Source organism: Streptomyces sp. NPDC101776, from assembly GCF_044766845.1.
Taxonomy (GTDB): domain Bacteria; phylum Actinomycetota; class Actinomycetes; order Streptomycetales; family Streptomycetaceae; genus Streptomyces.
The window spans coordinates 112229-168925 of record NZ_JBIWMV010000002.1 but is presented as its reverse complement, the minus strand read 5'-3'; the positions used below and the strand labels follow the sequence as shown (position 1 = coordinate 168925).

51 protein-coding genes and 1 pseudogene (2 of these 52 only partly in view) are annotated in these 56697 nt (G+C 70.0%); 24 read left to right on the top strand and 28 right to left on the bottom strand.

The genetic code is table 11. The features are described from left to right. On the top strand, window positions 1–782 hold the 3' portion of the coding sequence (locus ACIRRY_RS06520; protein WP_403968637.1) for an NAD(P)-binding domain-containing protein. 475 nt of this gene lie to the left of the window's left edge; 782 of the gene's 1257 nt are visible here — the last part of the coding sequence; the start codon falls outside the window, past its left edge; it ends in the stop codon at window positions 780–782. Between the two features lie 52 nt (window positions 783–834). On the opposite strand, the gene ACIRRY_RS06515 is transcribed toward ACIRRY_RS06520, so the two are convergent. The 3 genes from ACIRRY_RS06515 to ACIRRY_RS06505 all read right to left on the bottom strand — a co-directional run bounded on the left by ACIRRY_RS06515 (window position 835) and on the right by ACIRRY_RS06505 (window position 2955). Next, window positions 835–1941, bottom strand: a complete 1107-nt coding sequence (locus ACIRRY_RS06515) for a chaplin family protein (protein ID WP_403968635.1) — start codon at window positions 1939–1941, stop codon at window positions 835–837. Window positions 1942–2038: 97 nt separating this feature from the next. Continuing rightward, a complete protein-coding gene (gene chpD, locus ACIRRY_RS06510) occupies window positions 2039–2266 on the bottom strand; it encodes a chaplin ChpD (protein ID WP_026178071.1) in 228 nt (75 codons plus the stop codon). 272 nt (window positions 2267–2538) lie between these two features. After that, complete coding sequence (locus tag ACIRRY_RS06505; protein WP_403968633.1) at window positions 2539–2955, bottom strand: rodlin; 417 nt, start codon at window positions 2953–2955, stop codon at window positions 2539–2541. A 191-nt stretch (window positions 2956–3146) separates the two neighbouring features. Here ACIRRY_RS06505 and ACIRRY_RS06500 point away from each other — a divergent pair, with 191 nt between their 5' ends. Continuing rightward, on the top strand, window positions 3147–3560 hold the full coding sequence (locus ACIRRY_RS06500; protein WP_200689835.1) for a rodlin: 414 nt from the start codon (window positions 3147–3149) through the stop codon (window positions 3558–3560). Window positions 3561–3777: 217 nt separating this feature from the next. Further along, window positions 3778–4188, top strand: a complete 411-nt coding sequence (locus tag ACIRRY_RS06495; RefSeq protein WP_403968631.1) for a rodlin — start codon at window positions 3778–3780, stop codon at window positions 4186–4188. A gap of 74 nt (window positions 4189–4262) precedes the next feature. Here ACIRRY_RS06495 and ACIRRY_RS06490 read toward each other — a convergent pair whose 3' ends face one another. The 10 genes from ACIRRY_RS06490 to iolC form a co-directional block, all read right to left on the bottom strand. Beyond that, complete coding sequence (locus tag ACIRRY_RS06490) at window positions 4263–6200, bottom strand: AMP-dependent synthetase/ligase (protein ID WP_403968629.1); 1938 nt, start codon at window positions 6198–6200, stop codon at window positions 4263–4265. Window positions 6201–6317: 117 nt separating this feature from the next. Continuing rightward, window positions 6318–7931: a von Willebrand factor type A domain-containing protein gene (locus ACIRRY_RS06485; protein WP_403968627.1), complete on the bottom strand. Its 1614-nt coding sequence runs from the start codon at window positions 7929–7931 to the stop codon at window positions 6318–6320. A gap of 148 nt (window positions 7932–8079) precedes the next feature. Beyond that, the gene (locus tag ACIRRY_RS06480; RefSeq protein ID WP_403968626.1) at window positions 8080–8943 is read right to left on the bottom strand and encodes an ABC transporter permease; all 864 of its coding nucleotides are present in this window, start codon (window positions 8941–8943) and stop codon (window positions 8080–8082) included. Next, entirely contained in the window at window positions 8940–11966 is a 3027-nt protein-coding gene (locus ACIRRY_RS06475) for an alpha/beta fold hydrolase (RefSeq protein WP_403968624.1), read from the bottom strand. Before ACIRRY_RS06475 ends, ACIRRY_RS06480 begins: the two co-directional genes overlap by 4 nt. Window positions 11967–12153: 187 nt before the next feature. After that, window positions 12154–13557, bottom strand: coding sequence for an APC family permease (locus ACIRRY_RS06470; RefSeq protein ID WP_403968622.1), 1404 nt, complete (start codon window positions 13555–13557; stop codon window positions 12154–12156). Between the two features lie 198 nt (window positions 13558–13755). After that, window positions 13756–15267, bottom strand: coding sequence for a CoA-acylating methylmalonate-semialdehyde dehydrogenase (mmsA, locus tag ACIRRY_RS06465; RefSeq protein ID WP_403968620.1), 1512 nt, complete (start codon window positions 15265–15267; stop codon window positions 13756–13758). Between the two features lie 14 nt (window positions 15268–15281). Continuing rightward, complete coding sequence (iolD, locus tag ACIRRY_RS06460) at window positions 15282–17189, bottom strand: 3D-(3,5/4)-trihydroxycyclohexane-1,2-dione acylhydrolase (decyclizing) (RefSeq protein WP_403968618.1); 1908 nt, start codon at window positions 17187–17189, stop codon at window positions 15282–15284. Then, window positions 17186–18025 (bottom strand): 5-deoxy-glucuronate isomerase, encoded by an 840-nt coding sequence (iolB, locus tag ACIRRY_RS06455; protein WP_403968616.1) that lies wholly within the window; start codon window positions 18023–18025, stop codon window positions 17186–17188. Before iolB ends, iolD begins: the two co-directional genes overlap by 4 nt. 10 nt (window positions 18026–18035) lie before the next feature. Further along, on the bottom strand, window positions 18036–18911 hold the full coding sequence (locus ACIRRY_RS06450; RefSeq protein ID WP_403970813.1) for a deoxyribose-phosphate aldolase: 876 nt from the start codon (window positions 18909–18911) through the stop codon (window positions 18036–18038). A 401-nt stretch (window positions 18912–19312) separates the two neighbouring features. Beyond that, a complete protein-coding gene (iolC, locus tag ACIRRY_RS06445) occupies window positions 19313–20263 on the bottom strand; it encodes a 5-dehydro-2-deoxygluconokinase (RefSeq protein ID WP_403968614.1) in 951 nt (316 codons plus the stop codon). Between the two features lie 477 nt (window positions 20264–20740). Between iolC and ACIRRY_RS06440 the strand changes: the two genes are divergently transcribed. From ACIRRY_RS06440 to ACIRRY_RS06430, 3 genes are all read left to right on the top strand, one after another. Beyond that, window positions 20741–20941 carry an AlpA family transcriptional regulator gene (locus ACIRRY_RS06440; RefSeq protein WP_200691293.1) on the top strand — a complete coding sequence of 67 codons (201 nt, stop codon included), beginning with the start codon at window positions 20741–20743 and terminating at the stop codon, window positions 20939–20941. Window positions 20942–21187: 246 nt separating this feature from the next. After that, the gene (locus ACIRRY_RS06435) at window positions 21188–21991 is read left to right on the top strand and encodes a class I SAM-dependent methyltransferase (protein WP_403968611.1); all 804 of its coding nucleotides are present in this window, start codon (window positions 21188–21190) and stop codon (window positions 21989–21991) included. Then, entirely contained in the window at window positions 21988–23292 is a 1305-nt protein-coding gene (locus ACIRRY_RS06430; protein WP_403968609.1) for a salicylate synthase, read from the top strand. The genes ACIRRY_RS06435 and ACIRRY_RS06430 overlap by 4 nt, the downstream gene beginning before the upstream one ends. Window positions 23293–23387: 95 nt before the next feature. On the opposite strand, the gene ACIRRY_RS06425 is transcribed toward ACIRRY_RS06430, so the two are convergent. Together ACIRRY_RS06425 and ACIRRY_RS06420 are read right to left on the bottom strand one after the other, a co-directional pair. Next, window positions 23388–24431, bottom strand: a complete 1044-nt coding sequence (locus tag ACIRRY_RS06425; RefSeq protein ID WP_403970810.1) for a zinc-dependent alcohol dehydrogenase family protein — start codon at window positions 24429–24431, stop codon at window positions 23388–23390. A gap of 118 nt (window positions 24432–24549) precedes the next feature. Then, window positions 24550–24957, bottom strand: a pseudogene (locus ACIRRY_RS06420) (cation:proton antiporter); the annotation flags it as partial. Between the two features lie 61 nt (window positions 24958–25018). On the opposite strand from ACIRRY_RS06420, the gene ACIRRY_RS06415 reads away from it, so the two are divergent. From ACIRRY_RS06415 to ACIRRY_RS06405, 3 genes are all read left to right on the top strand, one after another. Then, window positions 25019–25969, top strand: coding sequence for a PrsW family intramembrane metalloprotease (locus ACIRRY_RS06415; protein WP_403968607.1), 951 nt, complete (start codon window positions 25019–25021; stop codon window positions 25967–25969). Window positions 25970–26041: 72 nt separating this feature from the next. Continuing rightward, complete coding sequence (locus ACIRRY_RS06410; RefSeq protein ID WP_403970807.1) at window positions 26042–26281, top strand: heavy-metal-associated domain-containing protein; 240 nt, start codon at window positions 26042–26044, stop codon at window positions 26279–26281. A gap of 96 nt (window positions 26282–26377) precedes the next feature. Continuing rightward, on the top strand, window positions 26378–28639 hold the full coding sequence (locus tag ACIRRY_RS06405; RefSeq protein WP_403968605.1) for a heavy metal translocating P-type ATPase: 2262 nt from the start codon (window positions 26378–26380) through the stop codon (window positions 28637–28639). An 879-nt stretch (window positions 28640–29518) separates the two neighbouring features. Here ACIRRY_RS06405 and ACIRRY_RS06400 read toward each other — a convergent pair. The 3 genes from ACIRRY_RS06400 to ACIRRY_RS06390 all read right to left on the bottom strand — a co-directional run bounded on the left by ACIRRY_RS06400 (window position 29519) and on the right by ACIRRY_RS06390 (window position 33453). Further along, window positions 29519–30808, bottom strand: a complete 1290-nt coding sequence (locus ACIRRY_RS06400) for a citrate synthase (RefSeq protein WP_403968603.1) — start codon at window positions 30806–30808, stop codon at window positions 29519–29521. Window positions 30809–30988: 180 nt separating this feature from the next. Continuing rightward, window positions 30989–33277 (bottom strand): ATP-dependent RecD-like DNA helicase, encoded by a 2289-nt coding sequence (locus tag ACIRRY_RS06395; protein WP_403968601.1) that lies wholly within the window; start codon window positions 33275–33277, stop codon window positions 30989–30991. Between the two features lie 32 nt (window positions 33278–33309). Continuing rightward, window positions 33310–33453 (bottom strand): DUF397 domain-containing protein, encoded by a 144-nt coding sequence (locus ACIRRY_RS06390; protein WP_403968599.1) that lies wholly within the window; start codon window positions 33451–33453, stop codon window positions 33310–33312. A 66-nt stretch (window positions 33454–33519) separates the two neighbouring features. Between ACIRRY_RS06390 and ACIRRY_RS06385 the strand changes: the two genes are divergently transcribed. After that, window positions 33520–33933, top strand: coding sequence for an ATP-binding protein (locus ACIRRY_RS06385; protein WP_403968597.1), 414 nt, complete (start codon window positions 33520–33522; stop codon window positions 33931–33933). Window positions 33934–34303: 370 nt separating this feature from the next. Here ACIRRY_RS06385 and ACIRRY_RS06380 read toward each other — a convergent pair whose 3' ends face one another. After that, window positions 34304–34789: a hypothetical protein gene (locus ACIRRY_RS06380; RefSeq protein WP_403968595.1), complete on the bottom strand. Its 486-nt coding sequence runs from the start codon at window positions 34787–34789 to the stop codon at window positions 34304–34306. Window positions 34790–34949: 160 nt separating this feature from the next. Between ACIRRY_RS06380 and ACIRRY_RS06375 the strand changes: the two genes are divergently transcribed. The 6 genes from ACIRRY_RS06375 (at window position 34950) to ACIRRY_RS06350 (ending at window position 42081) form a co-directional block, all read left to right on the top strand. Further along, the gene (locus tag ACIRRY_RS06375) at window positions 34950–36017 is read left to right on the top strand and encodes a LacI family DNA-binding transcriptional regulator (protein ID WP_403968593.1); all 1068 of its coding nucleotides are present in this window, start codon (window positions 34950–34952) and stop codon (window positions 36015–36017) included. Next, window positions 36014–37591: a sugar ABC transporter ATP-binding protein gene (locus tag ACIRRY_RS06370; protein WP_403968591.1), complete on the top strand. Its 1578-nt coding sequence runs from the start codon at window positions 36014–36016 to the stop codon at window positions 37589–37591. The genes ACIRRY_RS06375 and ACIRRY_RS06370 overlap by 4 nt, the downstream gene beginning before the upstream one ends. Then, the gene (locus tag ACIRRY_RS06365; protein WP_403968589.1) at window positions 37581–39533 is read left to right on the top strand and encodes a substrate-binding domain-containing protein; all 1953 of its coding nucleotides are present in this window, start codon (window positions 37581–37583) and stop codon (window positions 39531–39533) included. The genes ACIRRY_RS06370 and ACIRRY_RS06365 overlap by 11 nt, the downstream gene beginning before the upstream one ends. 49 nt (window positions 39534–39582) lie before the next feature. After that, the gene (locus ACIRRY_RS06360; protein WP_403968587.1) at window positions 39583–40485 is read left to right on the top strand and encodes a ribokinase; all 903 of its coding nucleotides are present in this window, start codon (window positions 39583–39585) and stop codon (window positions 40483–40485) included. Continuing rightward, the gene (gene rbsD / locus ACIRRY_RS06355) at window positions 40482–40871 is read left to right on the top strand and encodes a D-ribose pyranase (protein WP_403968585.1); all 390 of its coding nucleotides are present in this window, start codon (window positions 40482–40484) and stop codon (window positions 40869–40871) included. The genes ACIRRY_RS06360 and rbsD overlap by 4 nt, the downstream gene beginning before the upstream one ends. 229 nt (window positions 40872–41100) lie before the next feature. Then, window positions 41101–42081, top strand: coding sequence for an AraC family transcriptional regulator (locus ACIRRY_RS06350; protein ID WP_403968583.1), 981 nt, complete (start codon window positions 41101–41103; stop codon window positions 42079–42081). A gap of 51 nt (window positions 42082–42132) precedes the next feature. Here ACIRRY_RS06350 and ACIRRY_RS06345 read toward each other — a convergent pair whose 3' ends face one another. Further along, window positions 42133–42480, bottom strand: a complete 348-nt coding sequence (locus ACIRRY_RS06345; RefSeq protein ID WP_403968581.1) for a hypothetical protein — start codon at window positions 42478–42480, stop codon at window positions 42133–42135. Continuing rightward, window positions 42477–42653, bottom strand: coding sequence for a hypothetical protein (locus ACIRRY_RS06340; protein ID WP_403968580.1), 177 nt, complete (start codon window positions 42651–42653; stop codon window positions 42477–42479). The genes ACIRRY_RS06345 and ACIRRY_RS06340 overlap by 4 nt, the downstream gene beginning before the upstream one ends. A gap of 124 nt (window positions 42654–42777) precedes the next feature. Between ACIRRY_RS06340 and ACIRRY_RS06335 the strand changes: the two genes are divergently transcribed. Continuing rightward, on the top strand, window positions 42778–43602 hold the full coding sequence (locus tag ACIRRY_RS06335; protein WP_403968578.1) for a Scr1 family TA system antitoxin-like transcriptional regulator: 825 nt from the start codon (window positions 42778–42780) through the stop codon (window positions 43600–43602). After that, on the top strand, window positions 43589–43807 hold the full coding sequence (locus tag ACIRRY_RS06330; RefSeq protein WP_262058023.1) for a DUF397 domain-containing protein: 219 nt from the start codon (window positions 43589–43591) through the stop codon (window positions 43805–43807). The genes ACIRRY_RS06335 and ACIRRY_RS06330 overlap by 14 nt, the downstream gene beginning before the upstream one ends. Window positions 43808–43902: 95 nt before the next feature. Here ACIRRY_RS06330 and ACIRRY_RS06325 read toward each other — a convergent pair whose 3' ends face one another. From ACIRRY_RS06325 to ACIRRY_RS06315, 3 genes are read right to left on the bottom strand one after another with little or no spacing between them, the layout of a single operon-like run. Further along, window positions 43903–44700, bottom strand: coding sequence for a sugar phosphate isomerase/epimerase family protein (locus tag ACIRRY_RS06325; protein WP_403970804.1), 798 nt, complete (start codon window positions 44698–44700; stop codon window positions 43903–43905). 35 nt (window positions 44701–44735) lie between these two features. Continuing rightward, complete coding sequence (locus ACIRRY_RS06320; protein WP_403968576.1) at window positions 44736–45887, bottom strand: dihydrodipicolinate synthase family protein; 1152 nt, start codon at window positions 45885–45887, stop codon at window positions 44736–44738. Further along, window positions 45884–47041: a Gfo/Idh/MocA family protein gene (locus ACIRRY_RS06315; protein ID WP_403968574.1), complete on the bottom strand. Its 1158-nt coding sequence runs from the start codon at window positions 47039–47041 to the stop codon at window positions 45884–45886. The genes ACIRRY_RS06320 and ACIRRY_RS06315 overlap by 4 nt, the downstream gene beginning before the upstream one ends. 227 nt (window positions 47042–47268) lie before the next feature. Here ACIRRY_RS06315 and ACIRRY_RS06310 point away from each other — a divergent pair, with 227 nt between their 5' ends. Together ACIRRY_RS06310 and ACIRRY_RS06305 are read left to right on the top strand one after the other, a co-directional pair. Beyond that, a complete protein-coding gene (locus ACIRRY_RS06310) occupies window positions 47269–48321 on the top strand; it encodes a LacI family DNA-binding transcriptional regulator (protein WP_403968572.1) in 1053 nt (350 codons plus the stop codon). A gap of 58 nt (window positions 48322–48379) precedes the next feature. Beyond that, entirely contained in the window at window positions 48380–48751 is a 372-nt protein-coding gene (locus tag ACIRRY_RS06305; protein ID WP_403968570.1) for a hypothetical protein, read from the top strand. A gap of 7 nt (window positions 48752–48758) precedes the next feature. On the opposite strand, the gene ACIRRY_RS06300 is transcribed toward ACIRRY_RS06305, so the two are convergent. After that, window positions 48759–48914, bottom strand: coding sequence for a hypothetical protein (locus tag ACIRRY_RS06300; RefSeq protein ID WP_403968568.1), 156 nt, complete (start codon window positions 48912–48914; stop codon window positions 48759–48761). A gap of 116 nt (window positions 48915–49030) precedes the next feature. Here ACIRRY_RS06300 and ACIRRY_RS06295 point away from each other — a divergent pair, with 116 nt between their 5' ends. Together ACIRRY_RS06295 and ACIRRY_RS06290 are read left to right on the top strand one after the other, a co-directional pair. Continuing rightward, on the top strand, window positions 49031–49966 hold the full coding sequence (locus tag ACIRRY_RS06295) for a GNAT family N-acetyltransferase (RefSeq protein WP_403968566.1): 936 nt from the start codon (window positions 49031–49033) through the stop codon (window positions 49964–49966). Window positions 49967–50074: 108 nt separating this feature from the next. After that, window positions 50075–50875 (top strand): sugar phosphate isomerase/epimerase family protein, encoded by an 801-nt coding sequence (locus tag ACIRRY_RS06290; protein ID WP_403968564.1) that lies wholly within the window; start codon window positions 50075–50077, stop codon window positions 50873–50875. 569 nt (window positions 50876–51444) lie between these two features. On the opposite strand, the gene ACIRRY_RS06285 is transcribed toward ACIRRY_RS06290, so the two are convergent. The 3 genes from ACIRRY_RS06285 to aroA all read right to left on the bottom strand — a co-directional run bounded on the left by ACIRRY_RS06285 (window position 51445) and on the right by aroA (window position 54089). Further along, window positions 51445–52035, bottom strand: a complete 591-nt coding sequence (locus tag ACIRRY_RS06285; protein ID WP_403970801.1) for an RBBP9/YdeN family alpha/beta hydrolase — start codon at window positions 52033–52035, stop codon at window positions 51445–51447. An 86-nt stretch (window positions 52036–52121) separates the two neighbouring features. Further along, entirely contained in the window at window positions 52122–52757 is a 636-nt protein-coding gene (locus ACIRRY_RS06280; protein WP_403968562.1) for a GNAT family N-acetyltransferase, read from the bottom strand. Window positions 52758–52781: 24 nt separating this feature from the next. Then, window positions 52782–54089, bottom strand: a complete 1308-nt coding sequence (gene aroA / locus ACIRRY_RS06275; RefSeq protein ID WP_403968560.1) for a 3-phosphoshikimate 1-carboxyvinyltransferase — start codon at window positions 54087–54089, stop codon at window positions 52782–52784. A gap of 464 nt (window positions 54090–54553) precedes the next feature. Between aroA and ACIRRY_RS06270 the strand changes: the two genes are divergently transcribed. Together ACIRRY_RS06270 and ACIRRY_RS06265 are read left to right on the top strand one after the other, a co-directional pair. Continuing rightward, window positions 54554–56338, top strand: a complete 1785-nt coding sequence (locus ACIRRY_RS06270; protein ID WP_403968558.1) for a glycoside hydrolase family 3 protein — start codon at window positions 54554–54556, stop codon at window positions 56336–56338. A 111-nt stretch (window positions 56339–56449) separates the two neighbouring features. Continuing rightward, window positions 56450–56697: the beginning of a hypothetical protein gene (locus ACIRRY_RS06265; RefSeq protein WP_403968556.1), read on the top strand. The gene runs 382 nt beyond the window's last position; 248 of the gene's 630 nt are visible here — the first part of the coding sequence; the start codon lies at window positions 56450–56452; its stop codon lies beyond the right edge, outside the window.

The window sequence follows — 56697 nt, the reverse complement described above, 5'->3', positions numbered from 1 at the left end:
GCAGCCACCACAGCACACTGGACGACTTCCGCGGCAAGGACGTCACGGTGATCGGCGGCGGCCAGGCGGCACTGGAGACGGCGGCCCTGCTCGCCGAACAGGGCACGCGGGTAAGGGTGTTGGCGCGGGCCGACGAACTGTTCTGGAACGACGTACCGCCGGCCTGGGAACGCCCGTGGTGGCGGGAGGCCCGCTCCCCGCACAGCGGCCTGGGCCCCGGCTGGCGCAACTGGTTCTACGCCGAGCGCCCCGACCTCTTCCGCCGCCTCCCGGAGTCGACCCGGGCCAGGATCGCGGCCAACGCCCTTGGCCCGGCCGGTGCTTGGTGGGTGCGGGACCGGGTCGAGCCGGCGGTGGAGGTGCTGCTCGGCCACGAGGTCGCGGCGGCCGACGTGGTGCCGGGCGGGGTCCGTCTGGAGACGGTGGGCGGAGCGGGCGGGACACGCTCCCTGGAGACCGAACACGTCATCGCGGCAACGGGGTTCAAGGCGACGACGGGCCGACTCGGGCTGCTCTCAAGCGAGTTGCGGGGATCGCTGGCCGCGGTGGGCGACGGTTCCCCCGAGGTCGGCCGGGACTTCGAGTCCTCGCACCCCGGCCTCTTCATGGCGGGCCTGGTGACGGCCTCGGGCTTCGGCCCGGCGATGCGTTTCGTGCACGGCGCCACGTACACGGCGGGCGCGCTGGTGCGGGGAGTCCGACGCCGGCTGAACTCTGAGCCGCGCGGCGGCGTGATCCCGGCACCGGGACGACGGAGCACGCCGGCATTCGTGCGGCGCTGAGGTACAGGCGGTTCGGGTGTGCCGGGCGGTGACGTCCGGCACCCCGTGCGCATTACCTACGGGACGCGGCTCGGCCTCGTCGGTACAGGATCGTGCCACCCGCGATCAGCGCGGCACTGACACCAGATGCGGCCAGCATGGCCTCACTGCCGGTGTGCGCCAGAACGGGCGGCGGGGTGTGCTCCCCACCGGCGGGTGGGGGCGTGTGATGCCCACCCGTGGGGGGAGGCGGGGTGTGGTGTCCGCCGGTGGGAGGCGGCGGGGTGTGATGCCCACCGGTAGGGGGCGGGGGCGTGTGGTGTCCGCCCGTGGGAGGGGGCGGGGTGTGGTGTCCGCCGCTCGGAGGGGGCGGAGTGTGATGCCCACCGCTGGGAGGCGGCGGAGTGTGGTGCCCACCCGTAGGCGGGGGCGGAGTGTGGTGCCCACCGGTCGGAGGCGGGGGCGTGTGGTGCCCACCCGTGGGGGGAGGCGGGGTGTGGTGTCCGCCGGTCGGAGGGGGTGGCGTGTGATGCCCGCCCGTGGGAGGCGGCGGGGTGTGGTGTCCACCCGTGGGAGGCGGCGGGGTGTGGTGTCCACCCGTGGGAGGCGGTGGAGTGTGGTGGTGGCCACCAGGAGGAGGCGTGTGGTGGTGGCCGCCGGGAGGACCCGGTGGTGTCTCCTCGCAGTCCGGAGTGCCGTGGCCCGAGTGGTCGTTGTGGTCGTTGGAGCCGTAGCCCGAATCGCCGCCGGAGCCGTAGCCCGAGTGGTCGCCGGAGCCGTAACCCGAGTCGTCTCCGTAGCCATGACCGGAGCCATGACCGTGGCCATACCCGTAGCCATAGCCATAGCCGGAGTCGTCATCGGAGTCGTCGGAGTCGGCGAGCGCCTGCTCGGCCCATCGGTGCCCGCCGGTGTGCTCGCTGTGCCGGTGGGCGTCCTTGTCGCCGGCGCACGAGTTGCCGAACGTCGGGTTGAGCCCGGACGCCACGTCGACGGAGTCGCCACAGGCGTTGACCGGCGCGTCGACCGGGACCGAGAGGCTGTTGCCGGACAGGACGCCCGGCGAATCCTTGGCAGCGCCGCCGGTGTACGAGTCGGCCAGGGCGGGGCTGCCGCACAGGGACAGAATGCTCGTCGCGGCGGCCGCCGCGACCATTCCCTTACCCAGGGTCTGTCGCAATCTCGTTGTCTTCCTGCTTGAAGTGGGAAAAGCCGGCCTTGGGAACCTGTCCAAGGCCGGCCAATGACACAGCCGGAACGGCTGGTGCGTTACGTCGTCAGTCGTTGACGCACGTGTTGCCGAACGCCGGGTTCAGCAGGCCGATCACGTCGATCGAGTTGCCGCACACGTTGACGGGGATGTGCACGGGAACCTGGACCACGTTGCCCGAGAGGACACCCGGCGAACCGATGGCGGCACCCTCGGCGCCGGCGTCGGCGAAGGCCGGGGCGGCCATACCGAGAGCCATGATCGCACCAGCGACAACAGCAGCGCTCTTCTTCATTGACGTTCCCTTCTCTGCGGTCATGCCCACCATGACCTGCAGCCTGTAAAACGAGGGATAGACACAGGAAGAAACTGAAGAACGCGTGTCACCTGACAATTCACTCGATCGTCGGCACCGAATTGACACGGTGGACGCAACCCCACGGACATATCAGCGAAGAAACGCTTCTCTTCAAGGGAAGAACTTCAAGGCAAAACAGTCTTTTCAGCGATCCGGGCGACCCGCACGAAAATTCCGGCGGGCCGCCCGGGTCACTCGGACGTACGGTCTCAGCTGCCGATCGCGCCGTTGCCAGACAGCACCGGGATGTTGTCGGCGATGTGCGACAGCGGCTCGTCACCCTTGGCCTGGGTGGAGTTCTCGGCGCACTGCTGGTTCTGCGGGGCCGAGAGGACCGGCACGTCCTGGAGGACGGTGACCGGCACCAGTACGCCCACGATCGAGGCCGCGTTGGCCTTGACCGGCACGCCGAGGCAGAGCTTGTTCAGGGCACCCTGGGCGACCGAGAGCTGGGGGCTCATGTCGCCGGTGGTCTTGGCGTTGCCATAGGCCTGCTCGGCACCGTTCCCGTTGACCGTGGTGACGCCGTTGTCGTTGCCGATGGCCAGCGCCTGCGGGGCGGCCGTCGCCGAGACGCCGACGACGGAAGCCGCGACAGCCGTCGCAGCCATTGCCTTCTTGAGCATTTCTGCGGTCCTTTCCTGGCAGAGACACAATTCCTGCTCCCCCATCAACCGAGGTGGGCCGGATTGGTTGCGTGGCTTCACCCGGTTGGATTCATCTGGGCCATTGGAGTGAATCGGAGCAACCATGCGGCCCGGCACCAGTTGTTCAGGTCGCTCCGGTGGACGGGGTTACTCCAGAAGGGACCACGCAAGTGATCAAGAAGGTTATGGCTGCTGCGGCTGTCGCCGCTTCCGTCGTCGGAGCCTCGGCTGCCGTCGCCGCCCCGGCGATGGCGATCGGTAACGACAATGGCGTCACCACGACGAACGGCAACGGCGCCGAGCAGGTCTACGGCAACCAGGCCACGTACGGCAACATGAGCCCGCAGATGGCGCTCATCCAGGGTTCGCTGAACAAGCCCTGCATCGGCCTGCCGGCCAAGGCGAACCTGGCCTCGCTGGTCGGCCTCGTGCCGGTCACCGTCGCGCAGGACGTGCCGATCCTCTCCGCGCCGCAGAACCAGCAGTGCACCGAGAACTCCACCCAGGCGAAGGGCGACGAGCCGCTGTCGCACATCCTGGACAACATCCCGGTCCTGTCGGGCAACGGCGCCGCGGGCAGCTGACCCCCAGACGCACACGACGGGCCGCCGGCTTCTCGGCGGCCCGTCGGCCTGTCCTCTGCGCCTGACGCGTTCCGCGCGCCGACCGATCCGGTGGAGACGGCGCAGGTGAACCGACTTATTGCTCCATACGGGGCAAAGGCCGCAACCAAACCAGTCCCACTCAGTTGATCACCGCGCGGCTCCGCAACGGGAGTCCGTCCTCCGAAAGGGTTTGAACATGAAGAAGCTGTGGGCGACCGCGGCTGTTGCCGCCTCCCTCGCCGGTGCCACGGCCGCTGTCGCCACCCCGGCGATGGCCATCGGCAACGACGACGGCGTCACCACCACCCAGGGCAACGGCGCCGTCCAGAAGTACGGCAACCAGGAGACCAAGGGCGACATGAGCCCCCAGCTCTCCCTCGTCCAGGGCTCGCTGAACAAGCCCTGTGTCGGGCTGCCGGTCAAGGCGAACCTGGCCTCGCTGGTCGGCCTCGTGCCGGTCACCGTTCTGCAGGACGTGCCGGTCCTCTCGGCCCCGCAGAACCAGCAGTGCACCGAGAACTCCACCCAGGCCAAGGGCGACGAGCCGCTGTCGCACATCCTGGACAACATCCCGGTCCTGTCGGGCAACGGCGCCGCGAACAGCTGACCCCAGCAGCACCACGAGAGCGGGCCGCCGAGCACATCGGCGGCCCGCTCTTCCGTGTCGTAGGGCCGCTTCCGCTACGGCCGCTGCGGCTTCGGTTTCGCGTAGAGCGCCTCGATGTCCTCCGCGTACGCCGCCGTCACCACGTGCCGTTTGAGTTTCAGGGACGGGGTGAGCAGGCCGTTGTCCTCGGTGAACTCGCCCTCGACCAGGGCGAAGGCGCGGATCGACTCGGCGCGGGAGACGGCCTGGTTGGCGTGGTCGACGGCCTTCTGGACGTCGGCGCGCAGGCGCGGGTCCTCGACGAGGTCGGCGAGCGGGGTGTCCGCGGGGAGGCCGCGGACCGACAGCCAGTGGGCGAGGGCCTCGGGGTCGAGGGTGATCAGGGCGGCGACGAAGGGCCGGTTGTCGCCGACGACCAGGCACTGGCCGACCGGGGCACGGCTGCGCAGGCGATCCTCCAGGACGGCCGGGGAGACGTTCTTGCCGCCGTTGGTGACGAGGATGTCCTTCTTGCGGCCGGTGATGGTGAGATAGCCGTCCTCGTCGAGGGCGCCCAGGTCACCGGTCGCGAACCACTCGTCCTTCAGTACGGCGTCGGTGGCCACCTGGTTGTTCCAGTACGCGCCGAAGACCACCCCGCCCCTGATGAGCACCTCGCCGTCGTCGGCGATGCGGATCGTGGTGCCGGGGACCGGGAGGCCGACCGTGCCGGGGCGGGGCCGCAGGGGCGGTACGACAGTGGCGGCGGCCGTCGTCTCGGTGAGGCCATAGCCCTCGTAGACGATGATCCCGGCCGCCGCGAAGAAGAGGTTGAGGTCGCGGTCGAGCGGGGAGCCGCCGCTGATGGCGTACCGCAGCCGGCCGCCGAGTTCCTTGCGGATACGGCGGTACACCAGCAGGTCGTAGAGGGCCCACGCGGCGTAGAGGCCGGGGCCGGGGCCCTTGCCGGTGCCGAGGAACCTGTTCAGGTAGGCCTCGCCGAAGCGGACCGCGACGCGGTCGGCGCGGTCGAAGGAGGCGGCGCGGCCCATCTTCTCGGCGGTCGCGCGGCCGGCGTCATGGATCTTCTCGAAGAGGTACGGCACGCCGACGAGGAAAGTGGGCCTGAACTCCCTCAGTGCCGGGCGGAGTTCGTCGGGCTTGATGCTCGGGCAGTGGCCGACCTCGATGCGGGCCGCCAGACAGGCGATCTGGAGGGTGCGGCCCATGATGTGCGCGAGCGGGAGGAAGAGCAGCGTCGAGGCGACCTGACCGGTGACCTCCGTGAAGAGGGGGTGCAGCAGTTCGACCATGTTGGCGGCCTCGGCGTGCAGGTTGGCGTGGGTGAGCACGCAGCCCTTGGGGCGGCCGGTGGTGCCGGAGGTGTAGCAGACCGTCGCGATCGTGTCGGGGGTGAGGGAGGCGCGGCGCTTGGTGATCTCGTCGTCGGGCAACTCACTGCCCAGGGCGGTGAGTTCGTCAATGGCTCCGGCGTCCAGCTGCCAGACGTGCGGGAGTTGGGGGTGGCGGGCCGTGCCGGTGGTGACCCTGTCGGTGTGCTCGGGGGTCTCCGTGACGACGAAGCGGGTGCCCGAGTCCCTGACGATCCACTCCACTTGCTCGGCGGACGAGGTCGCGTAGATCGGCACGGTCTGGCCGCCGGCCGCCCAGATCGCGAAGTCGAGGACCGTCCACTCGTAGCGGGTACGGGACATCACCGCGACCCGGCCGCCCGGTTCGAGGCCCGCCGCCACCAACCCCTTTGCCACGGCGGTGACTTCATGGGCGAAGGCCGCCGCCGTCACGGGGTGCCAGGTGCCGTGCCGCTCGCGGCGGAGGACCACCGTGTCGGGGGCCTGTGCCGCGTTGGTGAACGGGAGGTCGGCGGTGCTGCCGGTCGTCGGGCGCGGGGCGAGCGGCGGAGTGCCCGCCTCGCGTACGACGCCCCGCTCGTCGCGGGTGAGTTCGACCCGGGTGCGGGCCGCCAGGTCGGTGCGTTGCCGCGCCCGCTTCAGGTCCTTGCGTACGCCCATGTCGGCTGCTCCCGGTCGGCGGTGAGACGGTGACTGGGGCGCCAACTTACTCGCAAGTAGGGGAAGGTCAATGGGGCCGGTGGGATCGGGGCCGGGTTGGTTCGGGTTCCGTCGGGTTCAGTTCATCCGGCTTGCCTCGTCGATCGCTTCGGCGAGTTGTCGTACGTCCTTGTCCTCTGTCTTCTTGGCCAACGTGTGGGCCCGGGTGGCGAGTTCGTCGAGGCCTGGGTTGCCCGGCAGGGCGCCGGAGCGGAGGGAGTCGGCGAAGTAGGCGGCCACGGCGGTGACTTGGAAGCGGAGGGGCGCGTCGGTCAGGGAGTCGCGCAGGGCGTCGGTCTCCAGTTGGCCCGAATCCTCGTGCGGGGCGCGGGAGTCGGGGTCGAGCCAGCGGACGCTCGCCGTGGCGAGGTGGCCCTCGGCGCCGGGCCGGGTGCGGACGGCGTAGAGGGCGGTCACGGTGTGGCCGGGGCCGATCTCGCCGCCGTCGACGTTGTCGTCGCGGAAGTCGTCGTCGGCGACCTTGCGGTCCTCGTAGCCGATGAGGTGGAACTGCGCGACCGTCTCGGGGTCGAAGGCGACCTGGGCCTTGGCGTCGCGGGCGGTGAGGTCGATGTTCTGCGGGAGTTGGTCGACGAAGACCTTGCGGGCGTCGGCGTCGTCCGAGACGTACGCGGTGTGACCGTCGCCCTTGTCGGCGAGTTTCTCCATCAGGGCGTCGCCGTAGTCGCTGCCGACGCCGACGCCGAAGAGGGTGATGCCGTGGTCGCGGCGTTCGTCCGCGATGCGTTCCAGGATCGAATCGGCGCTGGTGTCACCGGTGTTGGCGAGGCCGTCGGAGATGAGGACGACGCGGTTGGTGGCGCCCTTGCGCAGGCCCTCGGTGGCGGTGGCGTAGCCGGTCTCGACGCCGGCGCCGAGGTTGGTCGAGGACTGGGTCTCCAACTCGTCGACGGCCTCGTGGACTTGGCCGCGATGGCCGTCGAGCCGGGTCATCGGAAGGACGGTCTCGGCCTCGTCGCTGAAGGTGACGAGGGCGACCGAGTCGTCGTCGCGCAGTCGGTCGGTCATCTCGTCGAGGGACTTCTTGGCGAGGTCCAGGCGGCCCGTCTCGGCCATGGAGCCGGAGACGTCGATGACGAACGTGAGGGCGGCGGGCGGGCGTTCGGCGGTGTCGTCGGCGGTGCGGGTGGCGAGGCCGACGCGGACGAGGGACCAGTTGGACCTGTCCGTGCGGGCGCCGTCGACGGTGACCGAGAAGCCGTTGCCGTCCGGGCGTTCGTAGTCCTGCCGGAAGCTGTTGACGAACTCCTCGGGGCGGATCGTCGACGGGTCGGGGAGCCCGCCGTCGGCGAGGACGCGGCGGGCGTAGCCGTAGGAGGCGGTGTCGACGTCGAGGGCGAAGGTGGAGAGGTAGTCGGGGGACGGGGCGATCTTGTCGGCGGGGGTGCTGGTCTGCTCGCCGTCCTGGTCCGTGCTCTGTCCGCCGTCCTTTCCGCCGTTCTGTTCTCCGCCGGAGGTGAAAGCGGGCGCCGGGGCCGGGAAGCCGGTCCGGTTCGCCGAGTCCGAGCTGTTGGAGTCGCCGGCGTCGCCCGCGCCGCAGCCGGTGAGCAGCAGGCCGCTCGCGGCGGCGAGGGCGAGCAGGGTGGTGCGCAGTCGCCGGGTGCGGTGGTGTGCGTACGGCTGTCGCCTGTGCCGCTCCGGTCGTGCTCGGCCGGTCTGGTTGGTCTCCATCTCCCGTGCCCCCTCGGTCCGTTGACGTCGACTTCTTGCGACTGTGACGGCGGAGGGGGCGGGAATGTGCGCTACGGGGAGTTGCGGAAGCGTCTCGAAGGGGTCGCGATCATGGCCCGTCGAGACCGGTGGGAGACCCTCCAGTGACCTACGACACGATGTCCTTGCGGGCGAAACCCCGGAAGGCCAGGGCGAACAGCACGATGGCGTACGTAACGGAGACCGCCGTGCCCTGGATCATGCCGGACCACTCCGGATGGGGCTGTACGGCGTCGGCCCAGGCGAACTGCCAGTGCGCGGGCAGGAAGTCGCGCCAGTGGCCGAGGGCCGTGACGGCGTCCAGGACGTTGCCGACGATGGTCAGGCCGACCGCGCCGCCGACCGCGCCGAGCGGGGCGTCGGTCTTCGTCGAGAGCCAGAACGCGAGCCCCGCGGTGACCAGTTGGGACACGAAGATGTACGCCACGACGACCAGTAGGCGTCCGGCGGCCGTGCCCGCGCCGATCGCGCCGCCGGTGGGCAGCTCCAGTGGGCCCCAGCCGTAGGCGGCGGTGCCGACGGCCACGGCGACGAGCGGGAGCAGGATCATCGCGCCGAGGCTGAGGCTCAGGCCGACGACCAGCTTGGACCACAGGAGGCGGGCCCTGGGCACGGGTGCCGCGAGCAGGTAGCGCAGGGAGGACCAGCTGGCCTCCGAGGCGACCGTGTCCCCGCAGAACAGGGCGACCGGGACGACCAGCAGGAAACCCGCCGACACGAACAGGTTCACCGCGGCGAAGTTGGCTCCGGACGAGGTGGCCGTGTCCATCAGCGTCACCTGGCCGTTGCGGTCCCCCGGGGTGCCGCCGATCGCGAAGGCCGCGACCAGGATGAAGGGCAGCGCGGCGAGGATGCCGCCCATGACCAGCGTGCGGCGCCGCTTCAACTGCCGGACCAGTTCGACCCGCAGGGGCAGGGTGCGGCCCGCCCGGTAGCCGGAGGCCACCTCGACGGGCTCGGCGAGCGTGCTCATGCGGAACCTCCGATCAGGGTGAGGAAGGCGTCTTCCAGACGGCGGTGCGGGCCGACCGAGGAGACGGGGACTTCGAGTCGTACGAGTTCGACGAGGAGTCGGGCCGCGGTGGGCGAGCCGTGGGCCGGCGGGGCGTGGGTGGGGAGTTGGGGCTCCGGGTCCTTGTCGGGGGACGGGGGTGTCGGCTCGGCGAGTGCGGTGCCGGACGCCTCGGAGGTGGTGCTGTCGTGCTCGGCGAGCACGATGCCGGACGCGTCGGTCGTGGCGGCGCCCTGCACACCGCGCGCGGTGCCGGACGCCTCGGCGGCGGTGCCACCCGGCGTGACGGTGGCGACCGCGCGGGGGGTCGTGCTCGCGTCGGTGGCCTTGCTCGCGCCGTCCGCCGGGGAGGTGGCGGAGACCAGGTGGTCGCCGGGGGCCGGGCCGTCGCCGGAGGCCGACTGCTCGCCGGAGGACAGGCGCTCGCCGGAACCCAGGTGCTCGCCGGAGGCCAGCCGCAGCAGCAGGCCGCCCTCCGCTCGGGTCACCGACTCCACGTCCGGGAGGGCCGCGATCTTTTCCACCAGGGGGTCGGGGACGTCGGCGGCGAGGCCGACCAGGAGGGTGTCTCCGGAGCCGACGATCTCGGCGACCGGGCCCGCCTGGACGAGGCGGCCGCGGTCCATGACCACCAGGTGGGTGCAGGACTGTTCGACCTCGGCGAGGAGGTGGCTGGAGACGATGACCGTGCGGCCGGCCTCCGCGTAGCGGATCATCACCTCGCGCATCTCACGGATCTGGGGCGGGTCGAGGCCGTTGGTCGGTTCGTCGAGGATGAGGAGGTCGGGGAGGCCGAGCATGGCCTGGGCGATGGCGAGGCGCTGGCGCATGCCCTGGGAGTAGGTGCGGACCGCGCGGGCGAGTGCGTCGCCGAGGCCCGCGATCTCCAGGGCCTCCTCCAGGTGGGCGTCCTCCGAAGGCCGTCCCGTGGCCTGCCAGTACAGCTCCAGGTTCTCGCGACCGGAGAGGTGCGGAAGGAAGCCCGCGCCCTCGACGAACGCGCCGACCCTGGACAGCACCGGGGCGCCCGGGCGGATCGCGTGGCCGAAGACCCTGATCTCGCCGGCGTCCGGTTTGATCAGGCCCATCAGCATGCGCAGGGTGGTCGTCTTGCCCGCGCCGTTCGGACCCAGCAGGCCGAGCACCTGGCCCTTCTCGACGCGGAAGGACAGGTCCCGTACCGCGTACCGGTCCGCCGACTTCGCGTACCGCTTGCTCAAGTCCGTGATCTGGAGCGGGACTTCGGACAGTTCGGGGGCGGGGGGTGTCGATGCCGTACGCCTACGGCCGGTCAGGAGCAGGGCCGCGGCGATCGCCGCGCCCGCGAGCGGGAACCACCACACCCAGGACGGCAGGGTCGCCGCGGCGGTCGTGACACCGGGGGCCGTCGGGACCTTGAGGTCGCTCTTCAGGGTGACGGTGTACGTCGCCGGGGCCGCCGGGGAGGCGTAGCCGAGGTCCGTCGAGGCGAGGACCAAACGCAGGTGGTGGCCGCTCTGGACGTCGTAGTCGATGGCCGGGAGGGTGATCGTGACGTCCTTGCCGGCCTTGGTGCCCTCGATCCTGAGGGGGGTCACGAGCTGGGAGGGGAGCACCTGTTGTGTGCCGCTCGGGCCCGCGTCGTAGACCTTGCCGAAGAGGACCGTGTCGTCGCTCGTCGACTTGACGTGGACGGTGACCGTGGGCGAACCGGTGACGCGGAGGCTCTTGGTGAGGGGGGCCGAGTCGAACGCGGCGTACTGGCCGGGGAAGTCGAGGGAGACTCCGATGCCCAGGGAGGACAGCTGCGAGAGGCCGCCGGTGCTGCCGAGGCCGGGGAGGGCCGAGATGGCGGGCGGGCTGGCGCCGGCCGGGTTGGTGAAGGACTGCTCGCGGCGGCCGGTCAGGGCGATCGTGCGCGGGTCGCTCTCCAGGCCCGGGTACGCGCTGCCGCTCGCGCCGCGCAACAGGGCGGCGCCGTCCGTGGAGTCGATGCCTCCGGTGCGGGTGACGCGGAAGGCCGGGCCCGTGTCGGTGTTCTTGTCGTCCTTCAGGTACCGGTCGAACCAGGACGTCACGCGCGCCTGGACGCGGCCCGTCTCCATGTCGCCGCCGTCATGGCCGCCGGCGATCCAGTCGACGTCCACGGGGGCACCGTTGGCGCGGATCGCCTTCGCGGCGGCGTCGGCCTGGCCGAGCGGGAAGAGGGAGTCGGTCTGGCCCTGGAGCAGGAGGGTCGGCACGTTGATGTGCGTGGCCACGGCGGACGGGGAGCGGGCTTCGAGGAGCGCGCGGGCCGCCGCGTCCGGCTTGCCCGACTCGGCCACGCGGTCGTACATCTGGCACAGCGTGGGCTCGAACTTGGCGCAGCCGCCACCGGAGTTGATGAAGATTCCGGCCCAGAGCTTCTTGAAGACGCCGTTCGGGAACAGCGCGTCCGCGAGGTTCCAGTACGTGATCGCCGGGGCGATGGCGTCGACCCGGTCGTCGTACCCGGCGGCCAGCAGGGAGATCGCTCCGCCGTAGGAACCGCCTGCCATGCCCACGCGCGGGTCGCCCGGTTTGTCGAGCTGGACGTCCGGCTGCTTCGCCAGCCAGTCGATCAGCTTCGATACGTCCTTGACCTCGCCGTCCGGGTCGTTCAGGCCGATCTTGCCGGTCGACTTGCCGAAGCCGCGGGCCGACCAGGTCAGGACCGCGTATCCGTCCCGGGCCAGGTCTTCGGCCTCTTTGCGTACATCGTCCTTGTTGCCGCCGAAGCCGTGCGCCAGCAGTACGGCGGGGCGGCGGGTGGTGCCGCCGTCCGTGAAGTACGAGGTGTCGAGGCTGACGCCGTCGACCGCCATCGCCCGGTCTGTTCTGTGCACCGGGGGTGTGTCGTTGGAGGCTGCGGCGGTCCAGGTGCCGGCGGCGGCGAGCGCGACGACGGCTGCGGTGGCTGCTAGCCAGCGCCGGGGGCGTCGTGGTCGTCGTAGGCCTTGCAGCCCGGGCAGTCGAAGATCCATGCGTTCAACGGTACGGGGCGTCTCTGACAGTTGGGGGCGACCCTGGGGTGAACCGGGGGTGAGGGGTGTACCGCATCTGGTGTACGGCTACTGGCTCGGGGGGCTTATGTGCGTTGCCGAGTGCGGGTGCGTTGTGGCTTGTCGCGCAGTTCCCCGCGCCCCTGAGGAGGACTCGCCCCTGCGGGGCTCAGTCCTCCTCGGGGATCGACACCAGCCAGCGGGTTTCGCGGCGCGGGCGCAAATAGAACGCCCAGTAGAGGGTTGCTGCGGCGACGATTCCACCCGTCCACAGCAAATAGCTCGTCTCCTGTTGCGTCAGGATGTAGGCCAGAACTGCTATCAGGAGGATCGGCATCGCGGGCCACAGCGGCATGCGCCACGCGTGTGTGTGCCTGTGGTGGCCTCGGCGGGACAGGAGTGCGGCTACCGCTACCAGCAGGTACATGCCGGTCACCGAGACGCCTGTCACGCCGTACAGGGTGTCCAGGTTGACGAAGCAGAGGACGGCTCCGGGGATGCCTACGGCGAGGGTGGCGACCCAGGGGGAGCCGAAGCGGCCGAGCTTGGAGAAGACCTTGTTGACCGGGGTGGGCCACGCCTTGTCGCGGGCCGAGGCGAAGAGGACTCGGGAGTTCTGGATGACCATGACGATGCCCGCGTTGATGATCGCGAGGGCCACGCAGAGGCTGACGAAGGTGCCGACCGCCGAGTTGGACCAGGCCGTGACCATGCTGCTGATGTCGCCGCCGGTCAGTTCCGGGAGGTCGGACGCGCCCATCGTGATCGCGACCACCGGGACCAGGATGATCACCGTCGAGATCGCGAGGGTGGCCAGGACTGTGCGGGCCACGTTTCGGCGAGGGTTCTCCAACTCCTCGGAGAGGTACACCGCCGTTGAGAACCCCTGCGTGACGAAGAGGGCGATCGCCAGGCCGGAGACCACCAGCATCGCCGTGACCGTGTCCGTGTGGCCGCCGGTGCCCGCGACCTGCATCGAGGTGAGGCTGCCGAGGCCTCGGTGGCTGTGGGTGAAGCCGAGGAGGGCTACGACTCCGGCCGCTATGACCTCCAGGACCAGGAAGATGCCCGTGATCCACGCGTTGGCGCGCAGGTCCAACAGGCCCGCCAGGGTGGCCAGGAGCATCACGCCCGCGCCGGTCATCGACGGGTTCAGGTGGACGATCGGGGTCAAGTAGTCCGCCGTGCCCATCGCTATCACCGGCGGGACGATCATCACGACCAGGAGCGAGAGGACGAAGACCAGCCAGCCTGCCAGGCGGCCCGCCAGTGTCGACACCATCGCGTACTCGCCGCCCGCGCTGGGGATGAGGGTGCCCAGCTCCGAGTAGCAGAACGCCACGGCGATGCAGAGCACCGAGCCGATCGCGATCGTGAGGGCGGTCGCGGTGCCCAGCGTGCCGAACAGGTCGGGGACGACCACGAAGAGCGTGGAGGCCGGTGTCACGCAGGAGAGCGTGAGGAGGGTGCCGCCGACGACGCCGATGGAGCGCTTGAGTCGGCGTGGACTCTGGGGGCTGTCCGACGTCGCCTCGGAAACGGCGGCTTCGGCGGTGCGGAGGGTGTCGGTCACGCGCTGATGGAACATTGACGGAAACCATCACGTCAATGGGTGTTCACCTACGGAATTCGTTGATCCAGCCCGCTCTGGGTTCCGTGATCGGCCGCTCGGGGCAGTGTCGGCCCCGGTTCGGGTTGCTACGGGAACCGTAGCCGTCGTAGACAAAAAGAAGGGGCCGTCCGCGATGCGGACGGCCCAACTCGGTGGTGCTCAGTGGTTGCGCGGGAAGCCCAGGTCCACGCCCGTGGGGGCGTCGGCCGGGTCCGGCCAGCGGGTGGTGACCACCTTGCCGCGGGTGTAGAAGTGCGTGCCGTCGTTGCCGTAGATGTGGTGGTCCCCGAAGAGGGAGTCCTTCCAGCCGCCGAAGCTGTGGTAGCCGACGGGGACCGGGATCGGGACGTTGACGCCGACCATGCCGGCCTCGATCTCCAGCTGGAAGCGGCGGGCCGCGCCACCGTCGCGGGTGAAGATCGCGGTGCCGTTGCCGAAGGGGGAGGCGTTGATCAGCGCCACGCCCTCGTCGTACGTGTCGACGCGCAGGACGCAGAGGACCGGGCCGAAGATCTCGTCCTGGTACGCCTTCGCGGTCGTCGGCACCTTGTCGAGGAGCGAGATGCCGATCCAGTGGCCGTCCTCGAAGCCCTCGACCGTGTAGCCGGAGCCGTCCAGGACGACCTCCGCGCCCTCGGCCGCCGCGCCGGTGACGTAGGACGCCACCTTGTCGCGGTGGACCTTCGTGATGAGGGGGCCCATCTCGGAGGTGGGGTCGTTGCCGGGGCCGATCTTGATCTTCTCGGCGCGCTCGCGGATCTTCTCCACCAGCTCGTCGCCGATCGAACCGACCGCCACGACGGCCGAGATCGCCATGCAGCGCTCGCCCGCCGAGCCGTAGGCCGCGGACACGGCCGCGTCCGCCGCAGCGTCGAGGTCGGCGTCCGGGAGGACCAGCATGTGGTTCTTGGCGCCGCCCAGGGCCTGGACGCGCTTGTGGTTCGCGGCGGCCGTGGTGTGGATGTAGCGGGCGATCGGGGTGGAGCCCACGAAGGAAATCGCCTTCACGTCCGGGTGCTCAAGGAGGCGGTCAACAGCCACCTTGTCGCCGTTGACGACGTTGAAGACGCCGTCGGGAAGGCCTGCCTCGGCGAGCAGTTCGGCGATCTTCAGGGACGCCGACGGGTCCTTCTCGGAGGGCTTGAGGACGAAGGTGTTGCCGGTCGCGATGGCGATCGGGAACATCCACATCGGCACCATGGCCGGGAAGTTGAACGGCGTGATGCCCGCGACCACGCCCAGTGGCTGACGGATCGACGACACGTCGACGCGGCTCGCGACCTCGGTCGACAGTTCGCCCTTCAGCTGCACGGTGATCCCGCACGCCAGGTCGACAATCTCCAGGCCGCGCGCGACCTCGCCGAGCGCGTCGCTGTGCACCTTGCCGTGCTCGGCGGTGATCAGCTCGGCGATCGCGTCCCGGTTGGCGTCCAGCAGCGCGCGGAACTTGAACAGGATCGTGGTGCGCTTGGCGAGCGACGAGGTGCCCCAGGTCGCGTACGCGTCCTTGGCCGCGGCCACCGCCGCGTCTACCTCGTCGACGGTCGCGAAGGCGACCTTCGTGGTGACCGCGCCGGTCGCCGGATCGGTGACCGGCCCGTAGTTGCCCGAGGCGCCTGCAGCGGCCTCAACGGGCTTACCGCCGATCCAGTGGTTGACGATCTTCGTCATGCCCAGATACTCCTTCACAGATGGCGGCGTCGGGTGGAGACGTGCCGTTCGTACAGCTCACGTGCCTTGACCGCGGACGATCGGGTCGCGGTCGCGGCCACAGGTACATCCCACCAGGCCTGCGCGGGAGGCGCGCCCGACACTGTGTCTGCGGTTTCGGTCTCCACGTAGACACAAGTGGGAGTGTCGGCGGCCCGTGCCTCAGCGAGCGCCTCGCGCAGGTCACTGACGGTCTTGGCGCGCAGCACGCGCATGCCGAGACTGGCCGCGTTGGCGGCGAGGTCGACGGGGAGCGGGGCGCCGGTGTAGCTGCCGTCGTCGGCCTGCTGGCGGTAGGCCGTGCCGAAGCGCTCGCCGCCGACCGACTCCGACAGGCCGCCTATCGAGGCGTACCCGTGGTTCTGTATCAGCAGCACCTTGATCGCGATGCCCTCTTGTACGGCGGTCACGATCTCCGTCGGCATCATCAGGTACGTGCCGTCGCCGACCAGCGCCCACACCGGCCGGTCCGGCGCGGCCAGCTTCACACCGATCGCGGCCGGGATCTCGTAGCCCATGCAGGAGTAGCCGTACTCCAGGTGGTACTGGTCGAACGACCGCGTCCGCCACAGTTTGTGCAGATCGCCGGGGAGCGAGCCCGCCGCGTTGACGAGGATGTCGGACTCGTCGACGATCTCGTCCAGCGCGCCCAGGACCTGGGGCTGTGTCGGGCGTACGTCGGGTTCCTCGGCCTCGTAGCAGGCGTCGACGCGCTGTTCCCAACGCTCCTTGTCCTCGCGGTACTCGGCGAGGTACGACGGCGCGACCCGGTACGCGTCCGGGCCCAACTCCCTTGCCAGCGCGGCCAGTCCGTCGCGGGCGTCCGCGACCAGCGGCTGTCCGGCGAGCTTGTGACCGTCGTACGCACCGATGTTGAGGTTGAGGAAGCGGACGCCGGGGCGTTCGAAGAGGGTGCCGGAGCCGGTGGTGAAGTCCGTGTAGCGGGTGCCGATGCCGATCACCAGGTCGGCCAGACGGGCGAGTTCGTCGGCGGTCGCGGTGCCGGTGTGGCCGATGCCGCCGACGTCCTGGGGGTGGTCGTGGTTCAGGGAGCCCTTGCCGGCCTGGGTGGAGGCGACCGGGATGCCGGTGGCCGACGCGAACTCGGCGAGGGCGGCCTCGGCGCGGCTGTGGTGGACTCCGCCGCCCGCGATGATCAGGGGGCGCTGCGCCGCGCGAACCGCCCTTACCGCTGCGGCGAGTTCGGCCGGATCGGCGGCCGGTCGCCGTACGTACCAGGTGCGTTCGGCGAAGAACTCCTCCGGCCAGTCGTACGCCTCGGCCTGAACGTCCTGCGGGAGAGCGAGAGTTACGGCTCCGGTCTCGACGGGGTCGGCCAATACGCGCATGGCTTGCAGCGCCGCCGGGATCAGGGCTTCCGGGCGGGTGATCCGGTCGAAGTACCTCGACACCGGGCGCAGACAGTCGTTGACCGACACATCGCCCGCGTACGGGACTTCGAGCTGCTGGAGCACCGGGTCGGCGGGGCGGCCGGCGAAGGTGTCGCCGGGGAGGAGCAGGACCGGGAGGTGGTTGATGGTGGCGAGGGCGGCGCCGGTGACGAGGTTGGTGGCGCCGGGGCCGATCGAGGTCGTGACGGCGTGCGCCGACAGGCGGTTCGACTGACGCGCGTAGCCGACCGCCGCGTGCACCATGGACTGTTCGTTACGGCCCTGGTGGAACGGCATGGCGGGAAGGGTCTCCCCGTCGGGCGCCGTGGCGTACTCGATGAGCGCCTGGCCGAGGCCCGCCACGTTGCCGTGGCCGAAGATGCCCCAGGTCGCGCCGATCAACCGCCGCCGTACGCCGTCGCGTTCGGTGTACTGGACGGACAGGAACCGGACGAGTGCCTGTGCGACCGTGAGCCTGGTCGTCGAGGTCATCGGTAACCACCTGTGCTTTCAACGTGATCCGGGTGGAAGCAGATCCGCCACTCCCTCGTTCCACCCGGCCCCGCCATGACGTTCAGGTAGTACATGTCGTGACCCGGCTGGGCGATCGACGGGCCGTGCCAGCCATCGGGCACGAGCACGGCGTCGCCGGAGCGGACCTCCGCGAGGACGTCGGATCCGCCCTCACGGGAGGGGAATACGCGCTGATAGCCGAAACCGTTCGGGCCGTCGATCTCGAAGTAGTAGATCTCCTCCAACTCGGCTTCCTCGCCCGGCCGTTGTTCGTCGTGCTTGTGGGGCGGATACGAGGACCAGTTGCCGCCGGGCGTGATCACCTCCACGGCGATCAGCTTGTCGCAGGCGAAGGCGTCGGCCGAGGCGAAGTTGCGGACGCGGCGGAGGCAGGTGCCCTCGCCGCGTCGTTCCACCGGAACCTCCGGCGCGGGGCCGTAGCGAGCGGGGAGTCGTCGCTCGCACTTCGCTCCTGCCAGGGCGAAGCGGCCTCCCGCGCCGGAGGCGATCTTGACCTGGGCGTCTCGGGGCATGTACGCGAAGTCGGTGACTCCGGCGAACACGCTTTCCCTGCCCAGGAGTTGGAACTCTTCGTCCACAATTCGCACGGTACATCCACCGCTGAGCGGAAGCACGATCCACTCGCTGTCACCGGTGGTGAAGTGGTGTGTCCCGCCCGGCTCCAGCTCGACGACCCGCAGACTGCTGTGGGTCCAGCCGGCCCGCTTGGGGTCGATGTCCACGGCGTACTGCGCGTTGGCGGCGGAGCCCTTGGGGACGTACAGCTCGGGAACGTACGGCTCGGCGGTCGTCATAACGCGGCCCTCACAGCAGTCCTACGGCGGTGTCCACGGCTGCCGACACGTCTCCGTCCGGCGGGTAGAGCAGCGAGCGGCCGACCACCAGGCCGCGCACGGTGGGGAGTTGGAGGGCGCCGCGCCACTTCTCGTAGGCGCCGTCCTGATCGTCCCCGACCTCGCCGCCGAGCAGCACGGCGGGGAGGGTGGAGGTCTCCATGACCTCGGCCATGTCGTCCGGGTTCTCGGTGACCGGGAGCTTCAGCCAGGTGTAGGCCGAAGTGCCGCCCAGGCCCGAGGAGATGGCGATGGACTTGATGACGGCCTCGGCGGAGAGGTCGTTCCTCAGCTTGCCCTCGTCGGTGCGGCGGCTGATGAACGGCTCCACGAACAAAGGGAGTTGGCGCGCGGCCATGTCGTCGATGGCGCGGGCGGTGGACTCCAGGGTGGTGAGGGAGCCCGGGTCGTCGTAGTCGATGCGCAGGAGGAGCTTGCCCGCGTCGAAGCGGAGGCGCTCGATGTCCTGGGCGCGGTGGCCGGTGAAGCGGTCGTCGAGTTCGAAGCGCGCGCCCTGGAGCCCGCCGCGGTTCATCGAGCCCATGACGACCTTGCCGTCGAGGGCGCCGAGGAGCAGCAGGTCGTCGAGGATGTCGGCGGTCGCGAGCACGCCGTCGACGCCGGGGCGGGAGAGGGCGAGGCAGAGGCGTTCGAGCAGTTCGGCACGGTTGGCCATGGCGAACTTGTGCTCCCCGACGCCGAGCGCGCCGCGGGCCGGGTGGTCGGCGGCGACGATCATCAGCCGGCCGGCGTCGTTGAGGAGCGGACGCCGCACGCGCCGGGCGGCGGCTTCGGCGATGGCCTCGGGGTGGCGGGAGCGGGTGCGGACCAGTTCGGAGATGTCCACGCGGGGGCCGGTGACGGGGGTGCCCGTGGTGCCGGGAGCGGTCGTGGTGCCCGCGGTGACGGAAGCGGCTGTGGTGCCGGTGGGGGCAGGGGCTTGGCGGTTGCCGGTGATGCCGGTGGCTCGGCGGTCGCCGGTGGTGCCGGTTGGGTCCGCGATGCCCGTGGTGCCGGTTGCGCCCGCGACACCGGCACTGCGGGTACGACCGCCTGCCACGCCGGTCGTACCACCGGCTCCGGTCGCGCCCTCTCGGCCGCCCGTCGCGCCGGTTCCCTCGTGACCCGGAAGGTTCGTCGTGCCGTCCCCGCCGTTCTGGTCGCCGTGCGCGTGCGTCACGCCGTCCCCGCCTCCGTGTTCGCCCTCGTACTCGCCACCGTGCTCCGCACCCGCCACTCGGCCCGCCCTCACAGGACCGCTCCGGCGGCGATCGCGGCCTCGACCTCGGCGACCGTGGGCATCGCGGACGAGCACTCCAGGCGGGAGGCGACGATCGCGCCGGCCGCGTTGGCGTGCCGCATGATCTTCTCCAGGTCCCAGCCGGACAGCAGGCCGTGGCAGAGCGAGCCGCCGAAGGCGTCACCGGCGCCGAGTCCGTTGAGGACCGTCACGGGCAGCGGGGGCACCTCGGCCGACTCGCCTGCCCGGTTGACCGCGAGGACGCCCTTCGGGCCCTGCTTGACCACGGCGAGTTCGACACCGGCGTCCAGCAGCGCGCGGGCGGCGGCGTGCGGCTCGCGCACTCCGGTGGCGACCTCCACCTCGTCGAGGTTGCCGACGGCGACGGTCGTGTGGCGCAGGGCCTCCTCGTAGAAGGGGCGGGCCTCGCTCGGGTCCTTCCAGAACATCGGGCGCCAGTCGAGGTCGAAGACCGTCGTACCGGACTTGGCACGGTGGGCGAGGGCCGCGAGCGTGGCCGTACGGCTGGGCTCCTCGCTCAGGCCCGTGCCGGTGATCCAGAAAACGCGGGCCTCGTGGATCGCGTCCAGGTCCAGCTCGTGGGCGTCGATCTCCAGGTCAGGGGCCTTGGGCTGCCGGTAGAAGTACAGCGGGAAGTCGTCCGGCGGGAAGATCTCGCAGAAGGTGACCGGGGTCGGCAGTCCGGGGACCGGGGTGACCCAGCGGTCGTCGACGCCGAAGTCGCGCAGCGCCTCGTGCAGGTAGGTGCCGAAGGGGTCGTCGCCGGTGCGCGAGACCAGGGCGACCTCGCGACCCAGCCGGGCGGCGGCGACCGCGACGTTCGCCGCCGAGCCGCCGAGGAACTTCCCGAAGGTCGTCACCTGGGGCAGCGGCACGCCCGTCTGCAGCGGATAGAGGTCTACCCCCAGCCGCCCCATGGTGATCAGGTCGTACGGCATCGACTTCCCTTCGCGCCCGCGCGACCGGCACCCCTGAGGGCCGGACACGGAGCGGCTTCGTTTCGGCTCTCCACGGTTTGTAGTCCCGCGCCCCGAGCCCTGTCAATGTTTTGTCCAGACATTCGGACGAGACATGGACAGGTTGAGGGTAAGGGCTTGCCCGGTGACAGCCATGACGGGTCATTCATCCGATGCGGTCAGGGGATGCGGGGGGCAGCTGCACCCGCCCCTTCCCGTGTCAACGCGCCGCGCCTCCGCGCCCGCGTGCGCCTTTGCGTCACCTCTGTCACAAAAGCCCCCCTCGTGTCACACATATCGCGTGTACGCGGGTTTTGCGTCACACCCGGTCGACAGGCGCTTCCCGTTCCTCACTCTGTGTCGTTCACCGGGCACAGGCTTTGTGATCGCCAGCGCAGCGCACGGCTCCCCCGACGGCCGCCCCCGGCCGCCGCCGCGGCGCGCGCAGGGAGGTGCCTCATGACCGACCGACGGCTCTGGTCGTACAAGGAAATCGCGGCCCACATCCGCGTCCAGCCCGACACCGTCCGCTCCTACCGCAAGCACGGCCTGCTGCCCCCGCCCGACCACGTGGAGAGCGGCAAGCCGTTCTGGTACGCCGACACGGTCCGCGCCTGGGTCGCCTCCCGCCCCGGCAACCGGGGCCGTAGGGACGACTGACCCGAGCGGGGTCGTTACCGCGACCGGGTGCCCGTGCCGTGCCGTGCCGTGATGTGCCGTGGTGCGGTGCGGGTGCCCGGCGCCTGTTGTCGGCACGGGAAGCGCATGCCGTAGTGATACGACAATCCGCTTAGCGGTGGCGCGATCCCGCCGCCCTTCCTCCGCCCTTCGTCGCGCCCTGTATGACGTCTTTTCCCGGTGTGACGATTTTGTCGAACAGCGCTCCCGCGACCTCAAGAGGCACGCATGACCCGCTATCTGTTCGACAACGCGGCCGTCCAGGCGGCAGGGCGTTTCTCCGTCCTCGAATCCCGCTACGACGCCGCGTCCAGAACGGCGTTGGAGCGCACCGGGCTCGGGCCGGGGTGGCGGTGTCTCGAAGTCGGCGGTGGCGGTGGGTCGTTGGGGGACTGGCTGGGTGAACGGGTCGGGCCGGAGGGGGAGGTGGCGGTCACGGACATCGATCCGGCCCGCGCCGCGGCCCGGCCGCGCGCCGGCAATGTGCGGGTACTACGGCACGACATCACCCACGACCCGCTGCCCGGCGACGGTTTCGACCTGGTGCACGCCCGGCTGGTGCTGATCCATCTGCCGGAACGGCTGAGGGTGTTGGAGCTGCTGGCCGGTGCCCTGCGGCCGGGCGGCTGGCTGGTGCTGGAGGACTTCGACTGCGGCTGGACCCCCGTGCTCGCCGCGCCCGACGACAGCGCGGCCCTGCTCTTCGAGCGCCTGCACGCCTCCCTGCTGGCCCTGTTGGAGCGGGCCGGGGCCGAACCGCGTTGGGGACGGCAGGTGGTGGGCGCGATGCTGCGGGCGGGACTTGAGCAGGTCACGTCGACCACCTACGCGGAGGCCTGGCAGGGCGGCGGCGAGGGGATCGCCCTGCATCGCGTCAACACCGAGCAAGTCACCGACGGCCTGGCCGAGTTGGGGGTCGCGGCCGGTGACGTGGCCGCCTTCCTCACCCTCCTCGACGACCCGCGCTTCGTCGTCAACTCCTATCCCCTGGTCAGCACACTGGGCCGACGCCCGGGAGGGGCGACCTCATGACCACCGCCGAATACCGGGAAACCCGGCTGCACTTGAGGGAGGAACCCCTCACCCTCATGGCCCGGCTCGCCCGCAGCGGCCTGTACGACGAGTACGCGGTGTACGAGAACGGCCCCGAGTGGTCGTACGCCGGCGGCACCCTCGCGGCGTTCCGCCTCACGACGGACGCACGGGACCTGTCGGCCGTCGAGGAGTGGCTCGCCGCACTGCCGGTGACCGGATGGCGGGTCTACGGCTGGGCCGCCTTCGAGTTGGGGGCGGCCCTGGCCGGGGTGCGCACGAGTACCGCGGACGGCGAAGGGGCCCTGCTCCACCTGGTCGTACCGGCCGTCGAGGTCCGGGCCACAGGCGACCGGCTGCTCCTCCGCGCCACCGACCCCGACCACCTCGACCGGCTGCTACGGCTGGTCCGCGCGCCGGAGACCGGGACCGAGACCACGGGCGAACCCGTATCTCCCGAGCCCGCCGGGCGGGTCGACATGGCGCTGGACGACACCGGCGGCTATCGCGCTGCCGTCGCCACCGCCCTCGACGAACTGCGCGGGCCGGGTCCGTTGACGAAGGTGATCCTGTCGCGGCGGGTCACGGTGCCCGTACCGCTGGATCTGACCGCCACCTATGTCGCGGGGCGACGGGCCAACACCCCTGCCCGGTCCTTCCTGTTGAACCTCGGTGGCATCGGCGCGGCCGGCTTCAGCCCGGAGACCGTCGCCGAAGTCACCGGCGACCGGCGGGTGGTGAGCCGACCGCTGGCCGGGACCCGGGCCCGCACGGGCGCACCGGACGAGGACGCCCGGCTGCGCGCCGACCTCCTGAGCGACCCGAAGGAGATCCACGAGCACGCCATCTCCGTGAAACTGGCGCTGGAGGATCTCGCCCTCGTCTGCGACGACACGTGCACCACCGAGTACATGACGGTCGCCGAACGCGGCACCGTCCAGCACCTCGCCTCCACCGTCGTCGGCCGCCTCCGCACCGACCGCACCCCCTGGCAGGCCTTCGCCGCCCTGTTCCCCGCGGTCACCGCCACCGGCATCCCCAAGACACCGTCCTACGACGCGATCCGCGCGCTGGAGGGCCGCCCCCGGGGGCTGTACGCGGGTGCCGTCCTCACCTACGACGTCTCCGGCGCCCTCGATGCCGCGCTCGTCCTGCGCAGCGTCTTCCGGCAGGGCGACCGCTGCTGGCTCCAGGCCGGCGCGGGGATCGTCCGGGAGTCGCAGCCGGCCCGGGAACACGAGGAGACCTGCGAGAAGCTCCGCAGTGTCGCCGGGTACCTGGTGCCGGTGGCGGAGGGATAACTCCCTTCGTTCGGGGCCTGTTTGGGGTCTGCTCCGAGTCTGTTCGTTGGCTTGCTCCGGGCTTGCTCGGAGCCTGTTCTGCCGGTGGGCCGCTCTCAGCTCCACGGTTCGATGACCGTCACCCCCGCTCCCGGTGCCGTCCCCATCGCGGCGAGCGCCGCCGGTGTCTCCTCCAGGGTGATCGTCGCGGTGGCCAGGAGGTCGGGGCGGAGCACTCCCGCTCGGACCAGTTCCAGCATGGGCGGGTAGGTGTGGGCCGCCATGCCGTGGCTGCCGAGCAGTTCGAGTTCCAGGGCGATCGCCCGGGCCATGGGGACCGGGGTCGTACCGGAGGCGGAGGGCAGGAGGCCCACCTGGATGTGGCGGCCTCGGCGGCGCAGGCCGTTCACCGAGTTGGCGCAGGTCGTCGGTGAGCCCAGGGCATCCAGGGACAAGTGGGCGCCGCCGCCCGTCAGTTCGCGTACCGCCTGCGCGGTGTCCGGGGTCCGCGTGCCGTCCACGCACTCCGTCGCCCCGAACTTCCTTGCCAGCGCCAGTGCTTCGGGGGAGATGTCGACGGCGACGACACGGGCGCCGGACGCCGCCGCGATCATCACCGCCGACAGGCCGACCCCGCCGCAGCCGTGCACCGCGACCCACTCCCCCGCCGCGACCCGGCCGCGCTGCACCACCGCGCGGAACGCCGTCGCGAACCGGCAGCCCAGCGAGGCCGCCGTCGCGAAGGACATCTCGTCCGGGATCGCCACCAGGTTCACGTCCGCGTGGTCCAGGGCTACGTACTGGGCGAAGGAGCCCCAGTGGGTGAAGCCGGGCTGGGTCTGGCGCTCGCAGATCTGCTGGTCGCCGGCCGCGCAGGCTCCGCAGGTTCCGCAGGCGCACACGAACGGGACGGTGACTCGGTCTCCGGGGTGCCAGTTGGTGACGCGCTTGCCTACCGACTCGATGACACCGGCGAGTTCGTGGCCCGGGACGTGGGGCAGGGTGATGTCGGGGTCGTGGCCCTGCCAGCCGTGCCAGTCGCTTCGGCAGAGGCCGGTGGCTTCTACCCGGACGGTCACTCCGTGGGGTGCGGGGTGGGGGTCGGGGACGTCTCGTACGTCGGCGAGCTCACCGTATTGCTCGAACACCACCGCTTTCACATGGGCTCCCATCGTCGTTTTCGTCTGCGGGTACGTCGTGGCTGGTCGCGCCCCGCGGCGGAGCCGCAGATTGACACAGCCCCGCGCCCCTGGGTGGTTTCTCTCCCCCTTCGCCGAGACCGAACCGGTCATGCACTTTGCGCAACCGACCCGGCGCGGTGCTGGTGAGGGCCGTACCGATGTGGACGCCCTTGGACCAGCCGACGAGGAGGGTGGCGAGGGCGAGGCCTACGGAGAGGGAGATCAGCCACGCGCGTGCCGACCGTTTCAGCGTGTCGCCGCGGATCCGGTCGAACTCGATCTCGTACCCGGCGAGGAAGATCAGCATCGTCAGACCGAGGTTGGAGAGCGTGTCGATCACCTGCCCGTCGCCCGCCCAGCCGAGTACGTCCGGGCCGACGAGGACGCCCATGAGGATCTCGAAGATGACCAGCGGGACCGGGAGCCACCGGCCCATGCCGTAGGCCGGCAGGGGTGCCAGTACGGCGATGGCCATGATCAGGACGAGCGTCCCGGACTGCGGCATGAGGCGTATCTACCATAAAGTGCCGGTAAATCTGCCCTGTAGAAGTACGAGGGGATTTGCCGTGACCTACTCTCCGCCGCCGGGCGCGCCCCGGGCCCGTATCCCCGGGCCGCAGCAGCCGCCGCCGACGTACCCCCAGATCCGCACCGGCCTGTGGAAGCAGTGCCTGGGCGGCGGGCTGGCGCTGTGGGTGCTGACCGCGCTGGTCACGTACGCGACGAAGAACACGACCCTCCTGCCGACGCTGATCCTGCTCGGCAGCTTCCTGGTGCCGGTGACCTTCGTCCTGTGGGCGTACGAGCGGCACGGGCGCGACCTGGGCGTCAGCGTGATCCTCGGCTGCTTCCTGACCGGCGGCACGCTCGGGGTGCTGGGCGCCTCGGTGATGGAGTACTACCTGTTGCACCCCTCCTTGTGGATGTTCGTCGGCGTCGGGCTCATCGAGGAGGCCGTGAAACTCGGGGCACTGATGTTCGTACTGCGTCGACAGCCCCGGCTGCACGGCATCCGCGCGGGGCTGGTGCTGGGCGCGACGGTCGGCTTCGGTTTCGCGGCCCTGGAGAGCGCCGGGTACGCCTTCAACGCGGCCGTCTCCGCCAAGGGCATCGATCTGCGCGCCCTCCTGGAGACCGAGATCCTGCGCGGGGTCCTCGCCCCCTTCGGGCACGGCCTGTGGACGGCGATCGCGGGCGGGATCCTGCTCTCCTACCGGCAGTTGAACGGTCGCTTCCGCTTCACCGGCCCGGTCGTCGGCACGTTTCTCGGCGTCGCCCTGCTGCACGCCCTGTGGGACTCGACGCACGGCATCGCCATCTGGCTGGTCGCCCGGCTGTCGGGAACGGGCCTGGAGAAGCAGTTGTTCGCCCAGGGGTACATCCCCCGGCCGACCGACCAGCAGGAGCATCTCTTCACGATGTTCTCGGTGGGCGGAATGGTGCTCGTGGCCCTGCTCGGCATCGGCTGGGTGCGGTCGCTGGCCCGCCGTGATCCCTCTTGGAGAAATACCCCCTAGGGGTATACCCTGGGGACAGAGTGAGCCACCGTGGGCCACTTGGACCTCACACGCCTCCACGAGGAGAACGACATGACCGCCCAGACCGACACCCAGGGTTCCGTCACCGCCGTCTACAAGGTGACCGGGATGAGCTGCGGACACTGCGAGGGCTCCGTCTCCGGCGAGATCTCCGGGCTGCCCGGCGTCAGCTCGGTGAAGGCCGTCGCGTCGACCGGCGAGGTCACCGTCGTCTCCACCGCCCCGCTCACCGACGAGGCCGTCCGCGCGGCCGTCGACGAGGCGGGCTTCGAGCTCGTCGGCCAGGCCTGATCGGCTACGGCCGCACACTTCATGTTCTCCGACCGGGCCGTGCCGACCAGCTGATACTGGCTCCGCGCGGTCCGGTCCGATGTCTGGAGTCCGGACATGACCAGCACCACCGCAGCGACACCCGGCACCACCGAGACACCCATGGCCCCGGCCCCCGAAGCGGCCGAGGTCGAGCTGCTCATCGGCGGGATGACCTGCGCCTCCTGCGCGGCCCGCGTCGAGAAGAAGCTCAACCGCATGAACGGCGTCAGCGCCACCGTCAACTACGCGACGGAGAAGGCGAAAGTCAGCTACCCGGCGGGCATCCAGGTCGCCGACCTCATCGCGACCGTGGTGAAGACCGGGTACACCGCCGAGGAACCCGCACCGCCGCAGCCGGAGACACAGCCCCGTGACGACGATCCCGAACTCGCCTCCCTGCGCGAGCGGTTGACCGTCTCGGCTGTCCTCGCACTGCCCGTCGTGCTGCTGTCGATGATCCCGGCCCTGCAGTTCGACAACTGGCAGTGGCTCGCGCTCACCCTCGCCGCGCCGGTCGTCGTCTGGGGCGGACTCCCGTTCCACAAGGCCGCGTTCACCAACGCGAGGCACGGCGCGGCCACCATGGACACCCTCGTCTCGGTCGGCACGCTGGCCGCGTTCACCTGGTCGCTGTGGGCGCTGTTCTGGGGCGACGCGGGCATGGCCGGCATGCACGACGAGTTCCGCCTCACCGTCTCGCGCACGGACGGCGCCTCGACGATCTACCTCGAAGTGGCCGCCGGAGTCGTCGCGTTGATCCTGCTGGGCCGCTATCTGGAGGCCCGCTCCAAGAGGCGCGCGGGAGCTGCCCTGCGCGCACTCATGGAACTCGGCGCCAAGGACGTGGCCGTACTGCGGGACGGCCGTGAAGTACGGCTCCCGGTCGGCGAGTTGGCGGTCGGGGACCGTTTCGTCGTACGGCCCGGGGAGAAGATCGCGACGGACGGCACCGTCGTCGAGGGCGTCTCGGCGGTCGACGCGTCGATGCTGACCGGCGAGTCGGTACCGGTGGACGTGGCACCGGGTGACACGGTCACCGGCGCGACCGTGAACGCCGGCGGGCGGCTCGTCGTAGCGGCGAGCCGGGTCGGCTCGGACACCCAACTCGCGCGTATGGCGCGGCTGGTGGAGGACGCGCAGAACGGCAAGGCCGAGGTGCAGCGGCTCGCGGACCGGATCTCCGGGATCTTCGTGCCGGTGGTGCTGCTGATCGCGCTGGGCACCTTCGGAATATGGCTCGCGGTCACGGGCGATGTGGCCGCCGCCTTCACCGCGGCCGTCGCCGTGCTGATCATCGCCTGCCCCTGTGCGCTGGGCCTGGCCACCCCGACCGCCCTCATGGTCGGCACCGGCCGCGGCGCCCAACTGGGCATCCTGATCAAGGGCCCCGAGGTCCTGGAGTCCACCCGCCGCGTCGACACGGTCGTCCTCGACAAGACGGGCACGATCACCACCGGCCGCATGACCCTCCAGTCGGTCCACGTCGCCGAAGGCACCGACGAGCGGCAGTTGCTGCGGCTCTCGGGCGCCCTGGAGCACGCCTCCGAGCACCCCGTCGCACGGGCCGTGGCGGCGGGCGCGGAGGAGCGGGTGGGCCCGCTGCCGTCGGCCGAGCACTTCGAGAACGTGCCCGGCCGTGGCGTACGCGGGCGCGTGGAGGGCCGTGAGGTGGCCGTGGGGCGCCTCTTCGACGACCTTCCGGAGGAGTTGGCCCGAGCCAGGTCCGAGGCCGAGAGCGGCGGACGTACGGCCGTGGTGGTCGGCTGGGACGGAACGGCGCGCGGGGTCCTCGCGGTCGCCGACGCGGTCAAGGAGACCAGCGCCGAGGCCGTACGCGAGCTGCGGGCCCTCGGGCTCACCCCCGTGCTGCTGACCGGAGACAACCGCGCGGTCGCGGAAGCGGTGGCCGCCGCTGTGGGGATCTCCCCCGGGGACGTCATCGCCGAGGTGCTGCCCGAGGACAAGGTCGCCGTCGTACGGCGCTTGCAGGGCGAGGGCCGGACCGTCGCCATGGTCGGCGACGGCGTGAACGACGCCGCCGCGCTCGCCACCGCCGACCTGGGGCTCGCGATGGGCACCGGGACGGACGCGGCGATCGAGGCGAGCGATCTGACGCTGGTGCGCGGGGATCTGCGGGTGGCCGCGGACGCGATCCGGCTGTCCCGGCGGACACTGACCACCATCAAGGGCAATCTCGTGTGGGCTTTTGGATACAACGTGGCGGCACTGCCGCTCGCCGCCGCGGGCATGCTGAACCCCATGATCGCGGGGGCCGCGATGGCCTTTTCGTCGGTGTTCGTCGTGTCCAACAGCCTGCGACTCAGGACATTTCGCTGAAGTTCCGCAAAGTTACCGGGAGTTACGGGAACCTGAAGTAAGAGTCCCTCTAGAGACCGACGACGGCCTCACATAAGCTCTTCACAAGGCTCGCGCATCATCCTTACGCTGGGGTCCCGACCACGACATCGGGGCTCTTGCGTACCTAACGGACATATGCAAGAGACGCAGATCACAGTGATGTGAACGTAACCATCGAAGGGGTTCGAAGGTCTAAGTTGACGATGTCGGCAAGCGTCTTGGGGGGCGCGAACTGACATCTGAGGATGTCTTGGGGGACTTCCTCAGAGATGCGTTGCCGGGACACGTACACCGGGGAGCTTTGAGCGGCCCTCCCGTCGTGCGATGTCCCGGCAGATCGCACACATCACTGGCTCCACCCGGTAGTACGAGGAGTTTTGCTCGTTCTACTCAACGAGGCTCAGCTCGATCGAGCCCCGGCAGTACGCAGTACAGCGATTCAGGCGCTGGTTCTCAAAGACGCCCGGCCGGATCCCGTGGGGGGAATCCGCACCGGGACATGGGAAGGCGCCCTGTACGCCGGCCCGTGGGGGGACCGTCGGCAGGGCGCCTTCTTCCCACCCCTTTTTTTGAAGCTCGGTTCGCCTCCGGGGCGCCAAAGTCGGTGTCGAGAGCGCGATCGTGCTCGACCCTGCGGGTCTCCGCGCTCTCGACACCGACGCGCCCCTTCGGCTCACTCGCCGACTTGAGGCGAGGGGGTCGAAAGGGCGCCGTATTGCCGTGATCCGGAATTGTTGCTGCGCTGATGCGCCCCATCCCTCAGGGACGCCGGGCACTGCCGCTTTCAGGGGCGCGGGGAATTGCGCGACCAGCCCCCACCGGGCCCGCAGACAAAATCCGGCGGACCCAGCGGAGCGATCAGCGACCCTCGACCGGAACGAAGTCCCGCTCGACGACACCGGTGTAGATCTGACGCGGACGGCCGATACGCGAACCGGGCTCCTTGATCATCTCGTGCCACTGAGCGATCCACCCCGGAAGACGGCCAAGGGCGAACAGCACCGTGAACATCTCGGTCGGGAAGCCCATGGCCCGGTAGATCAGACCGGTGTAGAAGTCGACGTTCGGGTAGAGGTTGCGCGAGACGAAGTAGTCGTCCGACAGCGCGTGCTCCTCCAGCTTCAGCGCGATGTCCAGCAGCTCGTCGGACTTGCCGAGAGCCGAGAGGACGTCGTGCGCCGCCGCCTTGATGATCTTCGCGCGCGGGTCGAAGGACTTGTACACCCGGTGGCCGAAGCCCATCAGGCGGACGCCGTCCTCCTTGTTCTTCACCTTGCGGATGAAGGAGTCGACATCGCCGCCGTTGGCCTGGATGCCTTCCAGCATCTCCAGGACGGACTGGTTGGCGCCGCCGTGCAGCGGGCCCCACAGCGCGTTGATGCCGGCCGAGATCGAGGCGAACATGTTGGCCTGCGAGGAGCCGACGAGGCGGACCGTGGAGGTCGAACAGTTCTGCTCGTGGTCAGCGTGCAGGATGAGCAGCTTGTCGAGCGCGGAGACGACGACCGGGTCGAGGTCGTACTCCTGCGCCGGGACCGAGAAGGTCATCCGCAGGAAGTTCTCGACGTAGCCGAGGTCGTTGCGCGGGTAGACGAACGGGTGGCCGATCGACTTCTTGTACGCGTACGCCGCGATCGTCGGAAGCTTCGCGAGCAGCCGGATCGTGGAGAGGTTGCGCTGCTTCTCGTCGAACGGGTTGTGGCTGTCCTGGTAGAAGGTGGACAGCGCCGAGACGACCGACGACAGCATCGCCATCGGGTGGGCGTCGCGCGGGAAGCCCTTGTAGAAGTTCTTGACGTCCTCGTGCAGCAGGGTGTGCTGCGTGATGTCGTTCTTGAACACGGTGAGCTCGTCGACGGTCGGCAGCTCGCCGTTGATCAGCAGGTAGGCGACCTCCACGAAGGTGGAGCGCTCGGCCAGCTGCTCGATCGGGTAGCCGCGGTACCGCAGGATGCCCTGCTCACCGTCGAGGTAGGTGATGGCGGATTTATAGGCGGCGGTGTTCCCATAACCGCTGTCCAGCGTCACCAGACCGGTCTGAGCACGGAGCTTCCCGATGTCGAAGCCCTTGTCGCCGACGGTGCTGTCGATCACCGGGTAGGTGTACTCGCCGTCGCCGACCCGCAGTACTACAGAGTTGTCGCTCACGTCATCCCTCACCGACGTTGTGCCTCTTCTTCGAGGTTGCCCTGACTGTCTCTACCATCCCCCATTTGGCGCAGGAGAGTGCACTCGGGGTCGACCATTGGGCCTATTGGCGGCACTGAGTGCCGCCAACCTGTTCATCCTGCCCCCTCCACCCCGCTATCAGGAAGTGCTGTGTGACCTTCACGACTCATTTGATCGATCATTTTTTACGGTCAGTCGGAAGTCCAGTGCGGTGCAGCGCCGCCCCGCGGACACCGTGCGCACCGCCTGTCCGATCGCCTTGCGCGATCCGACCAGCACGACCAGCTGTTTGGCCCGGGTCACGGCCGTATACAAAAGGTTCCGCTGGAGCATCATCCACGCGCTCGTGGTGACCGGGATCACGACGGCCGGATACTCGCTGCCCTGCGAACGGTGGATGGTGACCGCATACGCGTGCGCCAACTCGTCCAGTTCATCGAATTCGTACGGCACTTCCTCGTCCTCGTCCGTCAGCACGGTGAGGCGCTGGTCCACCGGGTCGAGTGAGGTGACGACGCCGACCGTGCCGTTGAAGACGCCGTTCTCGCCCTTCTCGTAGTTGTTGCGGATCTGGGTGACCTTGTCGCCGACCCGGAAGACCCGCCCGCCGAACCGCTTCTCCGGGACATCCGGCCGCCCGGGCGTGATCGCCTGCTGGAGCAGTCCGTTGAGGTTGCCCGCGCCGGCCGGCCCCCGGTGCATGGGCGCGAGCACCTGCACGTCCCGGCGCGGGTCGAGCCCGAACTTGGCCGGAATCCGGCGCGCCACCACGTCCACGGTGAGCCGGCCGACCTCCTCCGTGTCGTCCTCGACGAAGAGGAAGAAGTCCTTCATGCCGTCGGTGACCGGATGCTGCCCGGAGTTGATCCGGTGCGCGTTGGTGATCACGCCGGACTGCTGGGCCTGACGGAACACACGCGTGAGGCGCACGGCGGGGATCGGACCGCCGTCGGCCAGCATGTCCCGCAGCACCTCGCCGGCGCCGACGCTGGGGAGCTGGTCCACGTCACCGACGAAGAGGAGATGGGCTCCCGGAGGCACAGCCTTCACCAGCTTGTTGGCGAGGAGAAGATCGAGCATGGAGGCTTCATCCACCACGACCAGATCGGCGTCCAGGGGCCGGTCCCTGTCGTAGGCGGCATCGCCCCCGGGCTTCAGCTCCAGCAGCCGGTGGACAGTCGAGGCGTCGGCACCGGTGAGTTCGGCAAGTCGCTTGGCGGCACGGCCGGTTGGGGCGGCGAGGACGACCTTGGCCTTCTTCGCGCGGGCCAGTTCGACGATCGAGCGCACGGTGAACGACTTCCCACAGCCCGGCCCACCGGTGAGAACGGCGACCTTCTTGGTCAACGCGAGCCGGACGGCGGCCTCTTGCTCGGGTGCGAGCTCCACGCCCGTCTTCCCCTTCAGCCAGCCCAGCGCCTTGTCCCAGGCCACGTCGTGGAAGCCGGGCATACGGTCCGCGGTCGTGTGCAGGAGGCGGCGGAGCTGGGCGGCGAGGGAGAGTTCGGCACGGTGGAAGGGGACCAGGTAGACGGCGGTGACGGGTTCCGAGTCGCCGTCGGGCCCGGGGACCTTTTCGCGTACGACGCCTGGGTCGCCCGACTCCTCGTCCGGCAGGGCGAGTTCGGCGAGGCACTCGATGACGAGACCGGTATCGACCTGGAGCAACTTCACCGCGTCGGCGATGAGCCGCTCCTCGGGGAGATAGCAGTTGCCCTGGTCGGTGGCCTGGGAGAGGGCGTACTGCAGGCCCGCCTTGACGCGCTCCGGACTGTCATGAGGAATCCCGACGGACTGGGCGATCTTGTCGGCGGTGAGGAAGCCGATGCCCCAGACGTCGGAGGCGAGGCGGTAAGGCTGGTTCTTGACGACGGAGATGGAGGCGTCGCCGTACTTCTTGTAAATGCGCACGGCGATGGACGTGGACACCTCGACGGTCTGGAGGAAGAGCATGACCTCCTTGATCGCCTTCTGCTCCTCCCAGGCCTCGGCGATCTTCTTGGTCCGCTTGGGCCCGAGCCCCGGAACCTCGATCAGCCGCTTGGGCTCCTCCTCGATGATCTGGAGCGTGTCCATGCCGAAGTGCTGGGTGATGCGGTCGGCGAAGACGGGTCCGATGCCCTTGACGAGACCTGAGCCGAGGTAGCGGCGGATGCCCTGGATGGTGGCGGGCAGCAGTGTTGTGTAGTTCTCCACGGTGAACTGCTTGCCGTACTGGGGGTGGGACCCCCAACGCCCCTCCATACGGAGGGATTCGCCGGCCTGGGCACCGAGCAGCGCGCCTACGACTGTGAGGAGATCGCCGCCGCCCCTGCCTGTGTCTACTCGGGCGACTGTGTAGCCGTTGTCCTCGTTGGCGTAGGTGATCCGCTCCAGGACACCTTCGAGGACGGCGAGGTGCTGCCGCTCGCCTGTGGGGTTCCCTGGGGGTGTCGCCTGGTTGGACATGGGTCGACGGTATCGGGCGGGTGTGACAGCGCTCAGGAGAGTCGGCGGAGGGGGTGCTGCTGCTTGAGGGCTTCGACGAAGGTGGTGAAGGTGGGGGCGGTGACTGTGACGGTGGCTCGGGGCGGGGCCTTGGAGTCGCGGATGGCTATGTGAGTGCGGGAGCTTGCGATCTCCACGCAGTTGTTCCTGTCGTCCGGGCCCGAGTAGGACGACTTCCGCCAGGTTCCCACCGGAGTTGCCGCATGCCCGAAAACCCACCCGCACCCTGGGAGTACTGCCTCTACGTCCCGAACGACCCGCGTGCCGTCACCGTCAGCCGCCGCACTCTCCGCCTGATCCTCACCGTGCGCGGCCTGATCCGCCTGGCGGACACCGCCGAGCTGCTTGCGACGGGGTTGGTCGCCAACGCCGTACGGCATACGGAGGGCCCCGCCGCCCTGAGGGTGGGCTGGACGGCCGGAGTACTGCGGCTCGGAGTCTGGGACGCCGATCCCCAACCGCCGGAGCCGCCACGGCCGTTGGAGGAACTCGGCGACTCGGAAGACGGGCGCGGTCTCGCACCGGTCCGAGCCTGCGCCGACCAGTGGGGGTGGCAGCCCCTGTCCCGGAACGGCAGGCGGGGGAAGCTCGTATGGTGCGAGCTTGCTGCCGCTTGAGGTGATGTCCCGCCAGAACTACCGCGCGGGGCAAGTCAGTTCGGGTCACGCATGGTTCGGGGAGCACGTCACCAGTGCCAGACACTCAGGGCGTTCGAGGTAGAACCCGAGCAACGCATCGGCTCCCCGAGTCGAGTTCGAGTACGCGACACCCCTCCACGGAACCCGGAACCGCCTCATTCGGCCCATGATCGACGTACTGGCCCAGTTCAGCCACGTCCTCTCACCCCTGGCATTCACGGTTCGGCGTGACCTGCACCCCGACCGCGCACCTGCCCCAAGGACCAACCAATGACATGCGGTGATCCCTCCCGGCGCAAGGGCCCAACTCCAACGCACGGGGACACGACGAGCGGGCCGCCGGCCTCAGTCACCTGACCCGAGAGTCCGCAAGGAGAACAACCCGATCAGCATCGACGTCGAACCCGAGCACTGGATGGCCGTACTCGCCCTCCGGGTCCATCAGCACCGGTCTGCCCAACCGCCGCCCGATCTCCCGGAGGAAGTCGCACAGCACATCAAGTCGGTCCTGGCCCTGCAACTCCCGTAGATCAACGTCGAAGTCGACTTCGTCATCGGCGTGGAAACGGAAGATCGCCAACACATCGGCGGTCGGCCAGACCCGCAGTTCCGGGCACTCGGCATCCGCCGGACGGGACAGGACGGCCTCCGCCCGAGGCACTGAAAGCACCGTCTCCCCCTCGGAGTACTGGTGCTCCCAGCCCTTATCGGCGACAAGATCGAGCACCGCCTGCCAGTCCTCCACCGAGGCATTCGGGACCCGCACGTCCGGCAGCGACCCCATCAGGTCCAGGTCGAAGAAGCACTTCACGTCATCCCACAGCAGGTCGGCCACCCCGCCATGCTGCCCGGACCGCCAACCCGAAGCACCTCCGTTTCCTTTGACCAAAGACATGGGGCTCCCACATCACAATCCGGTCACACCCCCTTGTTAACTCGCATGTAATCGATTCCAATCCTCCATGTAATCGATTCCACGAGGAGGTGGACCGTCGATGGCGAGCATCAAGGACGTCGCCGCCGAGGCCGGGGTCTCCGTGGCCACGGTGTCGCGGGTGCTGAATGATCATCCGTCGGTCAGTGCTGACGCACGGGCACGCGTGCTGGCCGCCGTCGACGCGCTGGGGTACCGCCCGAACGCCGTCGCCCGGTCGCTGCGCACCGACCAGACCCGCACCCTCGGCCTGGTCATCAGCGACGTGCTGAACCCCTACTTCACCGAGCTGGCCCGTTCCGTGGAGGAGGAGGCCCGCGCTCTCGGCTACAGCGTCATCATCGGCAACGCCGACGAGCGGCCGGAGCTCCAGGACCACCACGTGCGGACGCTGCTGGACCGTCGTATCGACGGACTGCTCGTCTCCCCCACCGACGGCGGCTCCCCCGGCATGCTGGACGCCGCGCGTGCCGGGACCCCGATGGTGTTCGTGGACCGGTGGATCCCGGGCCTGGACGTGCCCGTCGTGCGGGCCGACGGACGCGCCGCCATCCGGGATCTCGTCGCGCATCTGCACAGGCTCGGGCATCGCAGGCTCGCCATCATCGCCGGCCCCGCCGCCACGACCACCGGCAGTGAGCGCGTCGCCGCCTTCCGGGACGCGCTCGGCGAGTACGGCATCCCCCTCCCCGACGCCTACATCGGGCAGGGCGACTTCCAGGCCGAGAGCGGGCGGCGGGTGACGGAAGGCTTCCTCGATCTGGCCGAGCCGCCCGAGGTCGTCTTCGCCACCGACAACCTGATGGCACTCGGCGCCCTGGACGCCGTACGCGCGCGTGGGCTGCGGGTTCCCGAGGATCTCGCGCTGGCCGCGTTCGACGACATCCGGTGGTTCGTGCACACCGATCCGCCGATCACCGCGATCGCCCAGCCGACCCCCGAGTTGGGGCGGGCCGCCGTCCGCGCGCTGGTCGATCAGATCGAGGGGCGGGCGCCTGAGTCCGTCACCCTCCCCGCCCGCCTGGTCGTGCGCCGCTCGTGCGGTGAGCCGGGTCCCGAGCAAACCCCTGTTCAGATCACCCCTGTTCAGACCGCCCCTGTTCAACCTGTTCGAAGGAGCAAGTCGTGAGCAACGACGACGAGTTGCTGCGCATCGAGGGCATCCGCAAGACCTTTCCCGGTGTCGTCGCGCTGGACGGCGTCGACTTCGATCTGCGCCGAGGCGAGGTCCATGTGCTGCTCGGTGAGAACGGTGCCGGCAAGAGCACCCTCATCAAGATGCTCTCCGGTGCCTACCGTCCCGACGGCGGGCGCATCCTGGCCGGTGGCGAGGAGGTGCGCATCCACAGTGCGCAGGACTCCGCGCGGCTCGGGATCGCCACCATCTACCAGGAGTTCAACCTCGTTCCCGATCTGACGGTCGCCGAGAATATTTTTCTCGGACGGCAGCCGCGTCGGCTCGGGATGATCGACCGGAAGCGGATGGAGGCCGACGCCGCCGTTCTGCTGGAGCGCGTGGGTGTGAACGTGTCGCCGCGTGCGCGCGTGCGTGAACTCGGTATCGCTCGGCTCCAGATGGTCGAGATCGCGAAGGCGCTGAGTCTCGACGCGCGCGTTCTGATCATGGACGAACCTACCGCCGTGCTGACCTCCGAGGAGGTCGAGAAGCTGTTCTCCATCGTGCGGCAACTGCGCGCCGACGGGGTCGGGATCGTCTTCATCACCCATCATCTTGAGGAAATCGCCGCCCTCGGTGATCGCGTCACCGTCATCCGGGACGGGAAGTCCGTCGGGCAGGTGCCCGCCTCCACCCCCGAGGACGAGCTCGTACGGCTCATGGTCGGGCGGTCCATCGAGCAGCAGTATCCGCGTCAACGGGCCGACACCGGCGCCGCGTTGCTCTCCGTCGAGGGGCTCACCCGGGACGGGGTCTTCCGCGACATCAGCTTCGAGGTGCGGGCCGGTGAGGTCGTCGGGATCGCCGGGCTCGTCGGGGCGGGTCGTACGGAAGTCGTACGGGCTGTCTTCGGGGCCGACCCGTACGACCAGGGGACCGTGAAGGTCGGCGGCTCCGCACTGCGCTCGCACGACGTCAACGCGGCCATGACCGCCGGGATCGGGCTCGTGCCGGAGGACCGCAAGGGGCAGGGGCTCGTTCTCGACCAGTCCGTGGAGGAGAACCTCGGGCTCGTCACCATGCGGGCCGCGACCCACGGCGGGCTCGTCGACCTCAAGGGGCAGCGGGTCGCCGCCGCGCGGATCGCCGAGCAACTGGGCGTGCGGATGGCGGGACTCGGTCAGCAGGTGCGGACGTTGTCCGGTGGCAACCAGCAGAAGGTCGTCATCGGCAAGTGGCTGCTCGCCGACACCAAGGTGCTGATCCTCGACGAGCCGACGCGCGGGATCGACGTCGGCGCCAAGGTCGAGATCTATCAGCTGATCAATGAGCTGACAGCCGCCGGTGCCGCCGTGCTCATGATCTCCAGTGATCTGCCCGAGGTTCTCGGCATGAGTGACCGGGTGCTCGTCATGGCCCAGGGGCGCATCGCCGGCGAACTCTCCGCCGAACAGGCCACCCAGGACTCCGTGATGGCACTCGCCGTCAGCACACCCGACACACCCGGCACATCAACCCAAGCAACTACCGCTCCAGCTACCGCCGCTGAAGCAACTACCGCTGTGGAGGACCACCGTGGCCACTGACACGCTCAAGAGCACTCCGGGCGCGAGTGGCGCCTCGGGAATCCGCCGACTGCTCCTGGACAACGGCGCGTTGACCGCGCTCATCGTCCTCGTCATCGCCATGTCGGCGCTCTCCGGCGACTTCCTCACCACCGACAACCTCCTCAACGTCGGTGTCCAGGCGGCCGTCACCGCCATCCTCGCCTTCGGTGTCACCTTCGTGATCGTCTCGGCGGGCATCGACCTGTCGGTCGGTTCGGTGGCCGCGCTCTCCGCGACCGTGCTCGCCTGGAGCGCCACGCAGCACGGCGTCCCGGTCTTCCTCGCCGTGATCCTCGCGATCGCCACGGGAATCGCGGCCGGTCTCGTCAACGGTTTCCTCATCGCCTACGGCAAACTCCCGCCGTTCATCGCGACGTTGGCGATGCTGTCGGTGGCGCGCGGGCTGTCGCTGGTGATCTCGCAGGGCTCCCCGATCGCCTTCCCCGACTCGGTCTCGCACCTCGGTGACACGCTCGGCGGCTGGCTGCCCGTACCGGTCCTGGTGATGATCGCGATGGGGCTCATCGCCGCCTTCATCCTCGGGCGGACGTACATCGGCCGGTCCATGTACGCGATCGGCGGCAACGAAGAGGCCGCGCGGCTCTCGGGGTTGCGGGTCTCCAAGCAGAAGCTCGCGATCTACGCCCTGTCCGGCGTGTTCGCCGCCGCCGCGGGCATCGTCCTCGCCTCCCGGCTCTCCTCGGCGCAGCCGCAGGCCGCCGACGGTTATGAGCTGGACGCGATCGCCGCTGTCGTCATCGGCGGTGCCTCCCTCGCGGGCGGTACCGGCAAGGCGTCCGGCACGCTCATCGGCGCGCTGATCCTCGCGGTGCTGCGCAACGGCCTCAACCTCCTTTCCGTGTCGGCGTTCTGGCAGCAGGTCGTCATCGGTGTCGTCATCGCGCTGGCCGTCCTGCTGGACACCGTGCGCCGCAAGGCGGGCGCAACTCCGGTCGCCGGTGCGGGCGTTGGCGGTGGCGGCAAGGGCAAGCAGGCGACCACGTACGCGCTCGCGGCCGTCGTCACCATCGCGATCGTCGGCGCGACCTCCTTCCTGCACAACGACTCCTCCACGACGTCCAAGCCCAAGCTCGGTCTCTCCCTCTCCACGCTCAACAACCCGTTCTTCGTGCAGATCCGGGCCGGTGCGCAGGCCGAGGCCAAGAAGCTGGGCCTGGACCTGACCGTCACCGACGCGCAGAACGACGCCTCCCAGCAGGCCAACCAGCTCCAGAACTTCACCAGTTCGAACTACGGCGCGATCATCGTCAACCCGGTGGACTCGGACGCGGCGAGCAACTCCGTGAAGGCCGCCGACAAGGCGAAGATCCCGGTGATCGCGGTCGACCGCGGCGTCAACAAGGCGGCCGTGGACACCCTCGTCGCCTCCGACAACATCGCCGGTGGTGAACTCGCCGCGAAGACCGTCGCGGAGAAGCTGGGCGGCACCGGCAAGATCGTCATCCTCCAGGGCCAGGCGGGCACTTCGGCGGCGCGCGAGCGGGCCGAGGGCTTCACCAAGGGGCTGAAGGCCTACCCCGGCATCCAGGTCCTCGCCCAGCAGCCCGCCGACTTCGACCGCACCAAGGGCCTCGACGTGATGTCGAACCTGCTCCAGGCGCACCCCGACGTCCAGGGCGTCATCGCCGCCAACGACGAGATGGCCCTCGGCGCCATCAAGGCGCTCGGATCCAAGGCGGGCAAGTCCGTCTCGGTCGTAGGCTTCGACGGCACGCCCGACGGGCTGACGGCGGTGAAGCAGGGCACGCTGTACGCGTCCGTGGCACAGCAGCCGAGCCAGTTGGGCAAAATCGCCGTGGACAACGCGCTGCGCGCGGCTCAGGGCAAGAAGGTGGAGACGACGGTGAAGGTGCCCGTGAAGGTGGTCACCAAGGAGAACGTGGCCGGTTTCACCGGCTGACGGCGGTCACGTCACCATCGGTCAAGTCACCATTGTGGGGAGTGAATTGATGTACGACTACGACCTCCTGGTCGTCGGATCGGCCAACGCCGACCTCGTGATCGACGTCGAGCGGCGGCCGGCCGCCGGCGAGACGGTCCTCGGTTCCGACCTGGCCGTGCACCCCGGCGGCAAGGGCGCCAACCAGGCGGTCGCCGCCGCCCGGCTGGGCGCCCGTACGGTGCTGCTGGCCCGGGTCGGCGACGACGCGCACGGGCGGCTGCTGCTCGACTCGCAGCGGGCCGCCGGGGTCGACACGGTGGGCGTGCTGGTCGGCGGTGCGCCGACCGGGGTCGCGCTGATCACGGTGGACCCGTCCGGCGACAACAGCATCGTCGTGTCGCCGGGGGCCAACGGGAAGCTGTTCCCCGTCGACATCCAGGCCGCCGCCTGCCTCTTCCACGCCTCCCGCGTGGTCTCCGTACAGCTGGAGATCCCGCTGGAGACGGTCGTGGAGGTCGTACGGAGTCTGGCGCCCGACAGCCGGTTCGTGCTGAACCCCTCGCCGCCCCGGCCGCTCCCGTCCGAAGTCCTGGCCGCCTGCGACCCGTTGATCGTCAACGAGCACGAGGCGAGGGTGATCCTCGGGGACGCGTGTGTGAGCGAACGGCCCGAGGACTGGGCGCGGATCCTGCTGGCGAAGGGACCGCGTTCGGTGGTCGTGACGCTGGGCGCGGAGGGTGCGTTGGTGGCCTCGCGGGAGGGGGTCACCCGGGTGCCGTCCGTGAAGGTGGACGCCGTGGACACGACGGGCGCGGGCGACGCCTTCACCGCCGCGCTGGCCTGGAAACTGGGCACGGGTTCGTCCCTGGCGGAGGCGGCGACGTACGCCGCGCGAGTCGGGGCCGTGGCCGTCACCAGGAAGGGCGCCCAGGAGTCCTTCCCCACGGCGGACGAGGTCGCCGCGCTGTGAAGAAGGCAGGGATTCTCAACCGTCATCTCTCCGGCGCCCTGGCCGAGTTGGGGCACGGGGACGGGGTGCTGGTGTGCGACGCCGGAATGCCGATCCCGGCGGGTCCCCGAGTGGTGGACCTGGCGTTCCGGGCCGGGGTGCCGTCGTTCGCGGAGGTGCTCGACGGGCTGCTGGCCGAGCTGGTGGTGGAGGGCGCGACGGCGGCGCGCGAAGTGCGCGGTGCCAATCGAGCGGCCACGGCGCTCCTGGACGCGCGCTTCCCCGACCTGGACCTCGTCTCCCACGAGCGGCTCAAGGAACTGTCGGCGGGTGCGCGGCTGATCGTACGAACGGGCGAGGCGCGGCCGTACGCGAATGTGCTGCTGCGGTGCGGGGTGTTCTTCTAGAAATGTGACAGTTCGAGCGAATGTGTAACGCTTTCAAATTCGAGAGGGCCCGGTCCGTCGACCGGGCCCCCTCGGGTTTTCCCCTCCAGCATCAGAACCCCCACGATCCCCCCAGATCCCCCTCCAAGAGTCCTGATGCCAAGTACGACCCGCGCGGTGCGGGCAGGGTTGTACGGACTTCCAAGATTCTTTTGACGAAGACGACGAAGACACGGAGAGGGGCGGCCGGATGATCGGGACGTTGTTCCGGAGTGACGACGTGCCGGTGGAGGACCGGTTCGAGTACTGGCGGGAGTTGACCCATCAGGCGATCGCGCCCAGTCACATCAGCAGCGAGCACGCCGGGGACTTCTGGGCGGAGCAGCGGATGATGGAGCTGGGGCCGGTGCATGTGTGGCCCACGTCGTTGCTGCCGGCGCGCTTCGTACGGACCGAGAAGCTGGTGCGGCAGTGCGACCCGGAGACGTACCACCTGACACTGATACTCGGCGGCGGCCTGGGCCTGGACCACGTGGGCCGGACCGATTTCTACGGCCCGCGCGACCTGTGGGTGACGGACAGTTCGCGCCCGTACGACGTCCACCCGTCGACGGCGGACGGACAGCGGGTGATCACGGGGGTCGGAGTGGACTTCCCCAAGACGTTGATGCCGATGCCCCCGGACCGGATGCTGCCGTTGCTGGGCAGGCGGTTGTCGGGCCGGGAGGGTACGGGCGCGCTGCTGACGGGTTTCCTGGCCGGCCTGGACCAGCAGGCGGAGTCCCTGCGGTCGTCGGACGCAACGCGGTTGGGCACGGTGATGGTGGACCTGCTGGCGGCGTGGTTCGCGCAGGTGCTGGAGGCGGAGTCCGCGCTGTCGCCGGAGACGCGCCACCGAACCCTGATCGCACACATCCGGGCATTCATCCGGGACAACTTGCACGATCCGGAGCTGACTCCGCCGGTGGTGGCTGCCGCGCACCACATCTCCTTGAGCTATCTGCACCGCCTCTTCCAGGAGGACGCCCGGGGCGAGACGGTGGCGGCGTGGATACGTACGCAACGTCTGGAAAGTGCCCGCCGCGACCTGGCGAACCCGGCGTTGCGGGACACCCCGATCCGCGCGATCGCCGCCCGCTGGGGCTTGTTGCGCGCCGCGGACTTCACGCGGGCGTTCCGCCAGGCGTACGGGTTGTCGCCGAGGGAGTACCGGATGCGGGGAGTCGAGTAGACGGAGAACCAACACCACGCATGGACTCTCCGCTAACGACAGTTCCGGGGCTCACCCCGCATCCTGATCATTCGGTGCCTGGTGCTCCATCTCCGCGGGGGTGTGATGGAGCACCAGGGCACCGCCTTTCTCCAACCGGGCTCCCCGGCTCTCCGCGATCCGCCGGACATCGCTCAGGGACTCGACCAACCGCCTTACCAGATAGCGCAGTTCGGCACCGGTGGCGCGGTGCGCGGCGAGGATGGCATCGGCGTGCCCGAGCAGTTCGTCGGCCATCCCGAGCTGTACGTCTTCGACGTCGTCGGCCATGCGCGATACGTAGCCGGCGCCGTCACCGACGACGTAACAGGGGTTGCCGTCCAAGGTGGTCCAGGGCAACAGGCGCCCTTGGTCGGTCACTTGCCGTCCTCCCGACGGGGAACGCCGAGCGAGCCCATGCCGGCACCGCGGAGTTCGTACGCCTGGGTGGGCGGGCGCTCTCCGGTGGCGTAGCGGGTGGAGCCGCCGACGTACGGACACGAGTAGGGGCGGTAGCGCCTTGGCTTCAGGAACCGGGCGATGCGGGCGAACACGGTGACCTCCTGCTTTCCCTCGACTGCGAGCTGTGGCGAATCAGTCACAGAGTGGGGTCGGCGCTGGCTACGCTGCCAGTACCTGGAGGTTGACAGCGCGTACGTCAAGTTGGGGGTCGCGGCCATGACCGAATCTCGTTCACCTCGGACGCAACGGGAGAAGTACGGGGCGGAGTTGAGGCTGCGGCGACTTGCGGCCGGTCTGACGCAGGAGGAACTGGGCGAACTGGTCGTGTGCTCACCGACGTTGATCAGTCACTGGGAATCGGGGAGGCGTCTGCCGAGGCCCGATGACGCACGGCGGATCGACCAGGCGCTGAAGACGGACGGGTTCTTCCTGCGCTGGTTGGAGGACCTGGAGTCGAAGTACGCCGACCACTTCGCAGCCGTAGCAGAGCTGGAGCAACAGGCCACGCTCATCCAGCAGTTCGCTCTCTCGCTCGTTCCGGGCGTGTTCCAGACCGATGACTACGCGCGTGCGTTGTTCCGCGCGTACCGGCCGAACCACACCGCGGCGGAACTTGACGAGGCCGTTGTCATTCGAACAAAGCGTGCCCAGATTCTCGATGGCCCGTTGAAACCGGTCGTCTGGACGCTGCTCGACGAGTCCGTGCTGCGGCGCCGGGTTGGCGGCTGTCAAGTGATGGCCGAACAACTGCACAAGATCGGCGACTTGGCTGAAGCGGGGCGCATGCGACTGCACATCCTCCCGTTCGGCGTCGGAGCACACGCGCTCCAACAGAGCCTGCTCACGCTCATGAGCTTCGACGACTCGGCCCCGGTGGCCTACGCCGAGGGCTTCCTCACCGGCAACTTGATGGATGATCCAGCGCTGGTGACCGCCGGCCAGACGGCCTACGCTCTGGTCTTGAGCGACGCCTTGTCGCAGCAAGAGTCACTGACCCTCGTCAGAGCGGCAGCGGAGGAACACACGCATGGTCAGCAGTGAGCACATCGTCTCCGACTCGTCCGCCCTCACCGGGTGGTACAAGTCCAGCCACAGCGGCGGCGATCAGGGCGAGTGCCTTGAGGTGGCGCGCGGCTACGCCGGTGTGCCCGTCCGCGACAGCAAGGCCGTCACCGGCCCGGCGTTGGTGTTCTCGACCGGCCACTGGGCGGCGTTCGTCGGTGCCGTCAAGGGTGGTCGGGTCTAGTACGTCGAGTCGGCGGCCGACCGTTTTCCAGGAGTGGGACTCCCGCACCGGTGAGTCGACCCACGGCACGGGAGCCCCACGCACACCTCACCGGCTCACAGCACGTGCTCCACGAACCGCGCCGCCGTCTCCGCCAGCACCTCGCGCCCGTCCCGTGCCCACAGCCCGTCGTTGAACAGCTCGACCTCGATGGACCCGGTGTACCCGGCCGCCTCGACGTACGACAACCACTCCCGCATGTCGATCGCGCCGTCGCCGATCTGCCCGCGGCCGTTGAGCACGCCCTCGGGCAACGGGGTGGTCCAGTCGGCGAGTTGGAAGGTGTGGATACGGCCGCCCGCGCCCGCCCGGGCGATCTGCTCGGGCGCCCGGTCGTCCCACCAGATGTGGTACGTGTCCACCGTGACGCCGACCTGCTGGGCGGGGAACCGCTCGGCGAGGTCGAGAGCCTGGGTGAGCGTCGAGACCACACAGCGGTCGGAGGCGAACATCGGGTGCAAGGGCTCGATGGCCAGCCGTACGCCCCGTTCCTCGGCGTAGGGCCCCAACTCGCCCAGCGCGTCGGCGATCCGCTCCCGCGCGCCGTACAGGTCCTTCGAGCCGGCCGGGAGACCGCCCGACACGAGCACGAGGGTGTCCGTGCCGAGCGTGGCCGCCTCGTCGACGGCCTTGCGATTGTCATCCAGGGCGTGGGCTCGCTCGGCCGGGTCGAGTGCCGTGAAGAAGCCGCCCCTGCACAACGTTGTCACCGCGAGGCCCGCGTCGCGGACCAGCTTCGCGGTGGCCTCCAGGCCGTACGACTGGACCGGCTCGCGCCACAGGCCGACGCCGGGGACGCCCAACTCCAGGCAGGCGTCGACCAGTTCGGGCATGCCGAGCTGCTTCACCGTCATCTGGTTGATGGAGAAGCGGGACAGGCCGGGATCGCTCACTGGGTCACTCCGTACAGGGCGAGCAGGTTCTTCATCCGTTCCTCCGCGAGCTTCGGGTCGGGGAACAGGCCCAGACCGTCGGCGAGTCGGTAGGCGCGGGCGAAGTGCGGGAGGGAGCGGGCCGATTGGAGGCCGCCGACCATCGTGAAGTGCGACTGGTGGCCCGCGAGCCAGGCCAGGAACACCACGCCCGTCTTGTAGAAGCGGGTCGGGGTCTGGAAGAGATGGCGGGACAACTCGACGGTGGGGTCGAGGAGTTCACGGAATCCGGCCGCGTTCCCGGTGTCCAGGACGCGGACCGCCTCCGCCGCCAGCGGGCCGAGCGGGTCGAAGATGCCGAGCAGGGCGTGGCTGAAGCCCTGCTCGTCGCCCGCGATCAGTTCGGGGTAGTTGAAGTCGTCGCCGGTGTAGCAGCGGACGCCCTGCGGCAGTCGGCGCCGGATGTCGATCTCCCGCTGAGCCTCCAGGAGCGACACCTTGATGCCGTCCACCTTGTCCGGGTGGGCCGCGATGACTTCGAGGAACGTGTTGGTGGCCGTGTCGAGGTCGGACGAACCCCAGTAGCCCTCCAGCGCCGGGTCGAACATCGGGCCCAGCCAGTGCAGGACGACGGGTTCGGTGGCCTGGCGCAGGAGATGGCCGTAGACCTCCAGGTAGTCCTCGGGTCCCTTCGCCACCGCCGCGAGCGCCCGCGAGGCCATCAGGATGGCCTGCGCGCCGGACTCCTCGACGAGGGCCAACTGCTCCTCGTACGCGGCCTGTACGTCGGCCAGGGTGCCGCCGGTGATCTGGTCGGTGCCGACGCCGCACGCGATCCTGCCGCCGACCGCCTTGGCCTCGGCGGAACTCCGGCGGATCAGCTCGGCCGCGCCCGCCCAGTCCAGGCCCATGCCGCGCTGGGCGGTGTCCATCGCCTCGGCGACCCCGAGCCCGTGCGACCAGAGGTGGCGGCGGAAGGCGAGGGTGGCGTCCCAGTCGACGGCGGCGGGCGAGTCGGGGCTGGTGTCGGCGAAGGGGTCCGCGACGACATGCGCCGCCGAGAACACCGTACGAGAGGTGAAGGGGGTGCCGGAGGTGACGGCGAAGGGTTCGGACCGGGGCTCGTAGGCCCTCAATACCCCACCGCTGTCCGGGAGTTGGATGGTCACAGGGCGATCTCCGGGACGTCGAGTCGGCGGCCCTCGGCGGACGACTTCAGGCCCAGCTCGGCGAGCTGGACGCCACGGGCGCCGGCCAGCAGGTCCCAGTGGTAGGGGGCGTCGGCGTAGACGTGGCGGAGGAACAGTTCCCACTGCGCCTTGAACCCGTTGTCGAAGTCGGCATTGTCGGGGACCTCCTGCCACTGGTCGCGGAAGACCTCGGTGGCCGGGATGTCGGGGTTCCAGACCGGCTTGGGGGTGGAACTGCGGTGCTGGGCACGGCAGTTGCGCAGACCCGCGACCGCCGAACCCTCCGTCCCGTCGACCTGGAACTCGACGAGTTCGTCGCGGTTGACGCGGACGGCCCAGGAGGAGTTGATCTGGGCGATGGCTCCGCTGTCGAGTTCGAAGATGCCGTAGGCGGCGTCGTCGGCGGTGGCGTCGTAGGGCTTGCCGTTCTCGTCCCAGCGCTGCGGGATGTGGGTGGTGGCGATGGCCTGGACGGACTTGACGCGGCCGAACAGCTCGTGGAGGACGTACTCCCAGTGCGGGAACATGTCGACGACGATGCCGCCGCCGTCCTCCGAGCGGTAGTTCCATGAGGGGCGCTGGGCGGTCTGCCAGTCGCCCTCGAAGACCCAGTAGCCGAACTCGCCCCGGATGGACAGGATCCGGCCGAAGAAGCCGCCGTCGATGAGGCGCTTGAGCTTGAGCAGGCCCGGGAGAAACAGCTTGTCCTGGACGACGCCGTGCTTGATGCCGGCGGCGTCGGCGAGGCGGGCCAGTTCCAGGGCGCCGTCCAGGCCGGTCGCGGTCGGCTTCTCGGTGTAGATGTGCTTGCCCGCGGCGATCGCCTTCGTGAGCGCCTCCTCGCGGGCCGAGGTGACCTGGGCGTCGAAGTAGATCTCGACGGTCGGGTCGGCGAGGACCGCGTCGACGTCCGTGGAGACGTTCTCCGGGTCCAGTCCGTGCTGCTCGGCAAGCGCCTTCAGCGCGTGCTCGCGGCGGCCGACGAGAATCGGTTCCGGCCACAGCACGGTTCCGTCGCCCAGGTCTAGACCACCCTGGTCTCGCAGTGCGAGGATCGAGCGGACGAGGTGCTGGCGGTAGCCCATGCGTCCGGTCACGCCGTTCATGGCGATACGCACCGTCTTGCGTGTCACGTGTTTCCCTTCGTCCGCATGCGTCCCAACGACGCAGCAAGCGCTTTCTATATATGCAGAAGCTAGCCTTTGCCCACTGGTCTGTACAAGACCGTGATGGGGTGGAGTTGTTCGAGGGGGCGAACGACCGGGGTGAGTGGCCTTATGGTCTGCTCGGACGGGGGCTTCCTTTGAGCAGCCTATGTACAACGGCGTACGACAAGATGCGCGACCGGAGGACGAACAACATGACGGTGACCCTGGCGGACGTGGCGGCCCGCGCCCAGGTCTCCCCAGCGACGGTGTCGCGCGTACTGAACGGCAACTACCCGGTGGCGGCCACCACGCGGGAGCGGGTGCTCCGGGCGGTCGACGAGCTCGACTACGTCCTCAACGGTCCCGCGAGCGCGCTGGCGGCGGCCACCTCCGACCTGGTCGGCATCCTGGTCAACGACATCGCCGACCCCTTCTTCGGGATCATGGCGAGCGCGATCCAGGCCGAGATCGGGGGTCCCGGCGGGCGTGCGGGCGGGGAGCGGCTGGCTGTGGTGTGCAACACAGGAGGCTCCCCGGAGCGCGAGCTGACGTACCTGACGCTGCTGCAACGGCAGCGGGCGGCGGCCGTGGTGCTGACCGGCGGCGCGATGGAGAACGCGCCGCACGCGGCGGCGGTCGCGGCGAAGCTGCGGAAGCTGGGCGAGGCGGGGACGCGGGTGGTCCTGTGCGGGCGCCCGCCGGCGCCGGACACGGGGGCGTTCGCGCTGACCTTCGACAACCGCGGGGGCGGCCGGGAACTGACCGAGCACCTCATCGGGCTCGGCCATCGGCGGCTCGGCTACATCGCCGGGCCGGAGGAACGAACGACGACCCGCCACCGGCTGGAGGGCCACCGCGAGGCACTGGCCGCGCACGGCATCGACGAGGACCCCCGCTGGACCGTGCACGGCCGCTACGACCGGCGGTCGGGCTACGAGGCCACGCTCGAACTCCTGCGCAGGGACCCGTCGTTGACCGCCGTGGTCGCCGCGAACGACTCCGTCGCGGTGGGGGCGTGCGCGGCCCTGCGCGAGTCCGGTCTGCGCATCCCGGACGAGGTCTCGGTCGCCGGCTTCGACGACCTCCCGTTCAGCGTGGACGCGGTGCCTTCGCTGACGACGGTGCGGTTGCCGTTGTCCGAGGCGGGGGCTCGGGCGGGGCGGATCGCGATGGGGCGGGAGGAGCCGCCGCCGGGTGGGATCGCGACGGTTCGGGGGGAGTTGATGGTTCGGGGGTCTTCGGGGGTGCCGCGGAAGCAGCCGTGAGTGTAGGTCGGCTTGTGTCGGCCGGCTCCTTGTCAGAGGTGGCTGGTAGACCCTTGCCGTGACGTTCCTGGTGTGGGTCGAGAGTGACGCGGACGGGTGGCATGCCGAGCCGGAGGCATTGACGCGGGCCATCCGCGCCCGGTGGCCCGAGGTCGGGGTCGACTCCACGCACCGCAGCGAGGTACAGAGCGTCGTCTGGGAGTTCGAGACGGAGAACGGTCCCGGTGAGGTGTATCTGCACGAGACCGGCATCTGCCTGTACATGGACGTCTGGGAGGAAGACGCCGTCCGGCTGGCGATCGCTTTCCGTGAGCTGGCACCGGCAGACCTTGACCTGGTGTTCTGTGACGTGGGCTATACCTTCGATGTCCCGTTGCGGGCCGGTGTCGCCGAGGCGGAGCTGAGCGATCTGGTGAAAGCCGCCAACTGACCCTGCGTCACGGGTGGGGCTGTGCGGTGAGTGTCGCGAGTCGGTGCAGGCGCTCGTAGTAGCGGACCTCCTCCGCCTCCGTGAGGAGGGGCAGGACCACGTCGAGTTCGGTGAGGCAGCGGCGCAGTGCCCGGAGGGACTTCGTCTGCCTCGCGCCGGTCATGGACACCCGCGCGGATCCGTGGAGACCATGGACGCACACCCCTCCCCGGCACTACCGTCGGAACCGCAATACCTCTGACTGAGTCAACTACCCTGAGCGAGCACCGGGGATCGATCATGACCGTCCAGGACATCCGCGCCTTCAACCGCTTCTATACGAACGTCATCGGCGCCCTCGACTACAGCCGTCATCTCTACGCCCCCTTCACCCTCACCGAGTCCCGCGTCCTGTATGAACTCGCGCATTCACCGCGCACGGACGCCGCCGATCTCCGTTCCGAACTGTCCCTGGACGCCGGGTACTTGAGCCGGATCCTGAACCGGTTCGAGCAGGACGGGCTGATCGAGCGGGCGCCCTCGCAGAAGGATCCGCGGCGGCGCCAGGTCACGCTCACCGTGCGCGGGCGGGAGACCGCCGACCTGCTGGCCGAGCGGGCGGACGAGTCCGTCGGGGCGCTGCTGGCGACCGTGCCGGACGCCGACCGGCCGCGGCTCTCCGAGGCCCTGCACACCGTACGGACGATCCTGTCGGACGGGCCCCCGCCCACCCGGTCCGGGGAGGTCGCGCTACGGGAGCCGGGGCCCGGTGATCTCGGGTGGATCGTGCAGCGCAACGCGGCCCTGTACGCCGCCGAGTACGACTTCAACGCCGACTACGAAGGGCTCGTCGCGCGGATCGTCGCCGATTTCGCGGAGGATCACGATCCGCATCTGGAGCGGGTGTGGATCGCCGAGCTGGACGGGCGGCCGGTGGGGTCTGTGATGTGCGTGCGGGACGACGCACCGGGGACCGCCCGGCTGCGGCTGCTGCTCGTCGAGCCCGATGCGCGCGGGCATCGGATCGGCGAGCGACTCGTCTCGGCTGTCGTCGAGTTCGCGCGCGGTGTCGGTTATCGCGACCTCGTGCTGTGGACGAACGACATCCTCGGCGCCGCCCGCCGCATCTACCAGCGGCACGGGTTCGTCCTCGTCGCGGAGAAGCCGCACCGCTCCTTCGGCCAGGATCTCGTCGGCCAGGACTGGCGCCTCGACCTGCATGGGACCCTGGAGTGACCGCGTACGGGACCTCGGAGTGACCGTGTACGGGACCCGGAGTGACCACGTACGGAACCCCTGGGTGACCGAGGACGAAATCCGTATGTGCCGAGTAGGGTCGGTTCCATGAAGCTCGCCTTCTCCACCCTCGGTGTCCCGGGCCTCCCCATCGCCGACGTGCTGCACCTCGCCGTCACGCACGGTTACCACGGCGTGGAGTTGCGCGCGCACCCGGAGGAGCCCGTGCACCCCGGCATCGACGCCGGCCAACGGGCCGACGTGGTCCGCGAGTTCAAGGCGGCCGGCGTCGAAGTGCTGGGCCTCGCCGGGTATCCGCGGGTGGCCGCGCCGGGTGACGACGACGTCGTCCTCGCGGAGATCCGTGAACTGCTGGAGCTGGCACGGGACTTGGGCGCGCCCTTCGTCCGTGTCTTTCCCGGTGGCAGCGGTGAGCAGTCACCCGGGGAGGCCGACGCCACGGCCGCGCGGCGGCTCGGTACCGCCGCGGAGTGGGGTGCCGACCTCGGCGTACGGGTGCTGCTGGAGACCCATGACTCGCACCGGACCGGCGCGGACGCGCTCCGCGTGCTCGGCCCGGTCGGGCACCGCCAGGTGGGCGCCCTGTGGGACGTCATGCACACCTGGCTGGGCGGCGAGCAGCCGTCGGAGACCTACGCCGCGCTGGGTCCGTATCTCGGATACGTCCAGGTCAAGGACATCGCCTCGGCCGACGACACCACCCCGCTGCCGCTCGGGGCCGGTGCCCTGCCGCTCGCCGAGTGCGTCGAGGTGCTGTCCCGGCACGAGTGGGACGGCTGGCTGTGCTGGGAGTACGAGAAGCGGTGGTACGAGGGTGCGGCGCCGCTGCCCGAGTTGCTGGCCGCCGGTCACGATCACCTGGCAAGGCTGCTCAACGAATCGGCGTAGAAGGCCTGTTCGGCGACCCGTCGTAGAAACGCCGACCCTGTAATTCGCTGGTCGGCACGGCGGCCAGCGCCGTACGGTCCCCCGGTGCCCCAGCGACCCGCCCCGTGCCCTGTCATGCCCTCATGAGCCCCGCCCTCGCCCTGACGTTGATCGACGTCCGGCCGTTGCGGACGTCCCCGGTGTTCCGGCGGCTGCTGATCGGGCGGACGGCGTCACTGCTCGGCTCGTTATCGCGAGGCGCGAACCGCAGACCGCGCGGCTCAGGCCCCGTAGCCCGACGTGCCAACCGCATGCCACGTGGCGCGTGGTGTGTAGCCCAGGCATATATCGCGAGGCGCGGGCCCGTATCGCGAACCGCAGGCCGCGTAGGCCGACCGCGAGCCGCGTGGCGCCGAGCGCGGGCGTGACCGTAACCGCGCGGTGCCTGACGCGGGCCGGACTGCACCCGCGCACCGCCAGACACACCCCCGACCACACCCGCGCACCGCCAGACACACGCCCAACCACACCCCCCACAAGACCAGCCACCAGCCCGGCGACCCCACCCGCCCGGCAGACCGGAACCGTCGCTACCCCGGAGGCCGAGCCGTGAGACGTGACGTGTCATCCAGGCACCAGTCCAGTACCGCCGGCCAAGACCCGTACCCGGCGACCAGGTCGAGGTGACCCCCGCCCGGGATCATCTCGGTGGGGATCCCGAACGGATCGCCGTACGCGGCCCGGGCGCCTCCCTCGCAGTACGGGTCGTCGTCGCCGGCGACGAGGCGGACGTTGCCCGGGAGGGTGAACTCGGCTGCGGGCGGGGCGAATCCGGCTACTTCCGGATAGCTCGCGACCACGGAGGCGGACGGCGGCCCGACCAGCAGGACCCGATCCACCTCACCGCCCCGGACCACCCCGCGGGCGACGGCGTGCAGCCAGAGCAGGGCGGAGGCGCTGTGCGCGAGGACGACCCGCTCGGAGTCGGGGCCGGCCGGCAACTCACCTAGATGGCGGCTCAGTTCACCCAGCCATACGTCCAGATCGGGGTCGTCGGGGTCGGGCAGCTGGGGGTAGGTGACGTGGTGGCCGAGGTCGCGGAGGCGGTCGGCGAGCCAGTGCTGCCAGTGGTCCTTCGGCCGGTGGTTCTGCCAGCCGTGGAGGATGAGGTACGCGGTCATGCCCCCGATCTTCGCCGGTACCGCGACGTCGATCCAGTCGGTGATCCGGTGCCGGGCGCGGTACGCGATCAACTCGGGCTCTCCGCCTACGGGTTGTACCGATCCACCCTCGCCTCCAACTCTCCCCTCCGCTCCCCCCACTCCTCCACCGTGATCGAGTAGATCGCGGAGTCCCGCAACAGACCGTCCTCCCCCGGCGCCCAGGACCGCGACCAGTTGCGCAGAACTCCCTCGAAACGCGCGCCCACGCTCTGGATCGCGGCGCGGGAGCGGTCGTTGCGGGCGTCTGTCTTCAGGTCGACCCGGGACACTCCCCACTCCTCGAACGCGTGCCGGAACAGCAGGAGTTTGGCCTCCGCGTTCACCCCCGTGCCCTGCGCCGAACCGGCCAGCCAGGTGAACCCGACCTCCACGGCGTCGAGTTGATCGTCGGTCAGCCAGGAGCGGGGTTCCCAGTAGGCCGTGACGCCGACCGTCTTCCCCGTGGTCGTCGACACCTGGGCGTACGGCGCGAGCCGGCCCGTCGCCGCGCGGCCCAACTGGGCGTCGACATAGGCCTCCACCTCGTCCGCCCTCGGGACCCAGGTGAACGCGTACGAACCCCGGTTCTCCTCCGCCGCCACCGCCAGATCGGCCGTGTGCCGATGCTCCAGCGGCTCCAGGCGCACAAGTCGGCCCGCCAGGACCGGAGCCTTCAGTGCGAGCCCTGCTCCGAACCCCACGCCCATCCCCTCACGCCCGTTCCTTCATCCCGGCAACTGCCCCCGCAGGGACGCGAATTCCTCGTGGAAACCCGGGAAAGTCTTCCGCACACACCCCGGGTCGTCGAACGAAATACCCGGCACACGCAACCCGGTCACCGCGAAGGACATGACGATGCGGTGGTCACCGTAGGACTTGATCTCCGCGCCCGACACACCCGACACGCCCGACATACCTGACACACCTGACACACCTGACGCCTCCGACGCACCCGAAGTCCCAGGAGTCGCCCCCGGCCGGACCTCGATCCAGTCGTCCCCCGTCACCACCTCCACCCCCAACAGTCGGAGGTTCCCCGCACAGGCCTCCAGCCGGTCGCACTCCTTCACCCGCGTGTTGCCCACGTCCTCGATCCGGACCGGGCCGGACGCGAACGGGGCGATCGCGGCGAGGGTCGGCATGGTGTCGGAGATGTCGCGCATGTTGACCGTGAGGCCGCGGAGTTCGCCCGTGCCGCGTACCCGTGTGCCGTCCGCGCCGGTCTCCACCTCCGCACCCATGCGCCGCAGTACGTCGACGAAGCCCAGGTCGCCCTGGAGCGCGCCCGTGCCGAGCCCGGGGACCGTGACCTCGCCGCCCGTGAGGGCCGCCGCCGCGAAGAAGTAGCTCGCGGTGGACGCGTCCGGCTCGATGTCGTACGTCGTCGCCGTGTAGCCGCCCGGCGGGACCACGTACACCCGCCCCTCCTGCCGTACCTCCGCCCCGAACGCCCGCATCATCGCGATCGTGATCTCGACGTACGGCGCGGAGACGAGGTCGGTGACCTCGATGCGCAGGCCCTTCCTGGTCAGGGGGCCCAGCAGAAGCAGGGCGGTCAGGTACTGGGAGGACTGGCCCGCGTCCAGCACCACCTCGCCGCCCTCGACGCCGGACGCCTCGATACGGAGGGGGTGGTGGCCCTCCGCCTCTTCGTGGCGCAGGTCCACACCCAGGTCGCGGAGGGCGGTGCTCAACGGACCCAGCGGGCGGCGCCGCATCTGCGGGGACGCGTCGAAGCGGAAGCTGCCGTGCCCCGCCGCCGCCAACGTCGGCAGGAAGCGGGCCGTCGTCGCGCCGTCCCGGCAGTACACGTCCGCCTCCGCGACCGCCGGGCCCTGCGGGCGGCCGTCGATCTGCCAGGCGTCCGGGGTCCGTCCCACGCGATAGCCGAGCCGGGTCAGCCCCTCGGCGAAACCCTCGGTGTCGTCCGAGCGGAGGGGGCGCCGGAGGGTGGTGACGCCGTCGGCCGCCGCCGCCAGGAACAGCGCGCGGGCGGTGATGGACTTGGAACCGGGGATGTCGACTACGGGCATGCCCTCATGATCGGGCGACGGCCGGCCGCTCCGCCGGGACGTCCACGGGATGGACGGCCCGACCGTCCGTGCGGACCGGTGAGCGGTCCCGTCCGTCCCACTGTCCCCAGCCGCACCGACTTCCGGGAATCGACCGCGCGAAGGGAACCCGCGTCCCCTCCCCTCCGTCCAACCGGCATGCTGCCGGATGAGTCTCCGTGGTACGGCGTCGGCCTCGCTGCTGGCTGCGAACGCTGACCAACCCTCTCCTCCGCACCGCGGCCGACAGCACGCCGTCATCGGCGCGCCCCCCTCCAACTGCGCCGATGGCGGCCCCTCCACGGGCTCCTGTGCGCGCTCCCTTGACTGGCAGAAACTTCCCGGATACTGCTGAAAGCTCGGAAGTTTCCTTCACCGGATCGGAAGTGGGTCCGACACCGGATCGGAAGTGGATCCGCCGTGGAACCACTCCGGAAGGAGCGCACGTGCCCTCCAGACGTACCGTTCTCGCCGCGACCATGGGCGTCACCGCGTCCCTCGCCGTCGGCGGCACCGCCCACGCCGACGACAAGTCACTCCGCGCGCTGATCTCCCGTATGACACTGCCGGAGAAGGTCGGCCAGCTCTTCGTGATGCGGGTCTACGGCCACTCCGCGACCGCCCCCGACCAGGCCGACATCGATGCCAACCTGAGCGAGATCGGGGTGCGGACGGCCGCCGAGCTGATCGCCAAGTACCGGGTCGGCGGCATCATCTACTTCGCCTGGGCGCACAACACCCGTGACCCGCACCAGATCGCCGACCTGTCCAACGGCATCCAGAAGGCCTCGCTGAAACAGCCGCGCGGGCTGCCCGTGCTCGTCGCCACCGACCAGGAACACGGCGCCGTCTGCCGGATCGGCGCGCCCGCGACCCTCTTCCCGGGCGCGATGGCGATCGGCGCCGGCGGCTCCCCCGCCGACGCCCGCACCCTCGGCCGGATCTCCGGCGCCGAGCTGCGCGCGATGGGTGTCAACCAGGACTACTCCCCCGACGCCGACGTGAACGTCAACCCGGCCAACCCGGTCATCGGCGTACGGTCCTTCGGCGCCGACCCGGACGCGGTGGCCGCCCTCGTCGCCGCCGAGGTGAAGGGGTACCAGGGCAGCGGGGTCGCCGCGACCGCCAAGCACTTCCCGGGGCACGGCGACACCGCCGTGGACAGCCACTTCGGTTTCCCCGTCATCACGCACAGCCGCGAGGTGTGGGGGAAACTCGACGCCGTCCCCTTCCGGGCGGCCATCGGCGCGGGCATCGACTCGGTCATGACCGCGCACATCATGGTCCCGGCCCTCGACGACTCCGGCGACCCGGCCACCCTCTCCCACCCGATCCTCACCGGCATCCTGCGCGGGGAGCTGGGCTACGACGGGGTCGTGGTCACCGACGCGCTGGGCATGGAGGGCGTACGCCAGAAGTACGGCGACGACCGCGTGCCGGTGCTCGCGCTGAAGGCGGGGGTGGACCAGCTCCTCAACCCGCCCTCCCTCGACATCGCCTGGAACGCCGTCCTCAAGGCCGTGAAGAGTGGTGAGTTGACGGAGGCCCGGCTCGACGAGTCGATCCTGCGGGTGCTGCGGCTGAAGGCGCGGCTGGGGTTGTTCGAGGAGCCGTACGTCACCCGGGCGGGGGTGGACCGCACGGTCGGGACCGCGGCCCATCGCGCCACCGCCGCCGGCATCGCCGAGCGGACGACCACCCTGCTGGTGAACAAGGGCGGGCTGCTGCCGCTGTCCCGTCGTACGCACGGGAGGGTCCTGGTGCTCGGTGCCGATCCGGCCTCCCCCACGGGTACTACGGGTCCGCCCACCGGTGTACTGGCAGCGGCTCTGGGGGAGTTGGGGTTCACGGCCACCGCCCGGTCCACCGGTACCGAGCCCTCCGCCGCCACCGTCGCGGCGGCCGTGACCGCGGCGCGGGCGGTGGACGCGGTGGTCGTGGCGACGTACAACGTCACGGCGAGCAGTGCGCAGAAGACGCTCGTCGAGCAACTCGTCGCCACCGGGCGGCCGGTCGTGGCCGTCGCCGTCCGCAACCCCTACGATGTCGCCCAACTGCCCACAGTCCCGGCCTACTTGGCGTCCTACTCCTGGACCGACGTCGAACTCCGGGCGGCGGCACGGGTGATCGCGGGCCGGGTCAGGCCGCGCGGGAAGCTGCCGGTGGCGGTGCAGCGCGCGGGCGACCCGACGCAGGTGCTGTATCCGATCGGTCACGGACTGTCGTACTAGGGGTACGTCGCCAGGCCGCCCCACCCCCGCCAACCGGCCCAAAGCCCCCCGCACATCTGGCGTGCGCCCGCCTCGGCGGGTCACGCTGGGCGGGGGCAGTCGGGGGGATCGATGCGTGAGCGATGGAGCGTGGGCGCGGTGTGCGCGCTGCTCGTCGCCCTGGTGACCGGCTGCTCGTCCGCGAGCGGTTCCGACCGGGGGGACGGCCGGCTCGGACAGAAGGCGTCCGCCGCGCCCACGGTCACCCAACCCACCGGCTACGGCGCGGTGTTCCTCGGCGTCGACGAGTGCAGTTCCTTCGGTACGACGAGTTTCACCGAGGTGCCGTGCACCAGTGAGCGGGCCGCCGCGCGCGTCGT

Excerpts from the sequence above, each read along its gene's own strand:
- ACIRRY_RS06325 (WP_403970804.1), bottom strand. The coding sequence starts at position 44,700 with ATGACGGTGAAGCAGCTCGGCATGCCCGAACTGGTCGACGCCTGCCTG.
- ACIRRY_RS06385 (WP_403968597.1), top strand. The coding sequence starts at position 33,520 with ATGCCCGAAAACCCACCCGCACCCTGGGAGTACTGCCTCTACGTCCCG.
- ACIRRY_RS06435 (WP_403968611.1), top strand. The coding sequence starts at position 21,188 with ATGACCCGCTATCTGTTCGACAACGCGGCCGTCCAGGCGGCAGGGCGT.
- ACIRRY_RS06495 (WP_403968631.1), top strand. The coding sequence starts at position 3,778 with ATGAAGAAGCTGTGGGCGACCGCGGCTGTTGCCGCCTCCCTCGCCGGT.
- ACIRRY_RS06285 (WP_403970801.1), bottom strand. The coding sequence starts at position 52,035 with ATGACCGCGTACCTCATCCTCCACGGCTGGCAGAACCACCGGCCGAAG.
- ACIRRY_RS06485 (WP_403968627.1), bottom strand. The coding sequence starts at position 7,931 with ATGGAGACCAACCAGACCGGCCGAGCACGACCGGAGCGGCACAGGCGA.
- ACIRRY_RS06410 (WP_403970807.1), top strand. The coding sequence starts at position 26,042 with ATGACCGCCCAGACCGACACCCAGGGTTCCGTCACCGCCGTCTACAAG.
- aroA (WP_403968560.1), bottom strand. The coding sequence starts at position 54,089 with ATGCCCGTAGTCGACATCCCCGGTTCCAAGTCCATCACCGCCCGCGCG.
- ACIRRY_RS06405 (WP_403968605.1), top strand. The coding sequence starts at position 26,378 with ATGACCAGCACCACCGCAGCGACACCCGGCACCACCGAGACACCCATG.
- ACIRRY_RS06475 (WP_403968624.1), bottom strand. The coding sequence starts at position 11,966 with ATGGATCTTCGACTGCCCGGGCTGCAAGGCCTACGACGACCACGACGC.
- iolD (WP_403968618.1), bottom strand. The coding sequence starts at position 17,189 with ATGACCTCGACGACCAGGCTCACGGTCGCACAGGCACTCGTCCGGTTC.
- ACIRRY_RS06290 (WP_403968564.1), top strand. The coding sequence starts at position 50,075 with ATGAAGCTCGCCTTCTCCACCCTCGGTGTCCCGGGCCTCCCCATCGCC.
- iolC (WP_403968614.1), bottom strand. The coding sequence starts at position 20,263 with ATGCCGTACGACCTGATCACCATGGGGCGGCTGGGGGTAGACCTCTAT.
- ACIRRY_RS06375 (WP_403968593.1), top strand. The coding sequence starts at position 34,950 with ATGGCGAGCATCAAGGACGTCGCCGCCGAGGCCGGGGTCTCCGTGGCC.
- iolB (WP_403968616.1), bottom strand. The coding sequence starts at position 18,025 with ATGACGACCGCCGAGCCGTACGTTCCCGAGCTGTACGTCCCCAAGGGC.
- ACIRRY_RS06335 (WP_403968578.1), top strand. The coding sequence starts at position 42,778 with ATGACCGAATCTCGTTCACCTCGGACGCAACGGGAGAAGTACGGGGCG.
- ACIRRY_RS06310 (WP_403968572.1), top strand. The coding sequence starts at position 47,269 with ATGACGGTGACCCTGGCGGACGTGGCGGCCCGCGCCCAGGTCTCCCCA.
- chpD (WP_026178071.1), bottom strand. The coding sequence starts at position 2,266 with ATGAAGAAGAGCGCTGCTGTTGTCGCTGGTGCGATCATGGCTCTCGGT.
- ACIRRY_RS06430 (WP_403968609.1), top strand. The coding sequence starts at position 21,988 with ATGACCACCGCCGAATACCGGGAAACCCGGCTGCACTTGAGGGAGGAA.
- ACIRRY_RS06360 (WP_403968587.1), top strand. The coding sequence starts at position 39,583 with ATGTACGACTACGACCTCCTGGTCGTCGGATCGGCCAACGCCGACCTC.
- ACIRRY_RS06440 (WP_200691293.1), top strand. The coding sequence starts at position 20,741 with ATGACCGACCGACGGCTCTGGTCGTACAAGGAAATCGCGGCCCACATC.
- ACIRRY_RS06505 (WP_403968633.1), bottom strand. The coding sequence starts at position 2,955 with ATGCTCAAGAAGGCAATGGCTGCGACGGCTGTCGCGGCTTCCGTCGTC.
- ACIRRY_RS06490 (WP_403968629.1), bottom strand. The coding sequence starts at position 6,200 with ATGGGCGTACGCAAGGACCTGAAGCGGGCGCGGCAACGCACCGACCTG.
- ACIRRY_RS06295 (WP_403968566.1), top strand. The coding sequence starts at position 49,031 with ATGACCGTCCAGGACATCCGCGCCTTCAACCGCTTCTATACGAACGTC.
- ACIRRY_RS06350 (WP_403968583.1), top strand. The coding sequence starts at position 41,101 with ATGATCGGGACGTTGTTCCGGAGTGACGACGTGCCGGTGGAGGACCGG.
- mmsA (WP_403968620.1), bottom strand. The coding sequence starts at position 15,267 with ATGACGAAGATCGTCAACCACTGGATCGGCGGTAAGCCCGTTGAGGCC.
- ACIRRY_RS06395 (WP_403968601.1), bottom strand. The coding sequence starts at position 33,277 with ATGTCCAACCAGGCGACACCCCCAGGGAACCCCACAGGCGAGCGGCAG.
- ACIRRY_RS06480 (WP_403968626.1), bottom strand. The coding sequence starts at position 8,943 with ATGAGCACGCTCGCCGAGCCCGTCGAGGTGGCCTCCGGCTACCGGGCG.
- ACIRRY_RS06300 (WP_403968568.1), bottom strand. The coding sequence starts at position 48,914 with ATGACCGGCGCGAGGCAGACGAAGTCCCTCCGGGCACTGCGCCGCTGC.
- ACIRRY_RS06330 (WP_262058023.1), top strand. The coding sequence starts at position 43,589 with ATGGTCAGCAGTGAGCACATCGTCTCCGACTCGTCCGCCCTCACCGGG.